The sequence below is a fragment of the Enterobacter sp. SECR19-1250 genome (assembly GCF_013391025.1).
In the GTDB taxonomy this organism is placed as follows: domain Bacteria; phylum Pseudomonadota; class Gammaproteobacteria; order Enterobacterales; family Enterobacteriaceae; genus Enterobacter; species Enterobacter cloacae.
This window is the reverse complement of sequence record NZ_JACASJ010000027.1, coordinates 1-51,620: the sequence shown is the minus strand read 5'-3', so window position 1 is coordinate 51,620 and position 51,620 is coordinate 1. Positions and strand designations below refer to the sequence as shown.

Genomic DNA, 51,620 nt, shown 5'->3' with positions numbered 1-51,620 from the left:
AAACTGATCGCCAGATCACGCTATTTAAATTCTGGAATTAGCTGCGGAATGACGGTTATAAGAAACCCGGGAAAAAACAATAAGTTCACATCGGTCTGGCCATGGTCTCACCTCGAAAAAGCCGATTGCAACGGAATAAATTGTGCGCTAACAGGTAGCTGCAGGAGAAAACATGATGGACGATCTGGAGCAGAATTTGCTGTTTCGTTACATGGGAACTCACAGCCCCTGGTGGCGACTGACAGCAGACAGCAATGCTCTGCACCTTTCTACCAGCGAAAATGCCGATGTCACTCAGGTGGTGGCGCTGGATGATGAACAGGCCGAACTTATTCGCCAGTTAACCGTTATTACGTCCAGTATCTCTATGACGCTCTCGTTGTACGGCGAAGATGTTCCTGTTCACCTTGTCGGACGCAAAATAACCCGTAATGAGTGGGCCGGAACAGCTTCTGCGTGGAACGATACGCCTTCCGTAGCCCGGGACCTTGCTCAGGGGCTGTCCTTTGCGGAACAAGTGGTTTCGGAAGCCAACTCCGTTATCGTAATCCTCGATCAGAACGGCAATATTCAGCGGTTTAACCGCCTGAGCGAGGAGTACACCGGCCTGAAAGAACAAGAAGTTATCGGCCAGAACGTGTTTAAGCTGTTTATGAGCCGCAGTGAAGCGGCAGCCTCTAAGCGCAACATCACCGGCTTCTTTCGCAACGGCAGCTCTTACGAAGTCGAGCGCTGGATCAAAACGCGAAAAGGACAACGGTTGTTTCTGTTCAGAAACAAATTTGTCCACAGCGGCAGCGGTAAAAATGAAATTTTTCTTATCTGTTCCGGCACCGATATTACGGAGGAGCGCCGCGCCCAGGAGCGCCTGCGGGTGCTGGCCAATACCGACACCATCACCGGGTTGCCGAACCGCAACGCGATCCACGAACTGATTTCAGATGCCATCGACAGCCGCGTTGAGACGCAGGTTGGCGTGGTGTATCTCGATCTCGATAACTTCAAAAAGGTGAACGACGCCTACGGGCACATGTTTGGCGATCAGTTATTACAGGCGGTCGCGCTGGCCATTCTGAGCTGTCTGGAAGAAGGCCAGGTGCTGGCGCGACTCGGCGGCGATGAATTTATTGTCATGGCCACCAATACCTCTCAGGGTTCTCTGGAAGCGATGGCATCACGCATTCTGACCCGTCTGCGCCAGCCGTTCAGAATTGGTTTGATTGAAATTTACACCGGTTGCTCGTTAGGTATCGCCCTCGCCCCGCAGCACGGTAACGATCGGGAAAGCGTCATCCGCAATGCCGATACCGCCATGTACACCGCAAAAGAGAACGGTCGGGGTAAGTTCTGCGTCTTCTCGCCGGAAATGAACCAGCGCGTGTTTGAGTATCTCTGGCTGGATACCAACCTGCGCAAAGCGCTGGATAACGATCAACTGCTGATCCACTACCAGCCTAAAGTCACCTGGCGCGGTGAAGTCAGAAGCCTTGAAGCGCTGGTGCGCTGGCAATCACCAGAACGCGGGTTAATTCCTCCGCTGGAGTTTATCTCGTATGCTGAGGAGTCAGGGCTGATTGTGCCGCTTGGCCGCTGGGTCATGCTTGATGTGGTTCGCCAGGTGGCGAAATGGCGCGACAAAGGCATTAACCTGCGCGTGGCGGTGAACGTCTCGGCCCGTCAGTTGGCAGATCAAACCATTTTCAGCGACTTAAAACAGGCCCTGAAGGATCTGGATTTTGAATACTGCCCTATCGACGTTGAGTTAACGGAAAGCTGCCTCATTGAAAACGAAGAGCTGGCGCTGTCGGTGATCCAGCAGTTCAGCCAGCTTGGTGCGCAAATCCATCTGGACGATTTTGGTACCGGCTACTCGTCTTTGTCACAGCTGGCACGCTTCCCCATCGATGCGATAAAACTCGATCAGTCATTTGTCCGGGACATTCATAAACAGTCTATTTCCCAGTCGCTGGTGCGGGCCATCGTCGCGGTGGCACAGGCGCTTAATTTGCAGGTCATTGCCGAAGGTGTGGAGAACGCAAAAGAAGACGCCTTTCTGACTAAGAACGGCGTCAACGAACGGCAGGGTTTTCTCTTTGCTAAGCCCATGCCCGCTGCCGCATTCGAGCGATGGCTAAAGCGATATCAGGCGCGTAAACAGCACTAACTGGCTTTGCGTAAACCCGCCGCCTGGTGGCGGTTTTGCAGCATGACCAGACGCTCCATATAGGCGATATCTTTTGGTTCAAGGCAGAACGCAGCGTCAACCCAATCTTCCGTGATATCCATCAGCTCGCTGCGAGGCAGCTGCAGCACGCGGGTACGGGCGCGTAACATCGCCTTTACGCCGTTCATCTTCGGCCGCAGCGTGTCAATGAACGTTCTGACGGAGACGTAACTTTGCCCAGGTTCGAACAGGACATCCACTAACCCATGCTGTTCATACCATTCTGCCGTATGAGACTCCCCTTTGTAGATGAGCTCCTCCGCCAGCTTCATGCCTGAGCGGCGAGCAACCAGCGAGTACCCCCCCATGCCGGGGAAAAGGTTGAAGGCGATCTCAGGGAAGCCTAAGCGGGCATCGCGCTGGGACAGCACAAAGTGGTGCGCCAGCGCGGCTTCGAATCCGCCCCCTAACGCACTGCCTTCGACCATCGCCAGGGTAATAGCCCCCGTATCAAACCCCCGTGACGCCGCATGAACGCAGTCCACGCAGGCACGGGCATAGGCTCTTAACGCTTCGCGGCGTCCGTTTTGGATACATTCGACAAAGAACTGTAAATCACCTCCCGCATTGTACATCTCGGGCACCAGCGAACCGGTAACCCAAAAATCGACCGCAAACCCGGACTGGCGAACGAGCCAGGAGAGGTTCATGATCTCTTCGATTAACGCATGGTTGAAGCAAGGTCGTGGCTGCGCCCGCAACATCATCCAGACTGTGCGGCGCTCCTCCTCATAATACCCGGACAACTGAGTGAAACGTTCAGTATCGGTAAACAGTGTGCAGGTAGCCTGATTGATAACTGTCATAGTCTAATTCCTCATATAAAAAAGCGCCTTGCGCGCAGTTTTAGACTAATCCACTCATTCATCACGCTGCATGCGGGGGAATAAATTTATTACTTTCATTTATGTAATTTAGTTATTGCATTTTTTCCCTTCTCTTTTGAATCTATTTTCTGCATCATTGAAAATATTAACTTTTCGTACCCAGGATGAGATTATGTCTAACATTGATGCGCAGGCCGTAGCCCAACGAATTGATACCGTGTTGGATATACTGGTGGCGGGCGATTATCACTCTGCGATCCGTAACCTTGAGATCCTGAAGTCTGAACTTCTGGCTCAGACTGGCGCCGAAACCGCGTCAGAAAACAGACAGCCAAAAGCCCCGTGGGAAGTTTAACCACGCCCTATCCGCCCTCGTTTCGCTTTATTAAATGGATGCTATGAATTCCCGACAACAAATCATTTTGCAGATGGTCATCGATCAGGGGCGCGTGAGCGTCGTCGATCTCGCTAAAACGACAGGCGTTTCTGAAGTCACCATCCGTCAGGATCTGAATCTACTCGAAAAACAGAGCTACCTGCGTCGTGCGCATGGGTATGCGGTCCCGCTGGACAGCGAGGACGTAGAAACCCGCATGATGAATAACTATGCCCTCAAACGTGAGCTGGCTGAGTTTGCCGCGTCCTTAGTGAACAATGGCGAAACGGTCTTTATTGAGAACGGCAGTAGCAACGCCCTGCTGGCCCGCACCCTGGCCGAGCAAAAAGACATCACCATCATTACCGTCAGTAGCTATATCGCTCACTTGTTGAAGGAGACACGCTGCGAGGTCATCCTGCTGGGCGGTATCTATCAGAAAAAAAGTGAGAGTATGGTCGGCCCGCTGACGCGTCAGTACGTTCAGCAGGTGCATTTCAGCAAGGCCTTCATCGGTATTGACGGCTGGCAGCCTGAAACCGGCTTTACCGGCAGGGATATGATGCGTTCAGACGTTGTGAACGCGGTACTGGAAAAAGAGTGTGAGGCAATCGTGCTGACCGACAGTTCAAAATTTGGCGCGGTCCATCCTTATACGATGGGGCCAATATCCCGGTTCAGCCGCGTAATTACTGATGACCGTCTGAGCGAATCGCATCGGAATAAACTCCAGGAAGACGGACTTATCGTCGACATTATTAAAAAACCCGCCTGATACCGCGAGCGCCTGAATTTCAGGCGCCTCTTAACCTCTCTCTGAGAGGAATCCTAACCCCCCTTTAAGAGTTTTTACCTGTTTAACTGACCCTGAAGACGTAAAATTAATGTTAGCGATATAACAGGAAGTGACTATCACCTGCGTGATGACGTAACACCTGCGCGACCAGCTTTCACGGAGAACAGAATTTAAGTATTCGTTTAGTCTATACTTAAAGCGTGCATCTTTCCGTGAATCGATAATTCAGGAGAAAGTATTATGACCTTAACCAGCAAAAAATTAGCCGCCGCTGTTCTGGCAATCACTGTAGCAATGTCCCTGAGCGCATGCTCTAACTGGTCTAAACGTGACCGTAACACCGCTATTGGTGCCGGTGCTGGTGCACTGGGTGGTGCAGTATTAACAGACGGTAGTACGCTGGGTACATTAGGTGGTGCTGCTGTTGGTGGTATTATCGGTCACCAGGTCGGCAAATAATTATTATACGCCCTGATGGGCATAGCGATATTTATCGCATTTCAGGTCTGACTTACGCACGTATAAAACAAGAGCCACGGTAAATACCGTGGCTCATTTATTTTAGCCGCCCGCCAGTTTTACTTTCATCCCTTTGGCTTCGAGATGCGATTTAATGACATCGCGTTTATCACCCTGGATTTCGATTATCCCGTCTTTGACGGCACCGCCGCAGCCACATTTCTTTTTCAGTTCAGCCGCCAGTTTCGCCAGTTCTGCATCATCCAGATCGATACCCGTGATAAGGCAAACACCCTTACCTTTACGCCCGCTGGTCTGGCGCTGGATACGGACAATACCGTCGCCCTTCGGGCGCTCTGCTTTCGCTTTCGGTTCATCAATGCGCCCGGTTTCGGTTGAATAGACCAGACGGCTGTTTGAGTCGGTCATTACGCCCCCTTTTTCAGTGATGCGTTGATAGCCTTAAGCGTCTCTGCCGGATTAGCAGATTGTGTCACCGGACGGCCGATGACCATGTAATCCACGCCTGCCGCCAGCGCCTGCTCAGGGGTCATAATACGGCGTTGATCGCCAGCCTCGCTGCCCGCTGGGCGGATACCCGGCGTGACCAGTTTGAAATTCTGGCCCAGCTCCGTTTTGAAACGCACCGCTTCCTGCGCGGAACAGACTACACCGTCCAGGCCGCAATTCTGCGTCAGCCGCGCAAGACGTTCTGCATGTTCAGCCGGTGACAACGTCACACCGAGGTCACGCAGGTCATTTTCGTCCATGCTGGTCAGCACCGTTACCGCAATCAACAAGGGGGCGTCGCTACCAAACGGCAGAAGCGCTTCACGCGCGGCTGTCATCATTCTCGCCCCACCCGATGCATGCACGTTAACCATCCATACACCCAACTCGGCAGCCGCGGCAACGGCATGCGCCGTGGTGTTTGGAATATCATGAAATTTGAGGTCGAGGAAAACGTCAAAACCGCGCTGTTGCAGATCGCGTACGATTTGCGGTCCAAATAACGTAAACATCTCTTTGCCCACTTTAAGGCGACAGTCGCGAGGATCAATACCGTCGACAAAAGCCAGAGCAGCGTCACGTTTATTATAATCAAGAGCAACAACAACAGGAGAATCAGTAACTACGCGGGATGTGGAGGAAGTAACAGACGTCATGACCAGCCCTTTTCGTCTATGGGCGCGCAGCGGCGCGGAACAGATAAACGGCGTGCATTCTACCTGCCAGCGCCACAAATTGACAGGATCGTTTTTTTTCCCTGCCAGGCTGGCAAACCGCACGATGCTGAACGGGATTAAAAAAGCGATAAGTATGTTGTAACTAAAGTGAGGTGTTTTAAAAAATTACTGCCCATCGAGACCGCGAATGGGCTTGATGGTTGACCAGGCCCGGCACGAAGGACAGTGCCAGTACAGCGTATACGCGGTAAAACCACACTTCTGACAGCGGTAGCGCGGCTTGCTACGCACCTGTTCGCCCACCATGTCACGCAGCACCATCAGGCTCTCTTTAGCACGCCCTTCTTCTGCGTCGTTCAGGTGGTAATCCATCAGCTTATGGAAAACCCGCATGGTAGGATGACGCTGCAGCTGACGCGTAATATAAACCTGCGCCGTGTCGCTGCCCTCATGCTGCTCCACTACGTCGGAAAGCATCAGCTCCGCAGTGGCTCCGGTGTTCTCTTCCACGCAGCGGCGCAGGAACGCTACCCACTCATCCTGTTTACCCAGCTGTTGATAACAGGTCTGCAGCATTTCAAGGGTTTCACTGACCAGCTCTTTGTCCTGATCAATGACGCGCAGCAGGCTTTCAACGGCTTTGGCATAGTCGCCACTTGCCATAAACACGCGCCCCATCATGATGGAAATACGCGCGCTGTTGCGGTCTGCGGCGGCCCCTTTCTTCAGCAACGCCATGGCTTTGTCCATGTCGTCGTTCCCCATCTGTTGCAGGGCCAGTTCGCAGTAGAAATGGGCTATCTCGACGCGCTGTTTGTCTTTACCCAACTTAACCAGACGTTCAGCGGTATCAATGGCTTTCTGCCAGTCGCTGGTGGCCTGGTAAATCTGCAGCAGCTGCTGCAGCGCACCTATGCGGAAATCTGTTTCATCCACCAGTTGCGAGAACATGTCTTCCGCACGGTCATACAACCCCGCCGCCATGTAATCGCGGCCCAGCTGTTGTACTGCCAGCAGGCGCTGATCGTAAGTTAACGAGGCGCTTTCCATGAGAGTCTGGTGAATACGAATGGCACGGTCAACCTCGCCGCGCGAGCGGAACAGGTTGCCCAGGGTCAGGTGTGCTTCAACGGTCCCTGTGTCCTCTTTTAACATGTCGAGGAACAGGTCGACCGCTTTATCCTGTTGATTGCTCAGGAGGAAGTTCACCCCTGCAACGTAGTCGCGGGAGAGTCGGTTCGCCTCATCCTGTTTTGTTTGTTGCGCACTTCTGCGGCCCATATACCAGCCATAGGCAGCGGCTACAGGCAAAAGCAGAAACAACAACTCCAGCATATTCGATTATTCCTTGACGACCGGCACACCAGAGCTTTCCGGGATGTCGGACGCAGGCGCAATTTGATGTTCGAGGCGTTTAATTTTACGTTCAGCGCGCGCAAGCGAAACACGTACTTTTAACCAGAACAGACCGCAAACCAGCCAGCCGATGGCGAAACCCGCTGCGAACAAGACCGCCAGCAGGCTCGAAACCCGATACTCGCCCTGCGCCAGCAGATAGTTAAACGTCACCTGTTGATCGTTTTGTGCACCCAATGTGACTGAAATGACAAAAATCGCCAATACCAGTAAGAAAATGAGTAAATATTTCACATTACTTCCCGTTATGTGGTTCAAGCGAATAAAGTGTGTTCAACTTACCGCAATCAGCCTTATAAACTACCATTTTAGCGACGGGCGCGAAACGGAAAAAGTGACGCGCCCGTCATGGATTTATGGGCTGAATGCGCAAAATCAACCTTCAGACGCCACTGTGCTCCCTTTCGGCGATCTCTTCTTTCTCTTCCGGCGGCGGCGTTAACGGACCGCAGAGTCGTTCAGCCAGCCAGGTGGCAAGGGTAACAAGCAGCCATGAAATGAGCGTCGCCACCACTAAATCGCGTGGCCAGTGCATGCCCAGCAGTAGACGGCTCCCCATCACCCCCGTCGCCCAGACCAGTAAAATGGCGATAGTGACAGTACGACGCCGCGGCCATAAAAGGCCGACGGCAAGAAGTGCCCAACTGGCGGCGAACATGGTGTGCCCGGATGGAAACGCAAAGCCGGTCTCTTTTTGCCAGTGTTTACGTAAAAACGTCGGGATATCCTGCTGTTCCGCAAGCTGTTCTTTCACCAGCGCACCGCGATCTTTACGTTTTAAATTGTAGAACTCATTCACCGGAACATGATGCGTTTTTTCCAGCCAGACCACAAAAGGTCGCGGCTCCTGCACATGGCCTTTTACCCAGGATTTTACCCCCTGGCCAACAAGAATCGCCCCACCGAGGATAGCAAAGAGCACCAGCGCTGCGCGGAGACGAAAGCGCAGGCACCACAAAAACCAGGCGCAAAGCACTACATGAGTAATGATGCCCCATGGCTGGGTGACCGTCTCTGTTATCCAGTATAACGTTTTCAGCCACAGGGTATTGTGCCCGGGCTGCCACATCCAGCCTGATACCCAAACGGCTAATGGCATAATCAACAATATGGCTGCACCTGCTGCCGTTCGTCTGGCGATTGAAAGCATGTCTTCTCCTTTTTCGCTAAGCGTCACAATCATAACTGAAATTCATCCGACGGGTGGATATGTCGGATCGTGCGTTTAACGTTCGTATAGCATGGCAGCCATTAGGCGAACCTGCTGAGCTTGTGGCAAAATGAACGGATACAGAAAGCAAAAACAGGCGAAAGACACGAAACGTGTCAGCCTACTCTGGAGAATCACATGCAGCTTAAACGTGTGGCAGAAGCCAAACTGCCAACCCCATGGGGCGATTTCCTGATGGTGGGATTTGAAGAACTGGCGACCGGACAGGATCACGTCGCGCTGGTGTACGGCGACATTTCAGGACAAACCCCGGTACTTTCTCGCGTTCATTCGGAGTGTCTGACCGGCGATGCGTTGTTCAGCCTGCGCTGTGATTGCGGTTTCCAGCTGGAGGCAGCGCTCTCTCATATTGCCGAAGAGGGTCGCGGTGTGCTGCTTTATCACCGCCAGGAAGGGCGCAATATTGGTCTGCTGAATAAAATCCGCGCCTACGCGCTGCAGGACCAGGGGTACGACACGGTAGAAGCAAACCACCAGCTCGGCTTCGCTGCCGATGAGCGCGATTTCACGCTGTGTGCGGATATGTTTAAGCTGCTGGGCGTGGATGAAGTACGCCTGCTGACTAACAACCCGAAAAAAGTCGAAATTCTGACCGAAGCGGGGATCAATATCGTTGAGCGTGTACCGCTCATTGTGGGACGTAACCCAAAAAACGCGCACTACCTCGATACCAAAGCCGCCAAAATGGGGCATCTGCTGAGCGAGTGATCGCAAAGTGCCCGGCAACGCCATCGCGTGCCGGGCTGGCTCCATCAGTCCAGCATCTTACGAATCACGTAATGTAGAATGCCGTCGTTCTGGTAATAGGTGAGTTCTGTTGCCGTATCGATACGACACCGGCAGTCGAGCACCTCTGTTTTACCGTCTGCGCGCGTTAATTTCACCGGCACCGTTTTACCCGGCTGCAGATTTTGCAGGCCGCTGATGTCAATCAGCTCTTCCCCGGTGAGGCCCAGCGTTTTACGGGTGACTCCCTGCGGGAATTCGAGTGGCAGGATCCCCATCCCTATCAGGTTTGAACGGTGGATACGTTCAAACGATTCGGCAATCACCACCCGAACTCCAAGCAGACGCGGGCCTTTGGCCGCCCAGTCACGGCTGGAGCCAGAGCCGTACTCTTTCCCGGCGATAACCGCCAGCGGCGTGCCTTCCTGCTGGTATTTGACGGCGGCGTCATAAATTGAGATCACGTCCCTCCCCGGCAAATGTCGCGTCATGCCCCCTTCCACGCCCGGCACCATTTCATTGCGGATACGGATATTGGCAAACGTGCCGCGCATCATCACTTCATGGTTACCACGACGTGAGCCATAGGAGTTGAAATCCCGGCGCTCCACACCCCGGCTCTGCAGGTAACGGCCTGCTGGACTGTCGGCTTTGATGCTTCCCGCCGGCGATATGTGGTCCGTGGTGACGGAGTCTCCCAGCATCGCCAGAATGCGCGCGCCGTGGATATCCTGCAGCGGTGCAGGTTCAGCCAGCATCTCATCGAAGAACGGCGACAGGCGGATATAGGTCGAATCGTCCTGCCAGTCATAGGTATCTGAACCCACGACGTCGATGGCCTTCCATTCCGGCGTACCTTCGAACACCTCCGCATACTCTTTGCGGAACATTTCGGTAGAAACTTTCTCTACGGCCAATGCAATTTCCCGGGCAGATGGCCAGATATCCTTCAGATAGACCGGATCATTCTTGCGATCGTGGCCAATCGGATCGGTGACCAGGTTGATATTCATATTCCCGGCCAGAGCGTATGCCACAACCAGCGGTGGAGACGCCAGCCAGTTGGTCTTGACCAGCGGATGAATACGGCCTTCAAAGTTTCGGTTACCGGAGAGAACGGCCCCGACGGTGAGATCGCCCTGCTTGATCGCCATCTCAATCGGTTCAGGTAACGGACCCGAGTTCCCGATACAGGTGGTGCAACCGTACCCCACCAGGTTAAAGCCCAGCTCATCCAGATACGGCGTTAATCTGGCCTGTGCAAGGTAATCTGAAACCACTTTGGAGCCCGGTGCCAGAGAGGCTTTTACCCACGGCTGAGGCTTAAGCCCCAGCTCTACCGCTTTCTTCGCCAGCAGACCGGCGGCCATCAGCACGCTGGGGTTCGACGTATTTGTACAGGAGGTTATGGCTGCAATGACAACCGCACCATCCGGAAGCTGATACTGATGTCCGTTCAGGACATAGTCGATTGGGCGGCGGTCTTTTTTCGCCGTGTTAACTTCCAGTTCATTACTGGCGGCAAAGGCTTTCGGTACGTCACTCAACGCCACCCGATCCTGTGGACGTTTTGGCCCCGCCAGGCTCGCCTCGACGGTTCCCATATCCAGTTCAAGTGTGCTGGTAAATACCGGTTCATCGCCCGGGTTACGCCACATCCCCTGCGCTTTGGTATACGCTTCAACCAGCGCCACCTGCTCTTCGCTACGGCCACTCAGGCGCATATATTCCAGCGTGACAGTATCGATGGGGAAAAAGCCGCAGGTTGCGCCATACTCCGGCGCCATGTTGGCGATGGTGGCACGGTCGGCAAGCGGTAATGAATCCAGCCCGTCACCGTAGAATTCGACAAATTTACCCACCACACCATGCTTACGCAGCATCTGCGTAACGGTAAGTACCAGGTCGGTGGCGGTGATGCCTTCCGACAGTTTGCCGGTAAGCTTAAAGCCCACCACATCAGGGATCAGCATCGATACCGGCTGGCCAAGCATGGCCGCTTCGGCTTCAATTCCGCCAACGCCCCAGCCCAGAACGCCCAGGCCGTTAATCATGGTGGTGTGCGAATCGGTGCCCACCAGAGTATCCGGATAGGCCACCCACTCTTTATCCTGCAATTCACTCCAGACCGCTTTGCCCAGGTATTCAAGATTCACCTGGTGGCAGATACCCGTACCGGGCGGAACGACGCTAAAGCGGCTAAAGGCCTGCTGCCCCCACTTCAGAAAGACGTAACGTTCGTGGTTACGCTCCATTTCCAGACGTACGTTTTCGCCAAAGGCATCGTCGTCACCAAAGTGGTCCACGGTGACAGAGTGGTCGATAACGAGATCAACGGGAGAGAGCGGATTTACTTTAGCGGTATCGCCGCCAAGGCGCTTCACCGCTTCGCGCATTGCCGCAAGGTCAACCACAGCAGGGACCCCGGTAAAGTCCTGCATCAGGACCCTTGCCGGTCGATAGGCAATTTCTCTGTCAGCATGGGCATGCTTAAGCCACCCTGCCAGTGCCTGGATATCTTCAAGGGTGACGGAATCACCATCCTGCCAGCGTAAGAGGTTTTCCAGTAAAACTTTCAAGGACTTGGGTAAACGCGAAATGTCCCCAAGCGCCCTGGCTGCCAGCGGCAGGCTGTAGTAGTGCCAGGTTTTATTTTCTGCCTGTAATGTGTCCTTACTGGCTTCGCGTAGGGTTACCGACATAAGCTCCTCCTTAATTACAGAGATGTCCTGACAATCATCAGGGCTGTAATTAAAGATAACACAAAGATGTCGTAACGTTTTGATAACAACCCGAAATGATAAATCCAGGAATGTTCCAGTGCGGGGGAGAAAAAAAAACCCCGCCGTAGCGAGGTTTTACGATTTAGTGGAGGGCCAGCCAGATAAGCTGTGACCAGAACAGAATCGACGCGGAAAAAACGCCGAGCCATGACCAGTATTTCATAGACATCATGTTATTCATCATAGGGACACCAGGCATTATTTATTAAAGGTTCCGAGGTCTGCCCTCAGTTCAATATTGCTGATGTGTATTTATTAAAGAGTACAAATGCATTGAGCCTTTATTCAGACTATTTGCATCATTACGCAATTAAGTAAATTATTGTTTTTTGGGTTCGTCTTCTGCGAACACATCAATAAACGCTTGCTGTTGCGGCGTCAGTTTCCAGGACGCGGGTACGGCAGTGGCAGGTGCTTTGCGCACTTTGTGGCCCCTGTCACGAAGCTGACACATCTGTTTAACTGTTTCTGTACGTACCGTCACTGCCATATTCAACCCCAATAGTTCCAGGCCAGGAAAGCAACCACCACCCAAAACAAGGCGGAGACGAGAAAGACCGCCAGCCAGGCTTTACGCTTGAGCGCAGGATCCCTTTGCGGTTCTTCACTTCCTGAAGGCATTGCTAACCTCATACAATCGATATCGCTTATCATTTAGAGACCAAACAATTGGTACAATTAATCATCTGTTGAGATAAATCCTAAAGAAACTTTAGCCGAAAAGCCAGTGAATTTACGTATCTATTGATGGGAAATATTCATTCTTTTGACCAGAAATAAATATTTGAAAGGAAATATTTGCGAAGCCAAAAATTAGTTCTACTTTTGTCGCCAATTCACGACATTATAACCACACTAAATAAATGGTTAATGACATTATACGGCAGTTAAGTGCAGATGATGATAATTCTAATTTAGCTTTGAGAGGTTATTTCGGTATCTTTCCTGGGCGGAAAGATACCGGGAGTGATTATTTTGCCGGAAGTTTGATGTCTTTAAACATCTCTTCGATATCTTCATTTGAACGTAATTCCACGGCCGTATCGACCACGTCGCGCGTTAAATGTGGGGCAAAGCGCTGAATAAAATCATACATATAGCTACGCAGGAAGGTACTGCGACGGAAACCAATCTTAGTGGTGCTATGGCTGAAAATATCATGCGCATCAAGACGCACGAGGTCAGGGTCAGATACGGGATCAACCGCCATGCTGGCAATCACCCCTACCCCCAGTCCAAGCCGCACGTAGGTCTTAATTACGTCAGCATCGGTTGCGGTGAAGACGATACGCGGCATTAATCCTGCACGATTGAATGCAGTATCAAGCTCGGAGCGCCCGGTAAAGCCGAAGGTATACGTCACTAAGGGGTATTGCGCCAGCTCTTCAATAGTGACCGACCCTTTACCGGCTAACGGGTGATCGGGCGTGACGACAATAGAACGGTTCCAGTGATAGCACGGCAGCATAACCAGATCGTCATACAGATGCAGCGCTTCGGTTGCGATAGCAAAGTCCGCATTACCCTTCGAAACCGCCTCAGCGATTTGCGTCGGCGAGCCCTGATGCATATGGAGAGAGACGCGTGGATAGCGCTCAATAAAGCCCTTAATAACGCCCGGCAGCGCATAGCGTGCCTGGGTATGGGTGGTGGCAATATACAGCGACCCTTTATCCGGCCAGGTATGCTCACCCGCCACCGATTTAATTGCGTCGACTTTAGAGAGAACCTCCCGCGCGATGCGGATAATCTCCTGCCCTGCTGGCGTCACCTGGGTGAGGTGTTTACCGCTACGAGCAAAAATCTGAATACCTAACTCATCTTCCAGCATGCGGACCTGCTTGCTGATACCCGGCTGAGAGGTATATAGCCCCTCAGCGGTAGAAGAGACGTTAAGGTTGTGGTTTACCACCTCAACAATATAACGAAGCTGCTGTAATTTCATGCCAGACCATCCAATTTAGCGCATGCGGTCAATCGCTTAAGACGATTTGATAATAAGAAAAGGGTTAACTATAACCACTATATCATTTATAGCCTGACTGTATAGTACGGAACAAAAAATAATAACAAGGTAATAAAAAAGGGCCGGAAGTCCGGCCCTTTCACAGGTAAGTTACGGTAAGGAAAGATTATTTCTTGCCTTCCACCCATTTGCCATCCACAAAGAATGCTGACCAGCCGGTTGCCTTGCCGTCTTTCTCCGCCGCAACATACTGCTGCTTCGTTTTACGGCTAAAACGCACAACGGTTTTATTGCCTTCCGGATCCTGCTGTGGCGCATCGGCCAGATAGCGCAGTTTCTCAGGCAGGCGGTCGCGGAAACGGTACAACTCTTCCACCAGTGGCGCGCGGGTTTCGCGCGATTTAGGGAAGGTGTTTGCCGCAAGGAACACGCCGGCAGCACCATCACGCAGCACGAAGTAAGCGTCGGACTTCTCGCAGGGCAACTCTGGCAGCGGAACCGGATCTTCCTTCGGCGGCGCGACTTCACCGTTACGCAGGATTTTACGCGTGTTCTTACACTCGTCGTTGGTGCACGCCATGTACTTGCCGAAGCGCCCCATTTTCAGGTGCATCTCAGAACCACACTTCTCACACTCAACGATAGGACCGTCGTAACCTTTAATGCGGAACTCACCCTCTTCGATCTCATAACCATCGCAGGTCGGGTTATTACCGCAGACGTGCAATTTACGTTTTGGATCGATGAGGTAGCTGTCCATCGCGGTGCCGCATTTCTTGCAGCGACGTTTTGCACGCAGAGCGTTGGTTTCCGCATCATCACCTTCCAGCACGTTGAGCACTTCGTTCTCAGGTACCAGGTTAATGGTGGTTTTGCAGCGTTCTTTCGGCGGCAGCGCGTAGCCAGAACAGCCGAGGAAAACGCCGGTAGTGGCAGTACGGATCCCCATTTTACGACCGCAGGTTGGGCAGTCGATGCTGGTCAGGACCATCTGATTCGGCAGCATGCCGCCCTCTTCAGGATCTTTTTCCGCTTTTTCAAGCTGGTTGGTAAAGTCGCTGAAGAAACTGTCGAGAACCTTTTTCCACTCGGCCTGATGGCTGGCAACCTGATCGAGGCTGTCTTCCATTTGCGCGGTGAAGTCGTAGTTCATCAGTTCGCGGAAGTTGGCTTCCAGGCGGTCAGTGACGATCTCACCCATTTTTTCCGCATAGAAACGACGGTTTTCAACACGAACGTAACCGCGGTCCTGAATGGTCGAAATAATCGACGCATAGGTGGAAGGACGGCCAATACCGCGTTTTTCCAGCTCTTTAACCAGAGACGCTTCGCTGAAACGCGCTGGCGGCTTGGTGAAGTGCTGGGCAGGCACGAGATCAACCAGAGAGAGCTCATCCCCTTTGTTTACCGCAGGCAGGGTTCTGTCTTCATCGCCCTTACGTAGCGCAGGCATCACTTTAGTCCAGCCATCGAAGCGCAGGATACGGCCACGCGCTTTCAGGCGGAAATCACCCGCACCAACGGTCAGCGTGGTGGAGTCATACTGTGCTGGTGTCATCTGACACGCCACGAACTGACGCCAGATAAGCTGATACAGCTTCTGGGCATCGGCTTCCATATCTTTCAGCGATTCGGCTAACACGGAGACGTCAGAAGGACGAATGGCTTCGTGCGCTTCCTGTGAGTTCTCCTTGCTGGCGTACTGGTTTTCACTCGCTGGCAGGTATTTCTTACCGAAGTTGTCACTGATGTAGCCGCGCACCATGTTGACGGCATCCTGGCTCAGGTTTGTCGAGTCAGTACGCATATAGGTGATATAACCCGCTTCATACAGACGCTGGGCCATCATCATGGTTTTCTTCACGCCATAACCCAGGCGCGTGCTCGCAGCCTGTTGCAGCGTAGACGTAATAAACGGTGCGCCAGGTTTGCTGCTGGTCGGTTTATCTTCACGCTCCAGAACCTGGTAGCGCGCTTTTTCCAGCAGCGCCACGGCAGCCATGGTCTGCTCACGGTTTTCAGGACGGAACGGTTTGTCATTCTGATGACTCACCTGCAGCGGCAGCGCATCTCCACCCGGCGTGGTGACATTGGCATCCACTTCCCAGAACTCTTCCGGGACGAAGGCTTTGATCTCACGCTCGCGTTCAACAACCAGACGCACAGCAACGGACTGCACACGCCCTGCGGACAGACCGCGGGCAATCTTTTTCCACAGCAGTGGAGAGACCATGTAACCCACGACACGGTCCATAAAACGGCGTGCCTGCTGCGCGTTTACGCGGTCGATGTTCAGTTCACCCGGCTTCTCAAACGCCTGGCGAATCGCATTCTTCGTAATTTCGTTAAACACTACACGGCTGTAGCGTTTGTCGTCACCCCCGATCACTTCCCGCAGGTGCCAGGCAATGGCTTCCCCTTCGCGGTCAAGGTCGGTTGCGAGATAAATGTGGTCTGCTTTTTCAGCAAGCTGCTTCAGCTCGTTAACGACTTTTTCTTTGCCGGGCAGCACTTCATAGTGTGCATCCCAGTTATGCCATGGGTTAACACCCATACGGTTGACAAGCGCGCTACGTTCATCCTTTTTAGGCTTTTTAGCCCCTTTGGTGGAGGTAGAGTCTGCGCTCTTTTTGCTGGCTGAGCCACTGGTCGGCAAATCGCGGATGTGACCGACGCTGGACTTAACCACGTAGTCATTACCCAGATACTTATTGATCGTTTTGGCTTTTGCCGGGGACTCAACGATGACGAGAGCTTTACCCATATTCACCTTTACCTAATTTAATTCTTCCAGGAATACGCCGCATGTTGATTTCCCTTCCACTGACGACGAGCCATTGATATTGCGACTGCGTCAGGGGATATCAACCCCTTTGTCTTACTGAACGTCATAGCGTTAACGCCCAGGTGATTGAGTTATCGGGTATTTTTCTCACATCGGATGTAATTCGTGACGAATTCCCGGTCGAATGTCAAGCAATTCTGTTGCCAGAATGACGAAAGCGCACACTCTACCTGATAAAATTCGTTACGCAACTTTATTAGCATGCAAAAGCAAATCCTGCCAGCCAGGTCACGGCACCTTACCCCCTCACATTACAGGGAAAATTTGCCCCCAAAGCGCCCCCGGCGTAGACTATTGTCACTGTTTAAGGAGTGGATTATGCAGAATACAACCCAACCCATTGATCGAGCCTCTCTGCTTATCGAAGCAAATAAGCTGATTCGTGACCATGAAGACACCCTGGCGGGCATTGAAGCGACCGGCGTGGAACAACGTAACGGCGTGCTTGTATTCAGCGGCGAATACTTCCTTGACGAACAAGGGTTACCCACCCTGAAAAGCACCGCCGTGTTCAATATGTTTAAATACCTGGCGCACACGCTTTCAGAGAAATATCACCTGGTCGATTAACGCAAAACGCGAGGCACTGGCCTCGCGTTTTTGTTTACAGCAGCGGTTTTTGTCCGCGTTGCAACCAGCGGAGTAGCAGGCGATCCGCGCTTTCGGCCGCGCTGTTCGTAAAGCGGTCAAGCAGTCGCTTACGCTGGGTAAAGCGCACGCCAACCAGTTCGCGCCCTTCCATCAGATTCAACAGCAGGTCGTCACTGGTGCCCACTTCATCCACCAGCCCTTTTTCCTGCGCCTGCGTACCGTACCAGTGCTCCCCAGTTGCCACCTGGTCAATATCAAGCGCCGGGCGCATACGGTGCACAAAGTCTTTAAAGAGGTGATGGGTTTCATTGAGATCTTCACGGAATTTCTGACGTCCTTCTTCCGTGTTCTCCCCCAGCAGCGTCAGGGTACGTTTGTACTGACCCGCCGTGTGTAATTCAATGTCGATCTCTTTGCTTTTCAGGAAGCGGTTAAAGTTCGGGATTTGCGCAACCACCCCGATGGAGCCAATAATAGAAAACGGCGCCGCAACAATTTTATCCGCCACGCAGGCCATCATATAGCCTCCGCTCGCCGCGACTTTATCCACCGCAACCGTCAGCGGGATCTGTTTTTCACGCAGACGCTGTAGCTGCGAAGCCGCCAGCCCATAACCATGAACGACCCCACCCGGACTCTCAAGACGGACAACCACCTGATCCTGCGGTTTAGCCACGGCAAGCACGGCGGTGACTTCTTCACGCAGGGAAGAGACTTCATGGGCATCCATGCTGCCTTTAAAATCGAGCACATAGACACGCGGGGTTGACGTTTCCTCCGGCGAGTTAAGCTTCGCTTTGGCTTTTGCCGCTTTGGCGTCCTGCTTATGCTTTTTCTTCTGCGCTTTGTGCCACAGTTTCTGTTGATGGCTGTCAAGCAGGGCCAGCGACATCTCTTCCTGCATCTCTTTATACTGCTCGCTCAGGCGGATAATGCGTAACTCACCACGCTGACGTTTGCGCTGCGTCAGGTTAACAATCAGAACGGCCACTACCGCAATGGCAATCACCACCGTCGCGATCTTTGCCAAAAACAACCCATATTGAGAAAGTAATTCCACGCGTTCCACCTTGATTTAACCACGAATCTTTCACGGCAGTGTACAACAGCCCTGCTCATGCGTCTCGCTCGTGACATTACCTCTGCGAGCCGTCTTCAGGAATCCCCCGATTCTGGTTTAAATATTTGCAAATTGTTAATTTTACAGCGATGCGTCCTGTAGACTGATTGAATTCTCATGCTAATTCGGGCATAAAGCCGAAAAGTCACACAATAAGGCGTCTTTGCATCACTGTGCGCCGAGGAGTCACCGTGCATTATCAACCGCAAAAAAATCTGCTGCAGAACCGCATCATTTTGGTCACTGGTGCCAGCGATGGCATTGGCCGCGAAGCGGCACTGACCTACGCTGACTATGGCGCGAGCGTAATTCTCATTGGCCGTAACGAAGAAAAACTCAAAGGAGTGGCTCAGGAGATTGACGCCGCCGGTGGCATTCCTGCCCGCTGGTACACGCTGGATCTGCTCACCTGTACCCCTGAAACGTGCCAGGAGCTTGCCCACCGCATCAGCACCCACTACCCACGGCTGGATGGCGTACTGCACAATGCCGGCTTGCTTGGGGAGGTTCGCCCGATGGATGAACAGGATCCTGAGATCTGGCAGCAGGTCATGCAGGTCAATATCAACGGTACCTTTTTCCTGACCCAGGCACTGCTTCCTTTATTACTCAAATCTGATTCCGGTTCGCTGGTGTTCACCTCCTCCAGCGTAGGGCGCGAAGGCCGCGCAAACTGGGGGGCGTATGCGGTCTCAAAATTCGCGACCGAAGGGATGATGCAGGTGCTGGCGGAGGAATATCAGAGCCGTCATCTGCGCGTGAACTGCATTAACCCAGGCGGAACGCGCACCAAAATGCGCGCCAGCGCCTTCCCGACGGAAGATCCGCAGAAGCTTAAAACCCCGGCAGATATTATGCCGCTCTATCTCTGGCTGATGGGCGATGACAGCCGCCGTAAAACAGGGATGACCTTTGATGCCCAGCCAGGCCGTAAACCCGGGATTTCGCAATGAGTGAAGAACGTCACCAGCAACGTCAGCAGCGCCTGAAAGAACAGGTTGATGCCCGTGTCGCCGCTGCGCAGGATGAACGCGGGATCATCATCGTGTTTACCGGCAACGGCAAAGGCAAAACCACCGCCGCCTTTGGTACCGCCACGCGCGCCGTTGGTCACGGGCAGAAAGTGGGTGTCATTCAGTTTATTAAAGGGGAATGGCCCAACGGTGAACGTAATTTACTTGAGCCGCACGGGGTTGAGTTCCAGGTGATGGCGACAGGCTTTACGTGGGATACCCAAAACCGGGAAACCGACACCGCGGCCTGCCTCGCGGTCTGGGAGCATGCAAAACGAATGCTGGCAGACCCGGCCCTGAACATGGTGTTACTGGATGAGATCACCTATATGGTCGCCTACGACTATCTGCCGCTGGACGCCGTACTGGAGGCACTCAGGAATCGCCCGGCGCATCAGACGGTGATCGTCACAGGCCGCGGCTGTCATCGGGATATTCTGGAATTAGCGGATACCGTCAGCGAATTGCGTCCGGTTAAACATGCTTTTGATGCCGGTATCAAAGCGCAAATCGGCATTGATTATTGATAAAAAAGCCCGGTGAAATTAACCGGGCTTTTATTTTTAACCGTTGTTATTACGGCTGCCAGCGCGGCGATTATTGTTCACCTGGCTGTGGCGTTTCACCGCACGACGGATCTGGTTCGCCTTCATGCGACGACGATCTTTCTCCACCGCCACTTTGGAAGTGGTTTCTGGCGCCAGGCCCACCAGTTCACGCAGGTAGTTGGTCTGCGTCAGGTCCAGTTCGGTATAGCCACCACGTGGCAGACCTTTTGGCAGCAGAATATCGCCGTAACGGACACGGATCAGACGGCTAACCTGCACGCCCACCGCTTCCCACAGACGACGAACCTCACGGTTACGGCCTTCGGTCAGGGTAACGTTGTACCACTGGTTGATCCCTTCACCACCGGTAAATTTGATGGTTTTGAACGCTGCAGGACCGTCTTCCAGTTGAACGCCACGCGACAGATCGCGCAGTTTGTTCTCATCAACCTGGCCGAACACGCGTACGGCGTATTCGCGTTCCACTTCACGGCTTGGGTGCATCAGACGGTTTGCCAGTTCACCATCCGTTGTGAACAGCAGAAGACCGCAGGTGTTCACATCCAGACGCCCCACTGCAATCCAGCGTGCGCCACGCAGTTTAGGCAGACGGTCAAATACCGTCGGGCGACCTTCCGGGTCGTTGCGCGTACACAGTTCACCTTCCGGCTTGTAGTACGCCAGCACGCGGCAGATCTGCTCAGCAGATTCTTTAACCGAGATAAGATGACCGTCGATACGGATTTTAAGCCCCGGCACGATTTCTACGCGGTCACCGAGCGTGGCGATTTTACCGTCCACACTCACGCGTCCGGCTTCAATAATGGCTTCGATTTCACGGCGTGAGCCGTGGCCGGCACGCGCCAGCACTTTCTGTAACTTCTCGCTCATTGAGCTTCCTCAGGTGTCGCCTTCACAGGCGTCGAATCAGGTCAAACCAGGGCTATGCCCTGATTTGATGGCCGCGTAGTATAGCTGCTTACACCTTTACAAGAAAGGCTTAACATCACCCACGCCTTCGCGAATCACTTCCGGTGCATCTTTCGTTAAATCGACAACCGTGGTCGGCTGCTGACCGAGGTAACCGCCATGAATAATCAGCTCAACCACCTTTTCCAGACGGTCTTTGATCTCTTCAGGATCGGACTCGGTGAATTCACTGCCGGGCAGCATCAGCGAGGTTGAGAGCATCGGCTCACCCAGCGTTTCCAGCAAGGCCTGGGCAATCGGGTTAGACGGCACACGCATCCCGATGGTTTTGCGCTTTTCCTGTAACAGACGGCGCGGAACTTCTTTCGTCCCTTTCAGGATGAAGGTGTAGTTGCCCGGCGTGTTATTTTTAATCAGACGAAATGCCACGTTATCGACATAAGCATAGGTCGATAGCTCAGAGAGATCCCGGCACATCAGGGTAAAGTTGTGACCGTCCGGCAACTGGCGAATACGGCAAATACGCTCCATCGCCGCTTTATCTTCAATCTTACAGCCCAGCGCATAACCCGAATCCGTCGGGTAGACGATAACGCCCCCTTTACGCACGATCTCCACGGCCTGATTGATCAGGCGCGGCTGCGGATTATCCGGATGAATATAGAAAAACTGACTCATACTTCCCTCTCTTCAAGTTGCTGTGGCTGTTCCCAGAGCTGCCAGACAGGCTCAACGCCTGCGGGTAACCAAAGCTTGCGTCCCAGTTCTATCCACGCACAGGGCTGATGAAAATCTGAGCCTTGCGACGCCAGCAAACCAAACTGGCGGGCGTAGGTCGCAAGCTGCGAACGCTCGTTGGGCGCCTGCTGACACTGGGCGACTTCCATCGCCTCGCCACCGCATTCGGCAAAATGCGCCAGCAGTCTTTTCAGCCATTTAGCAGAAAGATTATACCGCCCCGGATGGGCCAGCACGGCCTTACCGCCAGAATGATGAATCACATCAATAGCTTGTTTTATTGTACACCACTGTGGCGGAACATATCCGGTTTTCCCGCGAGCCAGATAGCGTTTAAAGACATCCGCTATCGTTGTGGCCTTGCCCGCCTCAACCAGAAAACGGGCAAAATGACCGCGTGTTACCGCGCCCCCATTTGCCAGCCTTTGTGCCCCCTCCAGTGCGCCCGGAATATGCGCCTTTTCCAGACGTTCAGCGATCATTTCTGCGCGCTGGTTGCGGCGCGTTTTTTGTTCTTGCAAAAACGCACACATTACCGGATGGTCTATATCAATGTTCAGGCCAACAATATGGATTTCGTGATTCTCCCAGACGGTCGATATCTCGACGCCAGGAACCAGTTTGAGTGCCAGACCACTGCGGGCAATCTCGGCGCGCGCGGCTGGAATGGCATCGGTTGTATCGTGATCGGTTATGGCCAGCGTGCCAACCCGCATTTCAACGGCACGATGCACCAACGCTTCGGGCGTTAGCAGACCATCGGAGGCCTGGGTATGGCTGTGTAAATCATAAATTACGGCGTAGGTGGTATCGCTCAAAGCACTTCCCGTCACAGGTTAGAGACATCTTAAAAGCCCATGATACCGACTTGCCACGAAATTCTGAAATCAAGGGTTGACAACACGCCATCGAACTAGTTAACTAGTACGCAAGTTCACACGAGAAAGGTATCTGAAAATGACTGCACATTTCACTCTGCACGGTTGGTGGCGCACTTCCTGATTCCCGGGCAGTGTCACACGTCTGCGTACAGCAAACAGATACCCGCCCGCTCATCAGCGGGCTTTTTTTTGAACAGAATAACTGAGAACAACATAATGCAAACAGCCAAACCACACCTCGAATTGCTGACCAGCGAGGCGGCCTATCGCCACAACCCAACCGCGCTGTTTCATCAGGTCTGCGGTGCGCGTCCAGCCACGTTGTTGCTGGAATCCGCCGATATTGACAGCAAAGACGATCTCAAGAGCCTGCTGTTGGTGGACAGCGCGCTGCGCATTACGGCGCTAGGTGACACTGTCACTATCAAAGCGTTATCGGATAACGGTGCGGCTCTGCTGCCGTTACTGGATGCGAGCCTGCCTGCTGGTATCGAAAATGAACACCATCCTGAAATGCGCGTTCTGCACTTCCCGCCGGTGAGCCAGCTGCTGGACGAAGACGCACGCCTGTGCTCTCTTTCCGTTTTTGATGCCTTCCGTCTGCTGCAAAATCTGGTCACCGTGCCGGAAGATGAACGCGAAGCAATGTTCTTTGGCGGGCTGTTTGCTTACGACCTGGTGGCCGGGTTCGAAGATTTACCGGACATTGAACAGGGTAACCGCTGCCCCGACTACTGCTTCTACCTGGCCGAAACCTTACTGGTGATCGACCACCAGAAAAAAAACACCCGTATTCAGGCAAGCCTCTTCACGCCATCCGCGACAGAGAAAAAACGCCTTGAGCAGCGTATTGAGCAGTTGCAGCAACAAATGACCGAAGCGCCGCCTGCGCTGCCTGTACATCGTGTCGAGAAAATGACTTGTGAGGTTAATCAGAGCGACGATCAGTACGGTGCCGTGGTTCGCCAGATGCAAAAAGCGATTCGCGCCGGAGAAATTTTCCAGGTTGTTCCTTCCCGTCGTTTCTCTCTGCCCTGCCCGTCGCCGCTCGCGGCCTATGACGTGCTGAAAAAGAGCAACCCAAGCCCGTACATGTTCTTTATGCAGGACAACGATTTCACCCTGTTTGGCGCATCCCCTGAAAGTTCACTGAAATATGACGCCACCAGCCGCCAGATTGAGATCTACCCGATTGCCGGAACCCGTCCACGCGGCCGTCGAGCCGATGGCTCGCTGGATCGCGATCTCGACAGCCGCATTGAGCTGGAAATGCGTACCGACCATAAAGAGCTCTCCGAGCATTTGATGCTGGTTGATCTGGCCCGTAACGACCTGGCGCGCATTTGTACCCCTGGCAGCCGCTACGTGGCGGACTTAACCAAGGTCGACCGCTACTCGTTTGTTATGCATCTGGTATCCCGCGTGGTGGGCGAACTGCGCAGCGACCTCGACGTGCTTCATGCCTACCGCGCCTGTATGAACATGGGCACGCTGAGCGGCGCGCCAAAAGTCCGCGCCATGCAGCTGATCGCGGCGGCTGAAGGGCGCCGTCGCGGCAGTTACGGTGGTGCAGTGGGCTACTTCACCGCCCATGGCGATCTGGATACCTGCATTGTGATCCGCTCCGCCTACGTTGAGGACGGTATCGCTACCGTGCAGGCAGGCGCAGGGATTGTTCTGGATTCTGTTCCGCAGTCTGAAGCTGACGAAACCCGCAGTAAAGCCCGCGCGGTATTGCGCGCCATTGCTACCGCACATCACGCACAGGAGATTTTCTGATGGCTGACATTCTGCTGCTCGATAACATCGACTCTTTTACCTATAACCTGGCAGATCAGCTGCGTGCGAATGGTCACAACGTCGTTATCTATCGTAACCATGTTCCGGCACAGACGCTGATAGACCGTCTGGCAACCATGCAAAACCCGGTGCTGATGCTCTCTCCTGGCCCAGGTGCCCCCAGTGAAGCGGGCTGTATGCCGGAGCTGCTGACCCGTATGCGCGGTAAACTGCCGATTATCGGTATCTGCCTGGGTCACCAGGCGATTGTGGAAGCCTATGGCGGCTACGTGGGTCAGGCAGGTGAGATCCTGCACGGCAAAGCCTCCAGCATTGAACATGACGGCCAGGCGATGTTTGCCGGCCTGCCAAATCCTCTGCCGGTTGCGCGCTATCACTCCCTGGTGGGCAGCAACATCCCGGCCGGGCTGACCATTAACGCGTCGTTTGAAGGGATGGTAATGGCCGTGCGTCACGATGCGGATCGCGTCTGCGGCATGCAGTTCCATCCGGAGTCGATTCTCACGACCCATGGCGCGCGACTGCTGGAGCAGACGCTGGACTGGGCGTTGCAGAAACTGGAGCAGACCAACACGCTGCAACCGATTCTGGAAAAGCTGTATCAGGCGCAGACCCTGAGCCAGCAGGAGAGCCACCAGCTCTTCTCTGCCGTGGTTCGCGGTGAGCTGAAACCTGAACAGTTGGCGGCCGCACTGGTAAGCATGAAAGTGCGCGGCGAAAGCCCGCAAGAAATCGCCGGTGCCGCCACGGCCCTGCTGGAAAATGCCGCCCCCTTCCCGCGCCCGGATTATCAGTTTGCGGATATCGTCGGCACCGGGGGTGATGGCAGCAATAGCATCAATATCTCCACCGCCAGTGCCTTCGTGGCCGCGGCGTGTGGCCTGAAGGTGGCGAAACACGGTAACCGCAGCGTCTCCAGCCGCTCGGGCTCGTCCGATTTGCTGGCTGCCTTCGGCATTAACCTGGATATGAACGCCGAACGCTCCCGTGAAGCGCTGGACGATCTGGGCGTCTGCTTCCTGTTTGCGCCGAAGTATCACACCGGTTTCCGCCATGCGATGCCGGTTCGTCAGCAACTCAAAACACGCACGCTGTTTAACGTACTGGGGCCGCTGATCAACCCGGCGCACCCGCCGCTGGCGCTGATTGGTGTTTACAGCCCGGAACTGGTTCTGCCAATTGCCGAAACCCTGCGCGTGCTCGGTTATCAGCGCGCGGCAGTGGTTCACAGCGGGGGAATGGATGAAGTGTCCCTTCACGCGCCAACTCTCGTTGCGGAACTGCGCAATGGCGAAATCCTGAGCTATCAGCTGGAAGCCGCCGACTTTGGTTTAACGCCGTATCATCAGGAGGCGCTGGCAGGCGGCACGCCGGAAGAAAACCGTGACATTCTCACGCGCTTATTACAAGGTAAGGGAGAGGTCGCCCATGAGGCAGCCGTGGCAGCCAACGTCGCCATGCTGATGCGATTGCACGGCGAAGAGGATCTCAAAGCCAACGCACAAAAAGTTCTGGACGTACTGCGCTCTGGTGCAGCTTACGATCGCGTTACCGCACTTGCGGCAAGAGGGTAAAGAATGCAGACCGTTTTAGCGAAAATCGTTGCCGATAAGGCCATCTGGGTGGAAGCCCGCAAAGCGCAGCAGCCGCTTGCCAGTTTTCAGAACGACGTCGTCCCAAGCAGCCGTCGTTTCTATGATGCCCTGCAGGGCGCGCGCACCGCATTTATTCTTGAGTGCAAAAAAGCCTCCCCGTCGAAAGGCGTTATCCGTGAGGATTTCGATCCGGCGCGTATTGCCGGCATTTATAAGCATCATGCGTCGGCGATCTCCGTGCTGACGGATGAGAAATATTTCCAGGGCAGCTTCGATTTTCTGCCTGTTGTCAGCAGCATCGCGCCACAACCGATTCTGTGCAAAGACTTTATTATCGACCCGTATCAGATCTGGCTGGCGCGTTTTTACCAGGCTGACGCCTGCCTGCTGATGCTCTCGGTACTCGACGACGAGCAGTATCGCCAGCTGGCTGCGGTGGCGCACAGCCTCAACATGGGCGTGCTGACCGAGGTGAGCAACGAAGAAGAGCTGGAGCGTGCCATTGCACTGCAGGCGAAAGTGGTCGGGATTAACAACCGCGATCTGCGCGATCTGTCAATCGACCTGAATCGTACGCGTCAGCTGGCACCGCGTCTGGGCTCTGGCGTGACCGTTATCAGTGAATCCGGGATCAACAGCTACGCCCAGGTGCGTGAGTTGAGCCACTTCGCCAACGGTTTCCTGATTGGCTCCGCGATGATGGCACATGACGATCTCAATGCCGCAGTGCGTCGCGTGCTGTTGGGTGAAAACAAAGTGTGCGGCTTAACCCGCGAACAGGATGCCCAGGCCGCCTATGAGGCGGGGGCTATTTACGGCGGGTTGATCTTTGTGGGCTCCTCACCGCGTGCGGTGAGCGATGAACAGGCACGCAAGGTGATAGCGGCAGCCCCACTCAGCTATGTGGGCGTCTTCCGTAACGCTGATATTGCGGACGTTACGGCAAAAGCCGAAGCGTTATCCCTTAGTGCAGTACAACTGCACGGTGATGAAGATCAGGCATACATCGATGCCCTGCGTGCCGGGCTGGCTCCTCAGGTTCAGATCTGGAAAGCGCAGAGCGTGGGCAGCACCCTGCCAGCACGTAACCTGAATCATGTTGATAAATACGTGCTCGATAACGGCCAGGGCGGTACAGGCCAGCGTTTTGACTGGTCACTGCTGAACGGCGAAGCGCTGGACAATGTCCTGCTGGCGGGTGGACTTAGCCCGGATAACTGTGTGGAAGCAGCCAAAACCGGCTGCGCGGGCCTCGATTTCAATTCAGGCGTAGAGTCGCAACCGGGCATCAAAGATGCCAGTAAGCTGGCCTCGGTATTTAAAACTCTGCGTGCATATTAAGGAAGAAAAAATGACGACATTACTAAACCCGTATTTTGGTGAGTTCGGCGGGATGTACGTTCCGCAGATCCTGATGCCCGCACTGCGCCAGCTGGAAGAAGCGTTTGTGAGCGCACAGAAAGATCCAGCGTTTCAGGCTGAATTTACCGACCTGCTGAAAAACTACGCGGGCCGTCCAACAGCGCTGACCAAATGCCGTAACCTGACTGCCGGCACCAAAACCACGCTGTACCTCAAGCGTGAAGACCTGCTGCACGGCGGCGCGCATAAAACCAACCAGGTGTTAGGACAGGCGCTGCTGGCAAAACGTATGGGCAAAACCGAGATCATCGCCGAAACCGGCGCGGGTCAGCACGGCGTGGCATCAGCACTGGCAAGCGCCCTGCTTGGCCTGAAATGCCGTATCTATATGGGGGCGAAAGACGTTGAGCGTCAGTCTCCGAACGTATTCCGTATGCGTCTGATGGGCGCAGAAGTGATCCCGGTTCACAGTGGTTCTGCCACGCTGAAAGATGCCTGTAACGAAGCGCTGCGCGACTGGTCTGGTAGCTATGAAACCGCGCACTACATGCTCGGCACAGCCGCTGGCCCGCACCCATTCCCGACTATCGTGCGTGAATTCCAGCGCATGATTGGCGAAGAGACCAAAGCGCAGATCCTTGAAAAAGAAGGCCGTCTGCCGGACGCGGTGATTGCCTGCGTGGGCGGGGGATCAAACGCCATCGGGATGTTCGCTGATTTTATCGACGAAACCCGTGTTGGCCTGATCGGCGTGGAGCCAGCGGGTCACGGGATTGAAACCGGTGAGCACGGCGCTCCGCTGAAACATGGCCGCGTGGGGATCTACTTCGGCATGAAAGCGCCGATGATGCAGACCGATGAAGGTCAGATTGAAGAGTCGTACTCCATCTCTGCCGGTCTGGATTTCCCGTCCGTCGGGCCACAGCATGCGTTCCTGAACAGCACCGGACGCGCGGACTACGTCTCCATCACCGATGACGAAGCGCTGGAAGCGTTTAAGACGCTGTGCCGCAGCGAAGGGATCATCCCGGCACTGGAGTCCTCGCATGCTCTGGCGCATGCGCTGAAAATGATGAAAGAAAACCCGGAAAAAGAGCAACTGCTGGTCGTTAACCTTTCCGGTCGCGGTGATAAAGATATCTTCACCGTTCACGATATTCTGAAAGCACGAGGGGAAATCTGATGGAACGCTACGATAACGCATTTGCACAACTGAAATCCCGCCAGGAAGGCGCGTTCGTTCCCTTCGTAACCCTGGGCGATCCAGGCCCGGAACAGTCGCTAAAAATTATCGACGCCCTGATTGAAGCCGGTGCCGATGCGCTGGAGCTGGGGATCCCGTTCTCTGACCCGCTGGCGGATGGCCCGACCATTCAGAACGCCACCCTGCGTGCCTTTGCCGCGGGCGTCACCCCAACGCAGTGTTTTGAGATGCTGGCCGCGATCCGTCAGAAGCACCCGACCATTCCGATTGGCCTGCTGATGTATGCCAACCTGGTCTTTAACCGCGGAATCGACGAATTTTATGCCGAGTGCGCGCGGGTCGGCGTTGACTCCGTGCTGGTGGCCGACGTCCCGGTTGAAGAATCTGCACCGTTCCGCCAGGCGGCTATGCGTCATAACGTGGCGCCGATTTTCATCTGCCCGCCAAACGCCGATGACGAACTGCTGCGCCAGATTGCCTCTTACGGCCGTGGTTACACCTACCTGCTCTCCCGCGCGGGCGTGACGGGTGCTGAAAACAAAGCCGCGCTGCCGCTGCATCACCTGGTAGAAAAACTGGCTGAATACCACGCAGCACCTCCGCTGCAGGGATTCGGCATTTCATCCCCGGATCAGGTTACGGCGGCAATTGACGCAAAAGCGGCAGGCGCGATCTCCGGCTCTGCTATCGTCAAAATCATTGAGAAGAACGTGGACAAACCCGATCAGATGCTGGCTGAACTCAAAGCATTTGTTACGGCGATGAAAGCCGCAACGCGTAAAGCCTGATCCTTCCACCGTCTGGCGACTCAGCCAGACGGTCTTCCTCTTATATTCCCGCTATCACTTAAGCGTTACGCCAAAATTGATCCCATCGATATTTTCGGCGTGAATGGCTTTTCAAACCTTGCCGTAAGCGTATGATTTGGTCTCTTTTCGGCTTTAAACCTTCTGAGTTCAGAGGCTTACTCATGTCATGGCAATACTTCAAACAGACTTACCTGGTTAAGTTCTGGTCACCAGTACCGGCCGTCATCGCGGCGGGGATCCTTTCCACCTACTATTTCGGCATTACCGGCACCTTCTGGGCCGTGACCGGCGAATTCACCCGCTGGGGTGGGCAACTGCTGCAGCTCGCTGGCGTACATACCGAGGAGTGGGGTTACTTTAAGCTTATTCATCTGGACGGCACGCCGCTGACCCGCATCGACGGTATGATGATTATCGGCATGTTCGGGGGGTGTTTTGCCGCCGCGCTGTGGGCTAACAACGTTAAGTTGCGAATGCCTAAAAGCCGGATACGCGTTATGCAGGCGATTGTCGGCGGCATGATTGCCGGGTTCGGCGCCCGTCTGGCGATGGGGTGCAACCTGGCCGCTTTCTTTACCGGCATTCCACAGTTTTCGCTGCACGCCTGGTTTTTTGCTGTCGCCACGGCGATTGGCTCTTACTTTGGCGCGAAGTTTACCCTCCTGCCGCTGTTCCGCATTCCGGTCAAAATGGTGAAGGTCAGCGCTGCCTCGCCGCTGACGCAAAAGCCTTCTCAGGCGCGTCGTCGTTTTCGTCTCGGCATGTTGGTCTTTTTCGCCATGGTCGCCTGGGCGCTCTGTACGGCGCTCAACCAGCCTAAGCTGGGCCTGGCCATGCTGTTCGGTGTCGGTTTCGGCCTGCTGATAGAACGTGCGCAGATCTGCTTCACCTCGGCGTTTCGCGATATGTGGATCACCGGCCGTACAATGATGGCCAAAGCGATTATTGCGGGTATGGCGGTAAGCGCCATTGGCATCTTCAGCTATGTGCAACTGGGTGTTGAGCCGAAAATCATGTGGGCTGGTCCGAACGCGGTGATTGGCGGTCTGCTGTTTGGCTTCGGAATTGTACTGGCTGGCGGGTGTGAAACCGGCTGGATGTACCGCGCGGTTGAAGGTCAGGTGCATTACTGGTGGGTAGGTCTGGGGAACGTCATCGGCTCCACCCTGCTGGCCTGGTACTGGGACGATTTGTCTCCGGTGCTGGCCACGAACTGGGACAAGGTGAATCTGCTCAGCACGTTTGGCCCACTCGGTGGACTGCTGGTGACCTACGCCCTGCTGCTGGTCGCTTTTTTACTGGTTGTCGCGCAAGAGAAACGTTTCTTCCGCCGTGCCACGGTTAAACCTGAACCCCAGGAGAATGCAGCATGAAAGAGATTGTGCCTGACTACCGCCTTGATATGGTCGGTGAACCGTGTCCTTACCCGGCTGTCGCTACGCTTGAAGCGCTCCCGCAGCTTCAAAAAGGGGAAATTCTGGAAGTGGTGAGCGACTGCCCGCAGTCCATCAACAACATTCCTCTGGATGCCAAAAACCACGGTTACACCGTACTGGATATTCAGCAGGATGGCCCGACCATTCGCTATCTTATCCAGAAGTAAACCGCCAGGTGACGGGGGCGTCCCCCCCGTCAAAAAAGCTGCCTCACCTCCCATTTTGATGGCGAATACAGCGCCACTGAAAATGGTAGCACTACACTTAAAGTGGATAAAAAACAAACAGGAGGTGAGGTATGTTTAATTCAATTTTAGTCCCTGTCGATATCTCTGAAAGTCGTCTGACCGAACAGGTGATTCCCTATGTTCAGGCAAACGCAGCAATCGGTAACGGTAAAATCCATTTTCTGACGGTAGTGCCTTCTTTCCCTTACTATTCATCGCTTGGGCTGGCGTATTCGGTTGAAATGCCAAAGCTGGCGGAGATTCAGGAGGAAGCCCTTACGAAGCTCAAAGAGATGGTTAAGCAGTTCAATTTACCTGCCGATCGTGTGGAGACACACGCCATTTCAGGTGCGCCTAAAGATCAGATCCTGAAGCTGGCTGACAGTATCAACGCTGACCTCATTATCATTGCGTCGCATCGACCGGATATCACAACCTACCTTTTAGGTTCAAACGCGGCGGTTGTGGTACGCCATGCAAAATGCCCGGTGCTGGTTGTACGCTAGCGAGGCTGGTGAGAAACTTAAGCCCCGGTATACCGGGGCTTATTTAAAACGTTTTACAATAAAATTTTCGATAAACGGACTTAACAATGAAAAAAGTAGTGATGCTGGTATGCCTTGCCACAGTAATAACGGGCTGTGCTCCTCTCGCGCCTGAAGGTTGTCAGAAGAAAACCGCTCTCGACTCGTGCTCCTATAAGCAGTCCGGTAAAGTCTCCGATAAGGATATCTATGGTCAACAGGCTGCCGCGATAAAGAAAGCGCTGGACTCGGCGCTGGCCGATCCACACGCCTGGAATGGTAAGCGATGCAACATGCATCTCGACTTTACCATCGACGGGCTATTGCAGAACCTGGAGATAAAAGGCGGAGACAAAGCGTATTGCCAGGCTTTAGCCGACGCGGCAACACGGGCCACCTTCCCGCCCTTCACAGACGAGCGTGTATTTCAGGATATGGGTTCTGCCCGCTGGAACATGGAGGGGCAACCGTAGAGGTAAGCCGCTAGAAAGACTGGCCATGTTCTGGCCAGTCCCGGAAAGTAGAATCAGAAACGATAACCTGCAGAGAACATAAATACCCATGGATCCAGACGGGTACTGATGCTTTGTTGCTGTCCGCCTGCCTTGAAGCGGACATCGGTATCGATATCCATATACCAGACTGAGGCGTTAATTAACCAGTCGCGGTTAATGAGATAGTCCATCCCCACCTGTCCTGCCACGCCCCATGAATCTTTCAGGCTGAGATCGGTCAGCCCGGCCTCTTTACCGGTATCGTTGAATTTCTCATCGAAGAAGGTGGTGTAGTTCACGCCCGCGCCGATATAGGGGCGCAGTTTGCTGCTTGAGTCACCAAAGTACCACTGCGCCATCAACGTTGGCGGCAGATGGTGCACCGTGGCGATATCACCGGTTGGGCCTAAACCTACGCGATGACGGAATGGCGTTGCTGCCAGAAGCTCAACGCCAATGTTATCCGTCGCCATATACGTGAATGTTAAACCTAACTGGGTGTTGTTGCTTACGTTAAAGCCGCCCATTCCCAGCACGTTATCAGAACCTTCAGTTGGACGTACCGTTGCCGAACCGGCACGAATAAAGAATTCACCTGCTTCATGCGCATACGCGCCGCCAGAGAGACTGCTTAAGATAAGGGCTGCCACCGCTAATTTTTTCATATCCGCTCCATCGTTGTGGTTTTAGCTGCGGATGAGAATATACTCACAAATGAGTAATAAGTGATCTGTCACAGATCACATTAAAACCAGTAACTTAACATTCATTGATCTGGGTTAATTTTTGGTGACACACCGTAAGGCCAAAAGTTGTTCTTACGTCAATTTTTGGCATTTCCCGGTTACAAAATTTTCTGTTTCCCCCCTCTTGCTCTTCGAATGGCGGCTGGATAATTTAGCGCTCTCACAATGTGATTTGATGCGTTCTTTTTTGCAGGTGTGCCATGAGTGATATGAACCCGTGCATGACGTGCGGAGCCTGTTGTGCGTATTTTCGAGTCTCTTTCTACTGGGCCGAAGCCAGCGATGGCGGCGGCACCGTTCCGGTTCATCTCACTGAACCGTTATCCCCTTTTCTGCGCTGCATGAGCGGTACGAATCAAAAGCAGGCCCGCTGTATGGCGTTACAAGGCGAGCCAGGCGTGTCGACCCGCTGCTCCATCTATGAGGATCGCCCCAGCCCGTGTCGGGACTTTACGATGTCTGGCGAAGAGGGTCAGGTCAACGAAGCCTGTAATCGCGCCCGCGCGCGCTTCGGATTACCGCCGCTTTACAAAGATATGCTTTTCCATACAAGCCTTGATGCTGCCACGACCGCGTTATCCGGTGTACAATTGCCGGCTAATTAACACCTGCAATACTCAAGGAGAGTGCATGTCTATCACGGCGAAGTCTGTCTACCGTGACACGGGAAACTTTTTCCGCAATCAGTTCGTAACCTTTTTACTGATCGCGTTGTTATGCGCCTTTATTACGGTGGTGCTGGGTCACGCGTTCTCTCCGAGTGACGAACAGATCGCCAGCCTGAGCCAGGGCGACCATCTTGCAGGGAGCGTGGGGTTGTTTGAGCTGGTGCAAAACATGACGCCAGAGCAGCAGCAAATCCTGCTGCGGGCCTCTGCGGCATCGACTTTCTCTGGACTGATCGGCAATGCCATTCTCGCGGGCGGTGTTCTGCTGATGATCCAGCTGGTTTCTGCAGGCCACCGCGTCAGCGCCTTACGGGCGATCGGTGCCAGCGCGCCGGTATTGCCTAAGCTGTTTATCCTCATCTTTTTAACCACCCTGCTGGTGCAGATGGGGATCATGCTCGTTGTGGTTCCAGGCGTGCTGCTGGCTATCGTCCTCGCGTTCGCGCCGGTGATGGTGGTGCAGGACAAAATGGGGATCTTTACCGCCATGCGCAGCAGCATCAAACTGGCATGGGCCAATATGCGCCTGGTGGCACCGGCCGTAATTAGCTGGCTGCTGGCCAAAACGCTCCTGCTGCTGTTTGCCCCAAACTTTGCAGTCTTAACGCCGAACGTCGGTGCGGTGGTAGCCAACACGCTGAGTAACCTGATTTCAGCGATACTGCTGGTTTATCTGTTCCGCCTGTATATGTTAATTCGTCAGTAATCCTGTGGCCGGGTGCATCGCAAAACCCGGCCCCACACAGAAGATGGAATCACAGAATGAAGCAGTTTCTTGATTTTTTACCGCTGGTCGTGTTTTTCGCGTTTTATAAGCTGTATGACATTTATGCAGCCACGATGGCGCTGATCGTTGCTACCGCTATCGTGCTGATCTACAGCTGGGTTCGCTATCGTAAAGTCGAAAAAATGGCTCTGATTACGTTCGCACTGGTGGCCGTGTTCGGTGGGCTTACGCTGTTCTTTCACAACGATGAATTCATTAAATGGAAAGTCACCGTGATTTACGCGCTGTTTGCCGGTGCATTGCTGATCAGCCAGTGGGTAATGAAAAAGCCACTGATCCAGCGCATGCTGGGTAAAGAGCTGACGCTGCCACAGGAAGTATGGTCCCGTCTGAATATCGCCTGGGCGCTGTTCTTTATTCTTTGCGGCCTGGCGAATATCTACATCGCCTTCTGGCTGCCGCAGAATATCTGGGTCAACTTCAAGGTCTTTGGTCTGACGGCGCTGACGCTCATCTTCACTCTGTTAAGCGGTGTCTATATCTACCGGCACATGCCGCAGGATGATAAACACTGATGAATCCCCGACCAGAACGTGCACAACAGGCGTTCTGGTCTATTCTCTCCTGCCAAAAATCATAGTAGCATCCCGCCTGAAGTCTTCAGTTACGAGTTTAAAACAATGACAACAAATGACGCCCCTCAGGGCGAACTGGTTTTACGCACACTGGCAATGCCTGCGGACACGAATGCCAATGGCGATATTTTTGGCGGCTGGCTGATGTCGCAAATGGATATGGGCGGCGCAATTCTGGCAAAAGAGATCGCGCATGGTCGCGTTGTGACCGTCCGGGTGGATGGGATGACCTTCCTGCGCCCGGTCGCGGTGGGTGATGTGGTCTGCTGCTATGCACGCTGCGTCAAGCGCGGTAACACTTCCATTTCCATTAACATTGAAGTCTGGGTGAAAAAGGTCTCATCTGAACCGATTGGACAGCGTTATAAAGCAACAGAAGCGCTGTTTATTTATGTGGCAGTCGATAGCGAGGGCAAACCCCGCCAGCTGCCTCAGGCCTGATCGTCAGACATAAAAAAGCCTCCTTGCGGAGGCTTTTCTTATTCCATCTGCGCCCCGCCGTTCAGGCGGAAAACAATATTAACGATTAACCCACTGCCTGGTTTGCCTGGCTCATAACGCCATCTGCGCATCGCCGATTTCACTTCACGCTCAAACATATTTGAAGGCTGAGCAGACAAGATTTCCACGTTATCAACACGCCCGTCCGGGGTGACGTCAAATTTGACCCGCACGCGACCTTCAATGCGCAACGCCTGAGCACGAGGAGGATATTGCGGCTGGTTGCGGCTCACGGCGCGCGGGCCAGCGGGCGCGGTTGGCGTCGGTTTTGCGGTCGCGGGCGTGTTATTCATCAACGGACGCGAAGGCGCTGTGTTTTCTACCCTCTGCGTAGCGCGTGGTTCAACCGGACGTTCTTCCCGTTTAGGGCGCTCCTCCACCTTTTTCACCGGTTTTGGTTTCGGCTTAGGCTTCGGTTTGGGTTCTGGCTTATGGATCACCACCGGCGCTTCCTTTGGTGGCTCCGGAACCGGCTCAGGTTCTGGTTCTGGCTCCGGCTCAGCAACCGGCTGCGGCGGAGGTGCAACCTGCGGCGGCTCAAGATCCGCAGGCGAGACCATCGTCACTGAAATGGGCTGCGAAGGCGCTGGCATTTCAATAACCTGATGAACCGAGGTATAGAGCAAACCCGCCACGACAGCACCGTGAATCACGACAGAAAGCAGCGTCGGCCAGGGAAAGCGGCGAGGTAAATCAAGGGTCATCGAAGTCATAATCATCAACGTTAAAAAACCGAATCCTGATTTTAAATGCAAATAGCAATCATATTCAATAAGACACTTTGTTCTGGCGCAATTTAGGCGCGGGAGAGGCCAAAAAAGAGGCATTCAGATCAGGGTATTAACATTGTTTTTATTTTACATTGCAGTCAGTTGTCCTTTCACATAACGTAACTGACACTTTTAATGGTTAAGGAGCTTCACCGTGTTTTACGTGATTTACTCTGAAGATGTCGCTGATTCCCTGGAAAAACGCCAGTCTGTACGCCCTGCTCACCTCGCACGCTTACAGTTGCTGCAGGATGAAGGGCGTTTACTGACTGCGGGCCCTATGCCGGCCGTCGACAGCAACGATCCGGGTGCTGCCGGTTTTTCTGGCTCCACGGTGATTGCCGAGTTTGAATCCCAGGAGGCCGCTCAGGCCTGGGCCGATGCCGATCCGTACGTTGCTGCGGGTGTGTATGCGAAAGTGACGGTTCGACCGTACAAGAAAGTGTTCTGATATCAAAAAGGCTCCCTCAGGAGCCTTTCTTTCAATCAATGCAGCGATGCTAATCGCGCCGCAAACCCGACAAACAATAGTCCTATCAGGCCGTTCCCCAGCTTTGCCAGTTTCTTTTTCGTTTTCAGATAACGTGTGACAAAAGCGCCTGAGAAGATCAGGAAGCTCATATACATAAAGCTTATTAGCTCAAGCGTGGTCGCGAGGATCAGGAAAGAGGTACCGGTATTCTTCGCATTCACATCGATAAACTGAACAAAGAACGAGACGTAGAACAGAATAGCTTTCGGGTTCGTCAGGCTCAATACCAGCGAGCGTTTCATGATCATGCTGGCAGGCTCGGTACCGCTTTCATGTGTATTATTCTGACGGGTAATAACCGACCAGAGCATTTTACCGCCCAGCCACAGCAGATAAAAAGCTCCTAAATAACGTACGATATTAAACAGTACCGGTGTGGTCTGAATTAACGCGGCAACGCCCGCCCAGGCCAGGAACATCAGTACGGCATCGCCGATAAACACGCCGGTGGCGGCGAGATACCCTTTTTTAACGCCGTGACCAATCCCGGTTTTCAGCACAAATAAAGTATTCGGCCCTGGCACCAGTACTATAAAAAATGCGCCGACAACGTATGTCCAGAAATTCAGTACGCCAAACTCCGCAAACACTTCTCCCTCCTTTTGCTCAACACAACAGGAATAGCGCTGCAAAGACGCTATTCCCAACAACCAGACGCCATAAAATCATTGGGCACCTTGCGGTGCCCTGATGGTTCTCAGAAATCCTGGACTGCGAACAGCAACGCATTGCGGTGCCGGGTCATTCCACATTTCCTGATGGCGTGTATACGCATATTGCGGCGGGATTGTGCTTCCAGCCAACGAGCCTTACGACGGTTCACCTGTCGCAACATGCGCCAGCGCCCTACTTCAGTTCTACTGCGCTTCATGTCTACAACTCTTTCTTTAAAAGAGAGGCCATTATAAACCCAACCCTGCAGCAAACCAGCGCTTTTACCTGGCGTTTTTATTTGCCAGATGATTCCTGATGCGTACACTCATAACAATACGCTTTCAAAAGGATTTTTTTACCTATGACAACCTTCTACACCGTGGTGAGTTGGCTGGTCATTCTGGGATACTGGCTGTTAATCGCGGGTGTGACATTGCGCATCCTGATGAAGCGCAGAGCCGTACCCTCTGCCATGGCCTGGCTTCTTATAATTTATATCCTGCCGCTGGTAGGAATTATTGCCTATCTCTCTTTCGGTGAACTTCATCTGGGCAAGCGTCGTGCCGAGCGTGCCCGGGCCATGTGGCCTTCCACCGCCAAATGGCTGAGCGATCTTAAAGCCTGTAAACACATCTTCGCAGAGGAAAACAGCAGCGTTGCCTCCTCATTATTTAAACTGTGCGAACTCAGACAAGGTATTGGTGGGGTAAAAGGCAATCAACTCCAGCTGCTGACCTCTTCTGATGACGTCATGCAGGCCCTGATCCGCGATATTCAACTGGCTCGTCACAATATCGAGATGGTGTTCTATATCTGGCAGCCCGGCGGGATGGCAGACCAGGTGGCGGAATCGCTGATGGCTGCTGCACGTCGTGGCATTCACTGCCGTCTGATGCTCGACTCCGCAGGCAGCGTCGCCTTTTTCCGTAGCCCCTGGGCAGGGATGATGCGTAATGCCGGCATCGAAGTGGTGGAGGCGTTAAAGGTCAATTTACTGCGCGTTTTCCTGCGCCGAATGGATCTTCGCCAGCACCGCAAGATGATCATGATCGACAACTATATTGCCTATACCGGCAGCATGAACATGGTGGACCCCCGTTTCTTCAAGCAGGACTCGGGTGTCGGCCAGTGGATTGACCTGATGGCAAGGATGGAAGGACCGATCGCCACCTCCATGGGGATTGTCTATTCCTGTGACTGGGAGATAGAAACCGGCAAACGTATTCTCCCGCCGCCACCGGATGGCAATATCATGCCCTTTGAAGAGGCCAGCGGACATACCATCCATACCATTGCCTCCGGGCCGGGTTTCCCGGAGGATTTAATCCATCAGGCGCTGCTGACCGCCACTTACGCGGCGCGTGAATATCTGATCATGACCACCCCCTACTTCGTTCCGAGCGATGACCTGCTGCACGCAATCTGCACCGCAGCACAGCGCGGTGTCGATGTCAGCATCATTCTGCCACGCAAAAATGACTCACTTCTGGTGGGCTGGGCCAGCCGCGCGTTCTTTAGCGAACTGCTTGCCGCCGGGGTAAAAATCTACCAGTTTGAAGGCGGGCTCCTGCATACCAAAAGCGTCCTCGTGGACGGTGAGTTAAGTCTGGTGGGCACGGTAAACCTGGATATGCGCAGCCTGTGGTTAAACTTTGAAATCACGCTGGTCATTGATGATGCCGGATTCGGCGGTGATCTGGCGGCGGTACAGGACGATTATATCTCCCGTTCGCGTCTGCTGGATGCCCGGCTGTGGGTAAAACGTCCGCTGTGGCAGAGAATTGCTGAACGACTGTTTTACTTCTTTAGTCCGTTGCTGTAAAACGTGCCCAACGATGTTTAACAGGTAGTCATCATGGAAATGGATCTGAACAATCGCCTGACCGAAGACGAAACGCTCGAGCAGGCCTATGACATTTTTCTCGAACTGGCGGTTGATAACCTCGATCCCGCAGATGTGATCCTCTTTAATCTGCAGTTCGAAGAGCGCGGCGGCGCGGAGTTATTCGACCCTGCAGAAGACTGGGCTGAGCACGTGGACTACGATCTCAATCCTGACTTCTTTGCCGAAGTGGTGATTGGGCTGGCAGATGAAGATGGTGGCGAAATTAATGACATCTTCGCCCGCGTGCTGCTCTGCCGCGAGAAAGACCATAAGCTGTGCCATATCATCTGGCGCGAATAGTAAAAGGCTGCGGATGCAGCCTTTTTTGTTTAATCCGGTAGCGCACTCCCGCAACGGTTACAGTAGCGGGCGTTAAGCTCATGTTCAGCCTGGTGACAACCCGGACATTTTCGCTGCTGTTTGCGGCTCTGAAATGCGCTGCTCATATGGGTTGTGATAAGACCTGTCGGAATGGCAATCACCGAATACCCAATCAGAATCAGCACCGATGCGACGATACGTCCAAGCGGCGTATGCGGCGTGATATCCCCGTAGCCAACGGTCGTGACGGTGACAATGGCCCAATACACAGAGGCATTCAGCGTTGTGAAGCCATATTTTGGCCCTTCTATCAGGTACATCAACGCACCGAAAACAATCATGACGATCGCGATAAACGAGTAAAACAGAATGAGCTGATGCCGGGCACTGACTATTGCGCTCCAGAAGACCCGCAGAGACGGCATAAAACGCAGCAATTTCAGAATACGTAATACACGAATAACGCGCATCGCCCGCCATGCAAAGACATAGCTCAGGCTAATCTCTGGCCACAACCACATGACATAGAGCGGCAGGACGGTGGCTAAATCGATAAATCCCCAGAAACTGAAAACATATCTCGCCGGGTTGGGCCAGCAGACGACCCGCAGCAGATATTCAGCAGTAAAGACCAGGGTAATAATCAGTTCGATCCAGACAAAAATATGCCATTCATCATAGGTCAGGTGATACTGCGTCCCGGCTCCCGATTCAAAGAAAATAACCACCACGCTGATGAGTGCAAACAGTCCGCAGATCCCTTCGAAGCGGCGTCCGGATATCGTTTTAGGATCGAATAAAAAATGATAAAGCCGCCGACGAGCTGAGGTGAATAGACTCGACACGGTAACCTCGCAAAAAATAAGGGCTGACATCATGTCAGCCCTTGCGATTATAACGGGTCTACTTTCAGGCAGGAAACCGCATGTCGGAAACTGCCTTCCAGAACCGGTCGTGTTTTCGCACACTCCGGCCCGGCCAGTGGGCATCGCGTACGGAACACGCAGCCTGATGGCGGGTTAATCGGCGACGGCAATTCGCCTTCCAGCAGCTGGATGGTTTTATTTTTTTCCAGATCGGGATCGGGAATTGGCACCGCGGACATCAGCGCTTTGGTGTAGGGGTGCAGTGGATTGTGGTACACCTCATCATAGGTGCCCAGCTCCACGGCATGGCCCAGGTACATAACCAGTACGCGGTCAGAAATGTGCTTCACCACCGCCAGGTCGTGCGCAATAAAGATCAGCGACAGCCCCATTTCACGCTGCAGCTTCTGCAGCAGGTTAACCACCTGCGCCTGAATCGACACATCCAGCGCGGAGACAGGCTCATCGCAGATGATCAGCTTCGGCTCAAGGATTAACGCGCGGGCAATACCGATACGCTGACACTGGCCGCCAGAAAATTCGTGCGGATAGCGGTTGATGAGGTTTGGCAGCAGCCCCACTTTCATCATCATCGCCTTAACACGATCGCGTACTTCCTGACGTGGCATCTTCGGATGATAGGTCCGCAGCGGCTCGGCAATGATTTCACCAATGGTCATACGCGGGTTTAAGGAGGCCAGCGGATCCTGGAATATCATCTGGATATCGCTGCGTACGTCGCGCCACTCTTCGGGCTTCATCCCCAGCAGATCTTTACCCAGCCACGCTACTTTACCGCCGGTCGCTTTCACCAGCCCGATAATGGCACGCGCAAAGGTCGATTTACCGCATCCGGACTCACCCACCACGCCCAGCGTTTCCCCTTCATACAGACGAAGCGTTACGCCATCCACAGCTTTCAGGGTCTTGGGCGGCTGCCAGAACCACTGTTTACCGTCTTTGATGTCGAAATGCACTTTAAGATCGGCAATTTCGAGCAGCACATTTCTTTTTTCATCTAATGCGTTCATACCAGCTCCTCCTGCGGCTTAAAGCAGGCGCGCAGACGGCCTGGTGCAAACTCTTCCAGCGGCGGAGCGCTGTTACAAATCTCCATCGCGTGCGGGCAGCGCGGCTGGAAAGGGCAGCCTTTCGGCAGGCGCAGCAGGTTTGGCGGGTTGCCCGGAATGGTCAACAGGGATTCCCCTTCCGCATCAAGACGTGGCACCGCATTCAACAGGCCGATCGAGTACGGGTGCGCAGGCTGATAGAAAACATCGCGCGCTTTGCCATATTCCATCGTACGGCCGGCATACATCACTAGCACTTTGTCACAGATACCGGCAACCACGCCTAAATCGTGGGTGATCATAATAATCGCCGTGTTGAACTCACGCTTAAGCTCGTTCAGCAGGGTCATGATTTGCGCCTGGACGGTCACATCCAGCGCGGTGGTGGGTTCATCGGCAATCAGCAGTTTTGGACGACACAGCAGCGCCATGGCAATCATCACACGCTGACGCATACCGCCAGAGAACTCGTGCGGGAACATGCGCATGCGCTTACGCGCCTCTGGCATTTTTACCGCATCGAGCATTTTAACGGACTCTTCAAAGGCTTCAGCTTTGCTCAACCCTTTGTGCAGCATCAGGACTTCCATCAGTTGCTCACCGACGCGCATGTACGGGTTCAACGAGGTCATCGGATCCTGGAAAATCATCGAAATCTGCTCAGCACGCAGCTTGTTCAGCTCGTGTTCAGGCAGGTTGAGGATCTCACGTCCATTGAATTTGGCGGATCCGCCAATCACACCGTTTGCGGCCAGCAGCCCCATCAGCGCGAACGCCGTCTGAGATTTCCCGGAGCCGGATTCGCCCACGATACCCAGCGTTTCACCCGCGCGCAGGTTGAAGTTGAGATCGTTTACGGCAGTGACATCCCCGTCCGGCGTCTTAAAGGTGACGCGGAGATCGTTTACATCCAGCAGAAGGTCACTCCGCTGTTGCGCCTGTGGCGCAGTTGCCGTTTCAATAATTGTCATGACGGCGCTCCTTAACGGTCTTTCGGGTCGAGGGCATCACGCAGGCCATCGCCGATAAAGTTGAAACAGAACAGGGTCACGACCAGGAAACCCGCCGGGTATAACAGCAGCCACGGTGAAACTTCCATTGAATTTGCGCCATCGCTCAACAGCGCGCCCCAGCTGCTCAGCGGCTCTTGCGTGCCCAGCCCCAGGAAGCTCAGGAAGGATTCAAACAGGATCATGCTTGGTACCAGCAGTGAGGCATACACCACCACCACGCCCAGTACGTTAGGAACAATGTGGCGGACAACGATATTCCCTGTTGATACACCCCCCACCTGCGCCGCTTCGATAAACTCTTTGCGTTTAAGGCTCAGCGTCTGGCCACGTACGATACGCGCCATATCCAGCCAGGAAACCATGCCGATGGCCACGAAGATCAACAGGATGTTCTGGCCGAAGAAGGTCACCAGCAGGATCACGAAGAACATGAACGGGAAGGAGTTTAAAATCTCCAGCAGACGCATCATAACCGAGTCCACTTTCCCGCCGAGATAGCCGGAGAGCGAGCCATAGAGCGTGCCGACGATCACGGCCACCAGCGCTGCTGCAATCCCCACCATCAATGAAATACGGCCACCAATGGCAACGCGGACCAGCAGGTCACGGCCGGACGAGTCCGTACCAAAGTAGTGGCCGGACTCCATATCCGGCGCGCTGGACATCATGCCCCAGTCCGTATCGAAATAGGTGAATTGCGAGAGCATCGGCGCCAGGGTCACAAACAGCGCGATCAGCACCAGAACAACCAGACTGGCGACCGCTGCGCGGTTATGCATAAAGCGACGGCGGGCGTCCTGCCAGAGGCTACGACCTTCGACTTCCAGTTTTTCACTGAAGTTTTCCAGCGCCTCGCTGTTTTTCTTACTCAACATCATGGCGTGCTCCAGTTAGTAACGGATTTTCGGGTCGATAACGGCATACAGCACATCGACAACAGCGTTAAAGAGAATGGTCAACGCACCCACAAGGATCGTCAGGCTCAGCACCAGAGAATAGTCGCGGTTGAGGGCACCGTTAACAAAGAGCTGGCTAATACCCGGCAGACCGTAGATGGTTTCAATAACCATTGAACCGGTAATAATACCGACGAACGCTGGTCCCATGTACGAGAGCACAGGTAACAGAGCCGGCTTGAGCGCATGGCGGAAGATAATCCGGCGCATCGGCAACCCTTTCGCGCGCGCGGTACGGATGAAGTTTGAATGTAACACTTCAATCATCGAACCACGGGTGATACGCGCGATACTGGCGATGTAAGCCAGAGAAAGCGCCACCATCGGTAAAATCATGAATTTCAGTGCCCCGCCGTTCCAGCCGCCGCCGGGCAGCCATTTCAGCGTGATGGCAAATATCATCACCAGTAACGGCGCGACAACGAAGCTGGGGATAACCACCCCGGTCATTGCGACCCCCATTACCGTATAATCCCATTTGGTATTTTGTTTAAGCGCGGCGATAACGCCTGCGGTGACCCCGAGAACCACAGCCAACAAGAATGCCGCAGCACCCAGTTTTGCCGATACCGGGAAGCTGGACGCCACCAGGTCGTTAACGGAATAGTCTTTATATTTGAATGACGGCCCGAAATCGCCATGCGCCAGTTGCTTCAGATAGTTGAAGTATTGCGTGGAGATAGGATCGTTTAAATGATATTTCGCTTCGATGTTCGCCATCACTTCAGGTGGCAGCGTACGTTCACCCGTGAATGGACTTCCCGGCGCGAGACGCATCATAAAGAAGGAAATTGTAATTAGAATAAATAACGTTGGTATCGCTTCTAAACAGCGACGCAGGATAAATTTCAACATTGCCCGTACCTTCTGGCGTGTGCCTGATGAATGTTACAAAGTAGACACAGTGGGGCAAGCCAGGCCCGCCCCACGTATTGCCATTAATGCTTGATAATATAAAGATTCTTAACGGAAATATTATCCAACGGGTCTTTACCGGTATAGCCGCCAACCCATGGTTTCACCAGGCGGGCGTTCACGTAGTAGTAAACCGGTACAATTGCCGAGTCTTTATCGAGCTGTTGTTCTGCTTTGGCGTACAGGTCTGCGCGTTTTGCATCGTCAGTAACCTGCAGCGTCTCAGCGATAAGCTTATCGAATGCCGGGCTCTTATAGTGCGCCGTGTTGTTCGAGCTGTCGCTGAGCATGGTATTCAGGAAGGATGTCGGTTCATTATAGTCCGCACACCAGCCTGCACGCGCCACGTCAAAGGTGCCCTGATGACGGGTATCCAGGAAGGTTTTCCACTCCTGGTTTTCCAGCTTAACGTTCGCGCCCAGGTTTTTCTTCCAGATAGAGGCAACGGCAATCGCCAGTTTTTTATGCAGATCGGACGTGTTGTACAGCAGGTTAAACGTCAGCGGTTTATCTGCGGTGTATCCTGCTTCGGCCAGCAGTTTTTTCGCTTCTTCGTTACGTTTTTCCTGTGACCACTTGAACCACTCAGGTTCAACCAGTTTCATGCCGTCGGTGTACGGAGGGGTGTAGCTGTAGGCTGGCAGATCGCCCTGGTTTTTCACTTTGTTCACGATGATATCGCGATCCAGTGCCAGCTTCAGCGCCGTACGGACACGTACGTCGGTGAACGGTGCTTTCTGGTTGTTAATTTCGTAGTAATAAGTACACAGGTATGGATCGACATGAACTTCTTTCGGGATCTCTTTCTTCAGTTTCTGGAACAGTTCAATCGGCATGTTGTTATAGGTCATGTCGATTTCACCGCTGCGGTAGCGGTTCACGTCAGTCACTTCAGAAGAGATTGGCAGGTAGGTCACCTGGTTAATCACGGTTTTGGCGTTATCCCAGTATTGCGGGTTACGCTCCAGAACCATACGTTCGTTGACCACCCAGTCTTTCAGTTTATAAGCACCGTTGGTCACAATATTGGCAGGCTGGGTCCATTTTTCACCGAATTTTTCCACTGCGGATTTCGGTACCGGGGAGACAGACGGGTGAACCAGCAGTTTATAGAAGTACGGAACAGGTTCGCTCAACGTCACTTCAAACGTGTTGGCATCAATCGCTTTTACACCCAGATCGGTGACCGGTTTTTTACCGGCGATGATGTCATCGATATTGGCGATATGGCCATATTGCAGATAGCTCGCATACGGAGAGGCGGTGTTTGGATTCGCCAGGCGCTGCCAGCTGTAAACGAAATCTTCGGCGGTAACCGGTGTACCGTCGGACCATTTAGCATCTTTGCGCAGATGGAAGGTCCAGACTTTAAAATCTTTATTTTCCCACTTTTCGGCGACACCCGGTGCCGGGTGGCCTTCTACGTCAGTGACCAGCAGCCCTTCAAACAGGTCGCGGTTGACGTTTGACTCTGGCACGCCCTCAATTTTATGCGGATCAAGAGACTGTACTTCCGCCCCGTTGTTACGTACCAGCGTCTGCTTCTCAGCCAGCTGTACCCCTGCAGGCACGTCCGCAGCCATTGCAGCGTTGCCCGCGATTAGCGCAGTTAAAATCCCCGCCGCTACCAGATTTTTTTTTGTGATGATGGACATTGTGTTGGTACTCCACTCATTATAATTACTGGCCTTCGCCAGCTGTGTAATCCCCTGTTGGGGCCTGTACAGCGCAGGAGTTTTTTTTGCTGCTGTCAGGTTCTTTTTTTACTTCTTGCTATCACCGACTTCTTTATTACTGACCGCTCGTATGGCCGTCTTGCGTCGATTCTTTACACGTCTCCCCTGTCTGAGACATGTGTTGGATATTCGCGAAGATGACTATATGAAAATAATTCTCATCTTCTTGTTTTATGCTGCAAAATATTAGGCCGGAAAGTATCAAAAGGCGTAAACGCACGCCAATACATTTTGCAAATTTGTTAAGCAATTCTCTTTTACGAAGTGTACTAAATCGTTGATGGCAGCCCTGCCTGACATGAAAGAACAAGAAAAATCTTTTCATTCAAAGAGATAAAAAATCAGTCTCTCTGCGCGCGTCGCTGCGCTACCATCACGTCATTTTGTACAAAAATTTAATAACTGATTATTATTTAGCACATTCCTCTAAGGGAACGTTGAATTTACTAATATCATTTCGGTTATCACTCAGCAAGCCCCAGAGTATCGTGTGAGTAAAATAACAGAATGATCGCAGGTTTTCTGTGCAGGCGGGAAACGGTGGGATTAATAACTTGTTGAAATATAAGAATTGAACATTATTAGTAGAATTTATTATGGCAGGTAAGCATTTCAACTTTATTTATATGATTTGCTGATATTCACGTAAAAAAAACGGAGCCGTTGGCTCCGTTCTTTCGTATGAAATGTCAGTGCAATAAGCCGGGGAAAATGCTTTTGATGCCGGTCACAATGAATTCGATGCCCAGGGCCATCAATAGCAACCCCATAATACGGGTAATGACGTTGATGCCTGTCTGCCCAAGCAGACGCACCAGCCAGGGTGCCATGCGGAACACGCCCCAACAACAAAGCGCAAAAATGGCAATGGCGACAGAAAAGCCAATCAGATGCATCCAGCTGTGGTAGCGCGTACCCCAGACAATCGTCGAGCTGATAGCGCCGGGACCGGCCATCAGCGGTAACGCCAGCGGCACTACGCCAATGCTCTCGCGAATGGCGGTTTCTGATTTTTCCTGCTTGTTCTGTTTGTCTTCCCCCAGCTTACCGCTGATCATCGACATAGCGATGGTGACCACCAGGATCCCACCCGCAATACGGAAAGAATCAATCGAGATACCGAACACCTGAAGAATGGCATCCCCAAGGTAAAGGGAGGTCAGGAGAATAATCGCCACTGACAGGTTAGCGGTAAGATTGGTTTTGTTTCTGGCCGCCGCCGTCTGGTAACTGGTCATACTAATGAAGACAGGAATGATCCCCACCGGGTTGACCAATGCAAACAAACCAATAAAAAACTTAAAATATGTAGGAAAATCAAAGAGCGATAAGATCACATTTTGCTCCGCTTATGCGTATGCCCCGGGGCTGACAACTGTCAGTGAAAATCGCGCTGAAGATACGCTTTTTATCAGCATACTTCACCAGAAATCTGTGCCAAAACGTTATCAATTCATGATGTTAAATATTTGTATAAGCAATGATAGCGCCACTTCCAATAGTTACTTAATTATTTAACACTGGAATAATCTCAAAGAAATAACCTTGCTGAAAGGTATCAGCTTGGGGGAAAATTGACGCAGATCATGATTTTCGTACTCAGAAGTGAGTAATCTTGATTACGCCCCCAGGGAGATGACCTGCCAAAAAAGGATGATGCTAAGGTAAGGCTCTTTTAGTAAATTAGTGTGCTGGTGCAGGAAGTAACCCATTGTTTTACTGTGTGTTACGCAAGTCGTATTGGCTCTGTCTATACTGTCTGACGTATCGAGCGCTGGTTTACTAAAAGAGTTTAAACATTATCAGGAGAGCATTATGGCTGTTACTAATATCGCTGAACTGAACGCCCTCGTCGAGCGCGTTAAAAAAGCCCAGCGTGAATATGCCAATTTCACCCAAGAACAGGTTGATAAAATCTTCCGCGCGGCCGCTCTGGCTGCTGCAGATGCTCGAATCCCTCTCGCTAAAATGGCCGTTGCCGAATCCGGCATGGGTATCGTTGAAGATAAAGTGATCAAAAACCACTTCGCTTCAGAGTATATCTACAACGCCTATAAAGATGAGAAAACCTGTGGCGTGCTGTCTGAAGACGACACTTTCGGTACTATCACCATTGCAGAACCTATCGGCATTATTTGCGGTATCGTTCCAACCACCAACCCAACGTCTACCGCTATCTTCAAATCTCTGATCAGCCTGAAGACCCGTAACGCAATCATCTTCTCCCCGCACCCACGTGCAAAAGATGCGACCAACAAAGCCGCTGACATCGTTCTGCAGGCTGCGATTGCTGCCGGTGCACCTAAAGATCTGATCGGCTGGATCGACCAACCGTCCGTTGAGCTTTCTAACGCGCTGATGCACCACCCGGACATTAACCTGATCCTGGCGACCGGTGGTCCTGGCATGGTTAAAGCGGCATACAGTTCCGGTAAACCTGCTATCGGCGTAGGCGCGGGTAATACCCCAGTGGTTATTGATGAAACGGCCGATATCAAACGTGCTGTTGCGTCCGTGCTAATGTCCAAAACCTTCGACAACGGTGTTATCTGTGCTTCTGAACAGTCTGTTGTTGTTGTTGATTCCGTTTATGATGCTGTTCGCGAACGTTTCGCCAGCCACGGCGGCTACCTGCTGCAGGGCAAAGAGCTGAAAGCGGTTCAGGATATCATTCTGAAAAATGGCGCGCTGAACGCGGCTATCGTGGGTCAGCCAGCGTATAAAATCGCTGAACTGGCAGGCTTCACTGTTCCGGCAACCACCAAAATTCTGATTGGTGAAGTTAAAGTTGTCGACGAAAGCGAACCATTCGCTCACGAAAAACTGTCCCCTACTCTGGCGATGTACCGCGCCAAAGATTTCGAAGACGCAGTTGAGAAAGCAGAGAAACTGGTTGCGATGGGTGGTATCGGCCACACCTCTTGCCTGTACACTGACCAGGATAACCAGCCAGAACGTGTTGCTCACTTTGGTCAGATGATGAAAACTGCACGTATCCTGATTAACACCCCGGCTTCTCAGGGTGGTATCGGCGACCTGTACAACTTCAAACTCGCACCTTCCCTGACTCTGGGTTGTGGTTCCTGGGGTGGTAACTCCATCTCTGAAAACGTTGGTCCAAAACACCTGATCAACAAGAAAACCGTTGCTAAGCGAGCTGAAAACATGTTGTGGCACAAACTTCCGAAATCTATCTACTTCCGCCGTGGTTCTCTGCCAATCGCGCTGGATGAAGTGATTACTGATGGCCACAAACGTGCGCTCATCGTGACTGACCGTTTCCTGTTCAACAACGGTTACGCTGACCAGATCACCTCTGTTCTGAAAGCCGCTGGCGTAGAAACTGAAGTGTTCTTTGAAGTTGAAGCTGACCCAACCCTGAGCGTTGTGCGTAAAGGTGCGGAGCTGGCTAACTCCTTCAAACCAGATGTGATTATCGCACTGGGTGGTGGTTCCCCAATGGACGCCGCGAAAATCATGTGGGTGATGTACGAGCATCCAGAAACCCACTTCGAAGAACTGGCGCTGCGCTTTATGGACATCCGTAAACGTATCTACAAGTTCCCGAAAATGGGCGTAAAAGCGAAGATGATCGCCGTTACCACCACTTCCGGTACAGGTTCTGAAGTTACGCCGTTCGCAGTGGTCACTGATGACGCAACGGGTCAGAAATACCCACTGGCTGACTACGCGCTGACCCCAGATATGGCCATCGTTGATGCCAACCTGGTGATGGATATGCCGAAATCACTGTGTGCATTCGGTGGTCTGGACGCTGTAACTCACGCCCTGGAAGCCTATGTTTCCGTACTGGCTTCTGAGTTCTCTGATGGTCAGGCTCTGCAGGCGCTGAAACTGCTGAAAGAAAACCTGCCAGCGTCTTACAACGAAGGGTCTAAAAACCCGGTTGCCCGTGAGCGTGTCCACAGTGCAGCAACCATCGCCGGTATCGCGTTTGCTAACGCCTTCCTCGGGGTTTGCCACTCCATGGCTCACAAACTGGGTTCTCAGTTCCACATTCCTCACGGTCTGGCGAACGCCCTGTTGATCAGCAACGTTATCCGTTATAACGCGAATGACAACCCAACCAAGCAGACTGCTTTCAGCCAGTACGACCGTCCGCAAGCACGTCGTCGTTACGCTGAAATCGCAGACCACCTGGGTCTGAGCGCACCGGGCGACCGTACTGCTGCGAAGATCGAGAAACTGCTGGCATGGCTGGAAAGCCTGAAGGCTGAACTGGGCATTCCTAAATCTATCCGCGAAGCGGGTGTTCAGGAAGCTGACTTCCTGGCACACGTTGATAAGCTGTCTGAAGATGCATTCGATGACCAGTGTACTGGTGCGAACCCGCGCTACCCACTGATCTCCGAGCTGAAACAGATCCTGCTGGATACATTCTACGGACGTGAGTTCAAAGAAGGTGACGTTGCTGCTGTGAAAACAGAAGCACCCGTCATTAAAGCTGACAAAAAAGCGAAGAAAAGCGCTTAATTGACCGCTGTTAAAAAACCCGCCTCTGGCGGGTTTTTTTATGTCTGAAGATCAGGCTTTAAGTTCTTTGAAACTACTTCCTGTTATCGTGCTGAATCGCCGTCAGGGAGCCCACAGACAACGCCTCTTTATAATGCTTACGACAGACCGACACATAGCGTTCATTGCCCCCTATCACCACCTGCTCACCGTCTGCATAGGGTTTACCAGACTGATCGAGACGAAGCACCATACTGGCTTTACGGCCGCAAAAACAGATGGTTTTCAGTTCGACCAGTTTATCGGACCAGGCAAGCAAATACTGGCTACCGGCAAATAGCTCCCCGCGAAAGTCCGTGCGCAAACCATAGCAGAGAACGGGAATATCAAGTTCATCTACGACCTCTGAAAGCGCATGCACCTGTTCACGCGTCAGGAACTGGCTTTCATCGACCAGAACGCAATGAATGGGCTGGGAAGTATGCTCGGCACGGATATCCTGCAACAGGTCCGTTTGTGGGTTAAACAGTCTGGCCGGAGACGAGAGACCAATTCTTGAACTCACCTTACCTGCACCGAAGCGATCGTCGATTTCAGCGGTGTAAACAACGGTGCGCATCCCTCGTTCCTGATAATTGTAAGAGGATTGCAGTAACGCCGTGGATTTTCCGGCATTCATTGCCGAATAGTAGAAATAAAGTTGTGCCATTGGCCGTCAAACCCTAATCAATGTGTAATATTCCCAATGATTCATTGTACCATATTTTGTCTGGTCATCAGCGATACACCACACAGAGTATGGGGTTCAAGCCGCAGTTAACCACGAGATGCACAGGAAAATAATGCGATAAAACAGGAGGTAAACGGATTCAGCATGCTCTATATGTCGCGAACCCACTAAACATAACACTTCTTTTTATACTGGAATCCACGTTCATTAAAATTCACTATTTATTAACTATTTTTGCCCTGGCAACGCTGGCAGAAACTAAGGAAGGTGCGAACAAGTTCCTGATATGAGATCATCATATTCATCCGGAGCGC

At 53.1% G+C, this 51,620-nt stretch carries 54 protein-coding genes and 1 other annotated feature; of the genes, 27 read left to right on the top strand and 27 right to left on the bottom strand.

What is annotated here, in order from left to right:
• Positions 1 to 172: 172 nt before the first annotated feature.
• Positions 173 to 2,164: a cyclic di-GMP phosphodiesterase gene (gene pdeR / locus HX884_RS09660; protein ID WP_178328052.1), complete on the top strand. Its 1,992-nt coding sequence runs from the start codon at positions 173 to 175 to the stop codon at positions 2,162 to 2,164.
• Here the strand turns inward: pdeR and HX884_RS09655 are convergent.
• Positions 2,161 to 3,030 carry a crotonase/enoyl-CoA hydratase family protein gene (locus HX884_RS09655; protein ID WP_013096380.1) on the bottom strand — a complete coding sequence of 290 codons (870 nt, stop codon included), beginning with the start codon at positions 3,028 to 3,030 and terminating at the stop codon, positions 2,161 to 2,163. The genes pdeR and HX884_RS09655 overlap by 4 nt on opposite strands.
• A gap of 193 nt (positions 3,031 to 3,223) precedes the next feature.
• Here HX884_RS09655 and HX884_RS09650 point away from each other — a divergent pair, with 193 nt between their 5' ends.
• The 3 genes from HX884_RS09650 to osmB all read left to right on the top strand — a co-directional run bounded on the left by HX884_RS09650 (position 3,224) and on the right by osmB (position 4,682).
• Positions 3,224 to 3,406: a hypothetical protein gene (locus tag HX884_RS09650; RefSeq protein WP_013096379.1), complete on the top strand. Its 183-nt coding sequence runs from the start codon at positions 3,224 to 3,226 to the stop codon at positions 3,404 to 3,406.
• A 43-nt stretch (positions 3,407 to 3,449) separates the two neighbouring features.
• Entirely contained in the window at positions 3,450 to 4,202 is a 753-nt protein-coding gene (locus HX884_RS09645) for a DNA-binding transcriptional regulator YciT (RefSeq protein ID WP_038419677.1), read from the top strand.
• A gap of 261 nt (positions 4,203 to 4,463) precedes the next feature.
• Complete coding sequence (osmB, locus tag HX884_RS09640) at positions 4,464 to 4,682, top strand: osmotically-inducible lipoprotein OsmB (protein WP_008501216.1); 219 nt, start codon at positions 4,464 to 4,466, stop codon at positions 4,680 to 4,682.
• A gap of 102 nt (positions 4,683 to 4,784) precedes the next feature.
• Here the strand turns inward: osmB and yciH are convergent, their stop codons facing one another.
• From yciH to pgpB, 5 genes are all read right to left on the bottom strand, one after another.
• Positions 4,785 to 5,111 (bottom strand): stress response translation initiation inhibitor YciH, encoded by a 327-nt coding sequence (yciH, locus tag HX884_RS09635; protein ID WP_013096377.1) that lies wholly within the window; start codon positions 5,109 to 5,111, stop codon positions 4,785 to 4,787.
• On the bottom strand, positions 5,111 to 5,848 hold the full coding sequence (pyrF, locus tag HX884_RS09630) for an orotidine-5'-phosphate decarboxylase (RefSeq protein WP_028027957.1): 738 nt from the start codon (positions 5,846 to 5,848) through the stop codon (positions 5,111 to 5,113). The genes yciH and pyrF overlap by 1 nt, the downstream gene beginning before the upstream one ends.
• 186 nt (positions 5,849 to 6,034) lie before the next feature.
• A complete protein-coding gene (gene lapB, locus HX884_RS09625; protein WP_013096375.1) occupies positions 6,035 to 7,204 on the bottom strand; it encodes a lipopolysaccharide assembly protein LapB in 1,170 nt (389 codons plus the stop codon).
• Positions 7,205 to 7,210: 6 nt separating this feature from the next.
• Positions 7,211 to 7,519, bottom strand: coding sequence for a LapA family protein (locus HX884_RS09620; RefSeq protein WP_013096374.1), 309 nt, complete (start codon positions 7,517 to 7,519; stop codon positions 7,211 to 7,213).
• 148 nt (positions 7,520 to 7,667) lie between these two features.
• Positions 7,668 to 8,435, bottom strand: a complete 768-nt coding sequence (gene pgpB, locus HX884_RS09615) for a phosphatidylglycerophosphatase B (RefSeq protein ID WP_028027956.1) — start codon at positions 8,433 to 8,435, stop codon at positions 7,668 to 7,670.
• A 198-nt stretch (positions 8,436 to 8,633) separates the two neighbouring features.
• On the opposite strand from pgpB, the gene ribA reads away from it, so the two are divergent.
• Positions 8,634 to 9,224: a GTP cyclohydrolase II gene (gene ribA / locus HX884_RS09610; protein WP_013096372.1), complete on the top strand. Its 591-nt coding sequence runs from the start codon at positions 8,634 to 8,636 to the stop codon at positions 9,222 to 9,224.
• Positions 9,225 to 9,268: 44 nt separating this feature from the next.
• On the opposite strand, the gene acnA is transcribed toward ribA, so the two are convergent.
• From acnA to topA, 5 genes are all read right to left on the bottom strand, one after another.
• Positions 9,269 to 11,944, bottom strand: coding sequence for an aconitate hydratase AcnA (gene acnA, locus HX884_RS09605; protein ID WP_178328051.1), 2,676 nt, complete (start codon positions 11,942 to 11,944; stop codon positions 9,269 to 9,271).
• A 163-nt stretch (positions 11,945 to 12,107) separates the two neighbouring features.
• Positions 12,108 to 12,206: a small membrane protein YmiC gene (gene ymiC, locus HX884_RS27185; protein WP_044159376.1), complete on the bottom strand. Its 99-nt coding sequence runs from the start codon at positions 12,204 to 12,206 to the stop codon at positions 12,108 to 12,110.
• A gap of 311 nt (positions 12,207 to 12,517) precedes the next feature.
• The gene (locus HX884_RS09600) at positions 12,518 to 12,658 is read right to left on the bottom strand and encodes a YmiA family putative membrane protein (RefSeq protein WP_213382645.1); all 141 of its coding nucleotides are present in this window, start codon (positions 12,656 to 12,658) and stop codon (positions 12,518 to 12,520) included.
• 337 nt (positions 12,659 to 12,995) lie between these two features.
• On the bottom strand, positions 12,996 to 13,970 hold the full coding sequence (cysB, locus tag HX884_RS09595; RefSeq protein ID WP_178328050.1) for an HTH-type transcriptional regulator CysB: 975 nt from the start codon (positions 13,968 to 13,970) through the stop codon (positions 12,996 to 12,998).
• A gap of 187 nt (positions 13,971 to 14,157) precedes the next feature.
• Entirely contained in the window at positions 14,158 to 16,755 is a 2,598-nt protein-coding gene (gene topA, locus HX884_RS09590; protein ID WP_038419681.1) for a type I DNA topoisomerase, read from the bottom strand.
• Positions 16,756 to 17,154: 399 nt separating this feature from the next.
• Here topA and HX884_RS09585 point away from each other — a divergent pair, with 399 nt between their 5' ends.
• On the top strand, positions 17,155 to 17,406 hold the full coding sequence (locus HX884_RS09585) for a YciN family protein (RefSeq protein WP_178328049.1): 252 nt from the start codon (positions 17,155 to 17,157) through the stop codon (positions 17,404 to 17,406).
• Positions 17,407 to 17,440: 34 nt separating this feature from the next.
• Here the strand turns inward: HX884_RS09585 and sohB are convergent, their stop codons facing one another.
• Positions 17,441 to 18,487, bottom strand: a complete 1,047-nt coding sequence (gene sohB, locus HX884_RS09580) for a protease SohB (protein WP_178328048.1) — start codon at positions 18,485 to 18,487, stop codon at positions 17,441 to 17,443.
• A gap of 251 nt (positions 18,488 to 18,738) precedes the next feature.
• On the opposite strand from sohB, the gene HX884_RS09575 reads away from it, so the two are divergent.
• Positions 18,739 to 19,500: a YciK family oxidoreductase gene (locus HX884_RS09575; protein ID WP_023620279.1), complete on the top strand. Its 762-nt coding sequence runs from the start codon at positions 18,739 to 18,741 to the stop codon at positions 19,498 to 19,500.
• A complete protein-coding gene (gene cobO, locus HX884_RS09570; RefSeq protein WP_013096364.1) occupies positions 19,497 to 20,087 on the top strand; it encodes a cob(I)yrinic acid a,c-diamide adenosyltransferase in 591 nt (196 codons plus the stop codon). The genes HX884_RS09575 and cobO overlap by 4 nt, the downstream gene beginning before the upstream one ends.
• A 36-nt stretch (positions 20,088 to 20,123) precedes the next feature.
• Here the strand turns inward: cobO and rluB are convergent, their stop codons facing one another.
• The 3 genes from rluB to rnm all read right to left on the bottom strand — a co-directional run bounded on the left by rluB (position 20,124) and on the right by rnm (position 22,594).
• Positions 20,124 to 20,999, bottom strand: a complete 876-nt coding sequence (gene rluB / locus HX884_RS09565; RefSeq protein WP_013096363.1) for a 23S rRNA pseudouridine(2605) synthase RluB — start codon at positions 20,997 to 20,999, stop codon at positions 20,124 to 20,126.
• Positions 21,000 to 21,095: 96 nt separating this feature from the next.
• Complete coding sequence (locus HX884_RS09560; protein WP_178328047.1) at positions 21,096 to 21,716, bottom strand: L-threonylcarbamoyladenylate synthase; 621 nt, start codon at positions 21,714 to 21,716, stop codon at positions 21,096 to 21,098.
• On the bottom strand, positions 21,713 to 22,594 hold the full coding sequence (gene rnm / locus HX884_RS09555) for an RNase AM (RefSeq protein WP_013096361.1): 882 nt from the start codon (positions 22,592 to 22,594) through the stop codon (positions 21,713 to 21,715). Before rnm ends, HX884_RS09560 begins: the two co-directional genes overlap by 4 nt.
• A gap of 139 nt (positions 22,595 to 22,733) precedes the next feature.
• Here rnm and trpL point away from each other — a divergent pair, with 139 nt between their 5' ends.
• The 10 genes from trpL (at position 22,734) to HX884_RS09505 (ending at position 32,087) form a co-directional block, all read left to right on the top strand.
• Positions 22,734 to 22,778 carry a trp operon leader peptide gene (gene trpL, locus HX884_RS27615; RefSeq protein WP_106993556.1) on the top strand — a complete coding sequence of 15 codons (45 nt, stop codon included), beginning with the start codon at positions 22,734 to 22,736 and terminating at the stop codon, positions 22,776 to 22,778.
• Positions 22,755 to 22,848, top strand: a sequence feature (Trp leader region). It overlaps the preceding gene by 24 nt.
• 25 nt (positions 22,849 to 22,873) lie before the next feature.
• Positions 22,874 to 24,436 (top strand): anthranilate synthase component 1, encoded by a 1,563-nt coding sequence (locus HX884_RS09545; protein ID WP_029883574.1) that lies wholly within the window; start codon positions 22,874 to 22,876, stop codon positions 24,434 to 24,436.
• A complete protein-coding gene (trpD, locus tag HX884_RS09540) occupies positions 24,436 to 26,031 on the top strand; it encodes a bifunctional anthranilate synthase glutamate amidotransferase component TrpG/anthranilate phosphoribosyltransferase TrpD (protein ID WP_020690934.1) in 1,596 nt (531 codons plus the stop codon). The genes HX884_RS09545 and trpD overlap by 1 nt, the downstream gene beginning before the upstream one ends.
• A 3-nt stretch (positions 26,032 to 26,034) precedes the next feature.
• A complete protein-coding gene (gene trpCF, locus HX884_RS09535; RefSeq protein WP_038985412.1) occupies positions 26,035 to 27,393 on the top strand; it encodes a bifunctional indole-3-glycerol-phosphate synthase TrpC/phosphoribosylanthranilate isomerase TrpF in 1,359 nt (452 codons plus the stop codon).
• Positions 27,394 to 27,403: 10 nt separating this feature from the next.
• Positions 27,404 to 28,597, top strand: a complete 1,194-nt coding sequence (gene trpB / locus HX884_RS09530; protein ID WP_013096356.1) for a tryptophan synthase subunit beta — start codon at positions 27,404 to 27,406, stop codon at positions 28,595 to 28,597.
• Complete coding sequence (gene trpA, locus HX884_RS09525) at positions 28,597 to 29,406, top strand: tryptophan synthase subunit alpha (RefSeq protein ID WP_040022190.1); 810 nt, start codon at positions 28,597 to 28,599, stop codon at positions 29,404 to 29,406. Before trpB ends, trpA begins: the two co-directional genes overlap by 1 nt.
• 182 nt (positions 29,407 to 29,588) lie before the next feature.
• The gene (yedE, locus tag HX884_RS09520) at positions 29,589 to 30,800 is read left to right on the top strand and encodes a selenium metabolism membrane protein YedE/FdhT (RefSeq protein ID WP_029883576.1); all 1,212 of its coding nucleotides are present in this window, start codon (positions 29,589 to 29,591) and stop codon (positions 30,798 to 30,800) included.
• Positions 30,797 to 31,030, top strand: coding sequence for a sulfurtransferase-like selenium metabolism protein YedF (gene yedF, locus HX884_RS09515; RefSeq protein WP_013096288.1), 234 nt, complete (start codon positions 30,797 to 30,799; stop codon positions 31,028 to 31,030). Before yedE ends, yedF begins: the two co-directional genes overlap by 4 nt.
• Before the next feature lie 131 nt (positions 31,031 to 31,161).
• Positions 31,162 to 31,596, top strand: coding sequence for a universal stress protein UspF (uspF, locus tag HX884_RS09510; RefSeq protein ID WP_013096287.1), 435 nt, complete (start codon positions 31,162 to 31,164; stop codon positions 31,594 to 31,596).
• 86 nt (positions 31,597 to 31,682) lie between these two features.
• Positions 31,683 to 32,087: a cell envelope integrity TolA C-terminal domain-containing protein gene (locus HX884_RS09505; protein WP_062729377.1), complete on the top strand. Its 405-nt coding sequence runs from the start codon at positions 31,683 to 31,685 to the stop codon at positions 32,085 to 32,087.
• Between the two features lie 53 nt (positions 32,088 to 32,140).
• On the opposite strand, the gene ompW is transcribed toward HX884_RS09505, so the two are convergent.
• Positions 32,141 to 32,773 (bottom strand): outer membrane protein OmpW, encoded by a 633-nt coding sequence (ompW, locus tag HX884_RS09500; protein WP_013096285.1) that lies wholly within the window; start codon positions 32,771 to 32,773, stop codon positions 32,141 to 32,143.
• A 281-nt stretch (positions 32,774 to 33,054) separates the two neighbouring features.
• Here ompW and HX884_RS09495 point away from each other — a divergent pair, with 281 nt between their 5' ends.
• The 4 genes from HX884_RS09495 to yciA all read left to right on the top strand — a co-directional run bounded on the left by HX884_RS09495 (position 33,055) and on the right by yciA (position 35,325).
• Entirely contained in the window at positions 33,055 to 33,459 is a 405-nt protein-coding gene (locus HX884_RS09495; protein WP_040022183.1) for a YkgJ family cysteine cluster protein, read from the top strand.
• Between the two features lie 25 nt (positions 33,460 to 33,484).
• A complete protein-coding gene (locus HX884_RS09490) occupies positions 33,485 to 34,228 on the top strand; it encodes a YciC family protein (protein ID WP_013096283.1) in 744 nt (247 codons plus the stop codon).
• Between the two features lie 56 nt (positions 34,229 to 34,284).
• A complete protein-coding gene (locus tag HX884_RS09485; RefSeq protein WP_013096282.1) occupies positions 34,285 to 34,824 on the top strand; it encodes a septation protein A in 540 nt (179 codons plus the stop codon).
• Between the two features lie 105 nt (positions 34,825 to 34,929).
• The gene (gene yciA / locus HX884_RS09480) at positions 34,930 to 35,325 is read left to right on the top strand and encodes an acyl-CoA thioester hydrolase YciA (protein ID WP_013096281.1); all 396 of its coding nucleotides are present in this window, start codon (positions 34,930 to 34,932) and stop codon (positions 35,323 to 35,325) included.
• Positions 35,326 to 35,363: 38 nt separating this feature from the next.
• Here yciA and tonB read toward each other — a convergent pair whose 3' ends face one another.
• Entirely contained in the window at positions 35,364 to 36,104 is a 741-nt protein-coding gene (tonB, locus tag HX884_RS09475) for a TonB system transport protein TonB (protein ID WP_240184393.1), read from the bottom strand.
• A gap of 205 nt (positions 36,105 to 36,309) precedes the next feature.
• On the opposite strand from tonB, the gene HX884_RS09470 reads away from it, so the two are divergent.
• Entirely contained in the window at positions 36,310 to 36,606 is a 297-nt protein-coding gene (locus HX884_RS09470) for a YciI family protein (RefSeq protein WP_008502794.1), read from the top strand.
• A 35-nt stretch (positions 36,607 to 36,641) separates the two neighbouring features.
• Here HX884_RS09470 and leuE read toward each other — a convergent pair whose 3' ends face one another.
• Together leuE and HX884_RS09460 are read right to left on the bottom strand one after the other, a co-directional pair.
• Entirely contained in the window at positions 36,642 to 37,277 is a 636-nt protein-coding gene (gene leuE / locus HX884_RS09465) for a leucine efflux protein LeuE (RefSeq protein ID WP_013096278.1), read from the bottom strand.
• A gap of 107 nt (positions 37,278 to 37,384) precedes the next feature.
• Positions 37,385 to 37,558, bottom strand: coding sequence for a YciY family protein (locus HX884_RS09460; RefSeq protein ID WP_086528096.1), 174 nt, complete (start codon positions 37,556 to 37,558; stop codon positions 37,385 to 37,387).
• A gap of 144 nt (positions 37,559 to 37,702) precedes the next feature.
• On the opposite strand from HX884_RS09460, the gene cls reads away from it, so the two are divergent.
• Both cls and HX884_RS09450 read left to right on the top strand, forming a co-directional pair.
• On the top strand, positions 37,703 to 39,163 hold the full coding sequence (gene cls, locus HX884_RS09455) for a cardiolipin synthase (protein ID WP_020690926.1): 1,461 nt from the start codon (positions 37,703 to 37,705) through the stop codon (positions 39,161 to 39,163).
• A gap of 33 nt (positions 39,164 to 39,196) precedes the next feature.
• Positions 39,197 to 39,526 (top strand): HI1450 family dsDNA-mimic protein, encoded by a 330-nt coding sequence (locus HX884_RS09450; RefSeq protein ID WP_013096276.1) that lies wholly within the window; start codon positions 39,197 to 39,199, stop codon positions 39,524 to 39,526.
• 29 nt (positions 39,527 to 39,555) lie between these two features.
• Here HX884_RS09450 and HX884_RS09445 read toward each other — a convergent pair whose 3' ends face one another.
• The 7 genes from HX884_RS09445 to HX884_RS09415 form a co-directional block, all read right to left on the bottom strand.
• Positions 39,556 to 40,425 (bottom strand): ion transporter, encoded by an 870-nt coding sequence (locus HX884_RS09445; protein WP_029883445.1) that lies wholly within the window; start codon positions 40,423 to 40,425, stop codon positions 39,556 to 39,558.
• A 14-nt stretch (positions 40,426 to 40,439) separates the two neighbouring features.
• The gene (oppF, locus tag HX884_RS09440; protein WP_020690924.1) at positions 40,440 to 41,444 is read right to left on the bottom strand and encodes a murein tripeptide/oligopeptide ABC transporter ATP-binding protein OppF; all 1,005 of its coding nucleotides are present in this window, start codon (positions 41,442 to 41,444) and stop codon (positions 40,440 to 40,442) included.
• A complete protein-coding gene (locus HX884_RS09435; RefSeq protein ID WP_013096273.1) occupies positions 41,441 to 42,454 on the bottom strand; it encodes an ABC transporter ATP-binding protein in 1,014 nt (337 codons plus the stop codon). The genes oppF and HX884_RS09435 overlap by 4 nt, the downstream gene beginning before the upstream one ends.
• Positions 42,455 to 42,465: 11 nt before the next feature.
• Complete coding sequence (gene oppC / locus HX884_RS09430) at positions 42,466 to 43,374, bottom strand: oligopeptide ABC transporter permease OppC (protein ID WP_013096272.1); 909 nt, start codon at positions 43,372 to 43,374, stop codon at positions 42,466 to 42,468.
• A gap of 12 nt (positions 43,375 to 43,386) precedes the next feature.
• Complete coding sequence (gene oppB / locus HX884_RS09425) at positions 43,387 to 44,307, bottom strand: oligopeptide ABC transporter permease OppB (protein ID WP_178328046.1); 921 nt, start codon at positions 44,305 to 44,307, stop codon at positions 43,387 to 43,389.
• A gap of 83 nt (positions 44,308 to 44,390) precedes the next feature.
• Positions 44,391 to 46,022, bottom strand: a complete 1,632-nt coding sequence (oppA, locus tag HX884_RS09420; RefSeq protein WP_020690922.1) for an oligopeptide ABC transporter substrate-binding protein OppA — start codon at positions 46,020 to 46,022, stop codon at positions 44,391 to 44,393.
• Positions 46,023 to 46,792: 770 nt separating this feature from the next.
• On the bottom strand, positions 46,793 to 47,440 hold the full coding sequence (locus HX884_RS09415) for a YchE family NAAT transporter (protein WP_058684598.1): 648 nt from the start codon (positions 47,438 to 47,440) through the stop codon (positions 46,793 to 46,795).
• Between HX884_RS09415 and HX884_RS09410 the strand changes: the two genes are divergently transcribed.
• Both HX884_RS09410 and adhE read left to right on the top strand, forming a co-directional pair.
• Complete coding sequence (locus tag HX884_RS09410; RefSeq protein ID WP_162185062.1) at positions 47,346 to 47,621, top strand: hypothetical protein; 276 nt, start codon at positions 47,346 to 47,348, stop codon at positions 47,619 to 47,621. The genes HX884_RS09415 and HX884_RS09410 overlap by 95 nt on opposite strands.
• 297 nt (positions 47,622 to 47,918) lie before the next feature.
• Positions 47,919 to 50,597, top strand: coding sequence for a bifunctional acetaldehyde-CoA/alcohol dehydrogenase (gene adhE, locus HX884_RS09405; protein ID WP_013096268.1), 2,679 nt, complete (start codon positions 47,919 to 47,921; stop codon positions 50,595 to 50,597).
• Between the two features lie 73 nt (positions 50,598 to 50,670).
• On the opposite strand, the gene tdk is transcribed toward adhE, so the two are convergent.
• Entirely contained in the window at positions 50,671 to 51,285 is a 615-nt protein-coding gene (tdk, locus tag HX884_RS09400; protein ID WP_013096267.1) for a thymidine kinase, read from the bottom strand.
• Between the last annotated feature and the right edge of the window lie 335 nt (positions 51,286 to 51,620).

What these genes read in the sequence shown, in the direction of transcription:
- ompW (WP_013096285.1), bottom strand. Translation starts at nt 32,773, where the DNA reads ATGAAAAAATTAGCGGTGGCAGCCCTTATCTTAAGCAGTCTCTCTGGC.
- ymiC (WP_044159376.1), bottom strand. Translation starts at nt 12,206, where the DNA reads ATGAATAACATGATGTCTATGAAATACTGGTCATGGCTCGGCGTTTTT.
- HX884_RS09410 (WP_162185062.1), top strand. Translation starts at nt 47,346, where the DNA reads ATGAAGACAGGAATGATCCCCACCGGGTTGACCAATGCAAACAAACCA.
- HX884_RS09505 (WP_062729377.1), top strand. Translation starts at nt 31,683, where the DNA reads ATGAAAAAAGTAGTGATGCTGGTATGCCTTGCCACAGTAATAACGGGC.
- yciH (WP_013096377.1), bottom strand. Translation starts at nt 5,111, where the DNA reads ATGACCGACTCAAACAGCCGTCTGGTCTATTCAACCGAAACCGGGCGC.
- HX884_RS09585 (WP_178328049.1), top strand. Translation starts at nt 17,155, where the DNA reads ATGCAGAATACAACCCAACCCATTGATCGAGCCTCTCTGCTTATCGAA.
- trpCF (WP_038985412.1), top strand. Translation starts at nt 26,035, where the DNA reads ATGCAGACCGTTTTAGCGAAAATCGTTGCCGATAAGGCCATCTGGGTG.
- yedF (WP_013096288.1), top strand. Translation starts at nt 30,797, where the DNA reads ATGAAAGAGATTGTGCCTGACTACCGCCTTGATATGGTCGGTGAACCG.
- HX884_RS09655 (WP_013096380.1), bottom strand. Translation starts at nt 3,030, where the DNA reads ATGACAGTTATCAATCAGGCTACCTGCACACTGTTTACCGATACTGAA.
- tdk (WP_013096267.1), bottom strand. Translation starts at nt 51,285, where the DNA reads ATGGCACAACTTTATTTCTACTATTCGGCAATGAATGCCGGAAAATCC.
- HX884_RS09495 (WP_040022183.1), top strand. Translation starts at nt 33,055, where the DNA reads ATGAGTGATATGAACCCGTGCATGACGTGCGGAGCCTGTTGTGCGTAT.
- HX884_RS09435 (WP_013096273.1), bottom strand. Translation starts at nt 42,454, where the DNA reads ATGACAATTATTGAAACGGCAACTGCGCCACAGGCGCAACAGCGGAGT.
- uspF (WP_013096287.1), top strand. Translation starts at nt 31,162, where the DNA reads ATGTTTAATTCAATTTTAGTCCCTGTCGATATCTCTGAAAGTCGTCTG.
- HX884_RS09545 (WP_029883574.1), top strand. Translation starts at nt 22,874, where the DNA reads ATGCAAACAGCCAAACCACACCTCGAATTGCTGACCAGCGAGGCGGCC.
- HX884_RS09645 (WP_038419677.1), top strand. Translation starts at nt 3,450, where the DNA reads ATGAATTCCCGACAACAAATCATTTTGCAGATGGTCATCGATCAGGGG.
- cls (WP_020690926.1), top strand. Translation starts at nt 37,703, where the DNA reads ATGACAACCTTCTACACCGTGGTGAGTTGGCTGGTCATTCTGGGATAC.
- pgpB (WP_028027956.1), bottom strand. Translation starts at nt 8,435, where the DNA reads ATGCTTTCAATCGCCAGACGAACGGCAGCAGGTGCAGCCATATTGTTG.
- yedE (WP_029883576.1), top strand. Translation starts at nt 29,589, where the DNA reads ATGTCATGGCAATACTTCAAACAGACTTACCTGGTTAAGTTCTGGTCA.
- adhE (WP_013096268.1), top strand. Translation starts at nt 47,919, where the DNA reads ATGGCTGTTACTAATATCGCTGAACTGAACGCCCTCGTCGAGCGCGTT.
- HX884_RS09460 (WP_086528096.1), bottom strand. Translation starts at nt 37,558, where the DNA reads ATGAAGCGCAGTAGAACTGAAGTAGGGCGCTGGCGCATGTTGCGACAG.
- cysB (WP_178328050.1), bottom strand. Translation starts at nt 13,970, where the DNA reads ATGAAATTACAGCAGCTTCGTTATATTGTTGAGGTGGTAAACCACAAC.
- ribA (WP_013096372.1), top strand. Translation starts at nt 8,634, where the DNA reads ATGCAGCTTAAACGTGTGGCAGAAGCCAAACTGCCAACCCCATGGGGC.
- oppA (WP_020690922.1), bottom strand. Translation starts at nt 46,022, where the DNA reads ATGTCCATCATCACAAAAAAAAATCTGGTAGCGGCGGGGATTTTAACT.
- oppC (WP_013096272.1), bottom strand. Translation starts at nt 43,374, where the DNA reads ATGATGTTGAGTAAGAAAAACAGCGAGGCGCTGGAAAACTTCAGTGAA.
- pdeR (WP_178328052.1), top strand. Translation starts at nt 173, where the DNA reads ATGATGGACGATCTGGAGCAGAATTTGCTGTTTCGTTACATGGGAACT.
- tonB (WP_240184393.1), bottom strand. Translation starts at nt 36,104, where the DNA reads ATGATTATGACTTCGATGACCCTTGATTTACCTCGCCGCTTTCCCTGG.
- yciA (WP_013096281.1), top strand. Translation starts at nt 34,930, where the DNA reads ATGACAACAAATGACGCCCCTCAGGGCGAACTGGTTTTACGCACACTG.
- HX884_RS09485 (WP_013096282.1), top strand. Translation starts at nt 34,285, where the DNA reads ATGAAGCAGTTTCTTGATTTTTTACCGCTGGTCGTGTTTTTCGCGTTT.
- lapB (WP_013096375.1), bottom strand. Translation starts at nt 7,204, where the DNA reads ATGCTGGAGTTGTTGTTTCTGCTTTTGCCTGTAGCCGCTGCCTATGGC.
- osmB (WP_008501216.1), top strand. Translation starts at nt 4,464, where the DNA reads ATGACCTTAACCAGCAAAAAATTAGCCGCCGCTGTTCTGGCAATCACT.
- HX884_RS09650 (WP_013096379.1), top strand. Translation starts at nt 3,224, where the DNA reads ATGTCTAACATTGATGCGCAGGCCGTAGCCCAACGAATTGATACCGTG.
- trpB (WP_013096356.1), top strand. Translation starts at nt 27,404, where the DNA reads ATGACGACATTACTAAACCCGTATTTTGGTGAGTTCGGCGGGATGTAC.
- oppB (WP_178328046.1), bottom strand. Translation starts at nt 44,307, where the DNA reads ATGTTGAAATTTATCCTGCGTCGCTGTTTAGAAGCGATACCAACGTTA.
- HX884_RS09600 (WP_213382645.1), bottom strand. Translation starts at nt 12,658, where the DNA reads ATGAGGTTAGCAATGCCTTCAGGAAGTGAAGAACCGCAAAGGGATCCT.
- oppF (WP_020690924.1), bottom strand. Translation starts at nt 41,444, where the DNA reads ATGAACGCATTAGATGAAAAAAGAAATGTGCTGCTCGAAATTGCCGAT.
- cobO (WP_013096364.1), top strand. Translation starts at nt 19,497, where the DNA reads ATGAGTGAAGAACGTCACCAGCAACGTCAGCAGCGCCTGAAAGAACAG.
- acnA (WP_178328051.1), bottom strand. Translation starts at nt 11,944, where the DNA reads ATGTCGGTAACCCTACGCGAAGCCAGTAAGGACACATTACAGGCAGAA.
- HX884_RS09445 (WP_029883445.1), bottom strand. Translation starts at nt 40,425, where the DNA reads ATGATGTCAGCCCTTATTTTTTGCGAGGTTACCGTGTCGAGTCTATTC.
- rluB (WP_013096363.1), bottom strand. Translation starts at nt 20,999, where the DNA reads ATGAGCGAGAAGTTACAGAAAGTGCTGGCGCGTGCCGGCCACGGCTCA.
- HX884_RS09490 (WP_013096283.1), top strand. Translation starts at nt 33,485, where the DNA reads ATGTCTATCACGGCGAAGTCTGTCTACCGTGACACGGGAAACTTTTTC.
- pyrF (WP_028027957.1), bottom strand. Translation starts at nt 5,848, where the DNA reads ATGACGTCTGTTACTTCCTCCACATCCCGCGTAGTTACTGATTCTCCT.
- trpA (WP_040022190.1), top strand. Translation starts at nt 28,597, where the DNA reads ATGGAACGCTACGATAACGCATTTGCACAACTGAAATCCCGCCAGGAA.
- topA (WP_038419681.1), bottom strand. Translation starts at nt 16,755, where the DNA reads ATGGGTAAAGCTCTCGTCATCGTTGAGTCCCCGGCAAAAGCCAAAACG.
- trpD (WP_020690934.1), top strand. Translation starts at nt 24,436, where the DNA reads ATGGCTGACATTCTGCTGCTCGATAACATCGACTCTTTTACCTATAAC.
- HX884_RS09560 (WP_178328047.1), bottom strand. Translation starts at nt 21,716, where the DNA reads ATGAGTCAGTTTTTCTATATTCATCCGGATAATCCGCAGCCGCGCCTG.
- HX884_RS09450 (WP_013096276.1), top strand. Translation starts at nt 39,197, where the DNA reads ATGGAAATGGATCTGAACAATCGCCTGACCGAAGACGAAACGCTCGAG.